Source organism: Variovorax sp. SPNA7 (assembly GCF_033807855.1).
In the GTDB taxonomy this organism is placed as follows: Bacteria; Pseudomonadota; Gammaproteobacteria; order Burkholderiales; family Burkholderiaceae_C; genus Variovorax; species Variovorax beijingensis.
In genome coordinates this window covers 2,919,573-2,974,956 of sequence record NZ_CP138513.1, presented here as the reverse complement: position 1 = coordinate 2,974,956, position 55,384 = coordinate 2,919,573, and the positions used below count along the sequence as shown (strand labels likewise).

Below are 55,384 nucleotides of genomic sequence, written 5' to 3'. Positions count from 1 at the left end.
CTTCTCGTTCGCGAACAGCTCGGGCTTCAGGGTCTTGAGCATCTCGGCGCGGCCCATCAGTTCGGCAATCGGCTTGCCGGTCTTGACGATGATCTGCTCGACCAGCGGATAGGTCTCGGGGTGCACACCGGTCACGTCGAGCGGGTCGGCGCCGCCGCGGATGCGCAAAAAGCCCGCGCTCTGCTCGAAGGCCTTGGGGCCGAAGCCGCTCACGTCGAGCAGCTGCTTGCGGGTGGAGAACGCACCGTTCGATTCGCGCCAGCGCACCACGGCCTTGGCCACGCTGGCCGACAGGCCCGAGACGCGGCTCAGGAGCGGCACGCTCGCGGTGTTCAGGTCGACGCCCACCGAGTTCACGCAGTCTTCGACCACCGCCTGCAGCGTGCGCGCGAGTTCGCTCTGGTTCACGTCGTGCTGGTACTGGCCCACGCCGATGCTCTTGGGGTCGATCTTCACGAGCTCGGCCAGCGGGTCCTGCAGCCGGCGCGCGATGCTCGCCGCGCCGCGCAGGCTCACGTCCACGTCGGGCATTTCCTGCGAGGCGAATTCGCTGGCCGAGTACACGGAAGCACCGGCCTCGCTCACCACCACCTTGTCGACCGTCATCTCGGGCGCGCCGGCCTGCGCGGCCATCTTGGCGAGCAGCTTGATGAGGTCGGCGGCCAGCTTGTCGGTCTCGCGGCTCGCGGTGCCGTTGCCGATGGCGATCAGGTTCACGCCATGCTTGGCGCACAGCTTGCCGAGCGTGTGCAGCGAGCCTTCCCAGTCCTTGCGCGGCTCGTGCGGAAACACGGTGGCGGTTTCGACCAGCTTGCCGGTGGCATCGACCACCGCCACCTTGACGCCGGTGCGGATGCCGGGGTCCAGCCCCATCACGACGCGCGGGCCGGCGGGTGCGGCCAGCAGCAGGTCGCGCAGGTTGTCGGCAAACACCTTGATCGCGACCTTCTCGGCCTCTTCGCGCAGGCGGGTGAACAGGTCGCGCTCGGTGGAGAGCGCAAGCTTCACGCGCCAGGTCCAGGCCACGCACTTGCGCAGCAGGTCGTCGGCCGCGCGGCCGGCATGGCTCCAGCCCAGGTGCAGCGCGATGCGGCCTTCGGCGATGCTGGGCTTGCCCGGCTCGGGCTCCACCGGCAGCACCAGCTTGGCGTCGAGGATGTCGAGCGCGCGGCCGCGGAACACTGCCAGCGCGCGGTGCGAGGGCACGCGGCCGATGGGTTCGTCGTAGTCGAAGTAGTCGCGGAACTTGGACACGTCTGCGTTGTTCTCGTCCTTGCCGGCCATCAGCGTGGACTTGAGCAGGCCTTCGTTCCAGAGCCATTCGCGCAGGCTCTGCACCAGCGCTGCATCTTCGGCCCAGCGCTCGGAAAGGATGTCGCGCACGCCGTCGAGCACGGCGGGAACGGTCGAGAAATCTGGGCCCGGCTTGCCGTCGTCGAGCGTGGTGGCGGGCTGCAGGAAGGCCTTGGCTTCCACGGCGGGATCGAGCGTGGGGTCGGCCAGCAGCTTGTCGGCGAGCGGCTCGATGCCGAACTCGCGCGCGATCTGGCCCTTGGTGCGGCGCTTCTGCTTGAACGGCAGGTACAGGTCCTCGAGCTCCTGCTTGGTCGGCGCGAATTCGATCGCGGCGCGCAGCTCGGGCGTGAGCTTGCCCTGCTCGTCGATGCTCTTGAGTACCGCGGCGCGTCGGTCTTCGAGTTCGCGCAGGTACGAAAGGCGCGCCTCGAGTTCGCGCAATTGGACGTCGTCGAGGCCGTCGGTCACTTCCTTGCGGTAGCGGGCAATGAACGGAACCGTGGCGCCGCCATCGAGCAGTTCGATGGCCGCCTTCACCTGGTGCTCGCCTACCTTGATCTCGGCGGCGAGCTGGCGAATGATTTTTTGCATGTCGGAGGGGATCCCTGGAACTGGCGACGCCGTTCGGACGCCTTGCGGATAAAGCGCGGAAGTTTGCCATAGGGTGCGGCCGCTCCACGCGCTGCGGCGACCGCGCAAACACCTGTGCTAGTGGTAAACCACTATGGGTGGAATTGGTATGCCACGCAAAATGTGGTCTAACCACTTTGATCCGCCATGGCCCTCAAGCTCATTCACCCATCCTCCGAAGCGATGTCGAAAATCGGCCAACCTCCAATGGAGAAGCCGTACCAGCGTCTGGCTGCCAATATCCATGAATTGGTCAAACAGGGTGAGTTTCTGGTCGGCCAGCGGCTGCCGTCCGAACGGGCGCTGGCGGAGCGCTTCGACGTGAGCCGCACCTCGGTGCGCGAGGCCATCATTGCGCTGGAGCTGCAGGGCGTGGTCGAGGTGCGCGGCGGTTCGGGCATCTACATCTGCCAGCCGCAGGACGCGCCCACGCGGCTGCCGGTGGTGCAGGAAACCGGTGCCGGCCCCTTCGAGCTGCTGCGCGCGCGCTGCCTGATCGAGTCCGAGATCGCCTCGCTGGCGGCCACCACGCGCAAGGACGCCGACCTCGACAAGATGTTCGGCGCGCTCGCCACCATGCGCGAGCAGATGCACGACAAGGAAGCCAACGAGGCGGCCGACCGCATGTACCACCTGCACATTGCCGAATCCACCGGCAACAGCGTGCTGCTGCAGACGGTGACGAATCTCTGGGACCAGGCCAAGGGCCCGATCTGGACGCAGATCGAGCAGCACTTCCATTCGCCCGCACTGCGCCTCCAGTCGCAGGACGACCACCAGCGCATCTTCGCCGCGATCGTCTCGGGCGATGCCGATGCCGCGCGGCTGGCCATGCGGGCGCACCTGGAACGCGTGATCGGCGAATTCGCCCAGAGCTGGCGCTAGGCGCCCTGCCCCCGCGCGCGGCTGCCGCGGCCGCTTGACCCTTTCAAAAAAGACGGAGACACGAACCATGAAGCCCAACCTCGCCCGCGGCCTGGCCGCACTGCTGCTCGCCGGCACCTTCGCTGCTGTCCACGCGCAGGAACCACCCGCGCCCGGCGCGAGCCCGCGCATCGACGCCATCCGCAAGGCCGGCGAACTGCGCGTCGGCGTGCTGCAGAACGCGCCCTGGCTGATCGAGAACACCACCGGCAACGGCGAGCCCTGGAGCGGCCCGGCCTGGCTGCTGGCCAAGGAGTACGCCCGCCTGCTCGGCGTCAAGCTCAGCACGGTGCCGGTGTCGCACGAGACCAAGGTGCCGGTGCTCGCATCGAACCAGGTCGACATGACGATCAGCCCGCTGGGCGAAACGCCCGAGCGCTTGAAGGTGGTCGACTTCGTCGTCTATTCCGCCACCAGCGTGTGCATGTTCGGCCGCGCCGACAACGCCAAGCTGGCGAAGGCCGCCTCGGTCGACGACCTCAACCGGCCCGAAGTGACGATCGCCTACTTCACCGGCGGCGCCGAAGAGGGCTGGGTCAAGGAGCGCTTCCCCAAGGCCAGGCTGCGCGCCGTGGCCAGTTCGGGCGCCACTGCGCCGGTGGAAGAAATCATGGCGCGCCGCGCCGATGCGGCACCGATCAACCGCGTGCCGTGGGTCGGGCTGCAGCAAAAGGTCAAGGGCCTCGCGGTGCTGCCCAAGGAAAACAACTGCCAGGGCAGCACCGAAAAAGCCTCGCCGGTCGGCCTGGCCATCGACAAGAACCAGGCTGCCTACCTCGAATGGCTGCGGCAGGTCGCCAAGGCCCGGAAGGCGCAGCTCGACGCCGACGAGGCCCGCGTGATCGGCGCACTCAAATAAACACGTCACACATCAAGTCAACAGAGAAGAACCGGAGACCTTCATGCCACACATCCCCCGCACCTTCCTCGGCCGCAGGCTGGCCCGCGCAGCACTCGCGGCCGCCCTGGCCGGCAGCTGCATCGGCGCCCTGGCCCAGACGCCGCCGCCACCCGGCGCAAGCCCGCGCATCGACGCCATCCGCAAGGCCGGCGTGCTGCGCGTGGGCGTGGTCAACAACCCGCCCTGGCTCGCGCAGAACACCGCGGGCGACGGCGACCCGTGGTCCGGTCCGTCATGGACGCTGGGCAAGGAGTTTGCCAAGCTGCTGGGCGTGAAGGTGGAGCCCGTGCCGGTGAGCCACGAGACCAAGGTGCCGGCGCTCACGGCCAACCAGATGGACATCATGATCGGGCCGCTGAACGAGACCGCGGAGCGCGCGAAGATCATCGACTTCGTCACCTTCTCGAGCACCGGCGTGTGCATGTTCGGCCGCGCCGACAACCCGAAGTTCACCAGCGCGCGCACGCTGGAAGACTTCAACAAGCCCGAGATCACCATGGCGTATTTCTCCGGCGCGGGCGAGGAGCCGCTGGTGCGCCAGCAGTTCTCCAAGGCCAAGCTGCGCGGCGTGGCCAACTCCGGTTCGGTCGCGCCGATCGAAGAGGTGATGGCCGGCCGCTCCGACGTGGCGCCGCTCAACCGCATGCTGTGGCCCAACATCAGCAAGAAGGTCAAGGGCCTGGCCGTATTCCCCAAGGAGAACGACTGCCAGGACAGCAAGATCTTCCAGATCCAGACCGGCATGGGCGTGGCGAAGGAGCAGCAGGTGTACCTCGACTGGCTGCGCGCCGTGGCCCAGCGCATGCAGCCCGCGCTCAGCGAAGAAGAGCGCCGCATGACGCAGAACCTGAAGTAACGCCATGCTGAACTGCGAAATCCACGGCGCGCTCGACCTGCGCCTTGCCGAACGCCCGGCCGAACCGCTGGCGCCCACCCAGGTGCGCGTGGCCGTCAAGGCGGTGGGCATCTGCGGCTCCGACCTGCACTACTACCACCACGGCCGCGTCGGCGACTTCGTCATCCGCGCGCCGCTGACGCCGGGGCACGAGGCCTCGGGCCAGGTCATCGAAGTGGGCGCGCAGGTGAGCTCGGTGAAGCCGGGGGACCGCGTGGCCCTCAATCCGTCGCGCACCTGCGGTGTCTGCCGCTTCTGCCGCGCGGGCGCGTCCAACCACTGCGAGAACGTGCACTTCTTCGGCAGCGCGAGCCGCTGGCCCCACATGCAGGGCGCGATGCGCGAGCAGGTGGTGGTGGAGGCCACGCAGTGCCTGGCCGTGCCCGACACGCTGTCGTTCGAGCTGGCCGCCTTCGGCGAGCCGCTGGCCGTGGCGCTGCATGCGGTGCAGGAGGCCGGCTCGCTGCTCGGCAAGACGGTGATGGTGGTGGGTGCCGGCCCGATCGGTGCGCTGATCCTCATGGCCGCGAAGCTCGCGGGCGCAAGCCAGCTGATCGCGGTGGACATCGTGGACGAGACACTCGCGGCCTGCACCCGCGTCGGCGCGACGCGCACCATCAACGCGGCCACAGAGCCCGATGCGCTGCAGGCGCTGGCCGCGGACAAGGGGCAGGTCGATGCGAGCTTCGAGGTCTCGGGCCACTACGACGGCTTGGCCAACTGCATCCGGTCGACGCGCCCGCGCGGCACCATCGTGCAGGTCGGCACGCTCGGCGGCAACAGCAACGGCTGCCCGTTCAACCAGATCATGGTCAAGAGCCTGCACCTGGTCGGCAGCTTCCGCTTCGTCGACGAATACGCCTGGGCGGTCGACTACCTGAGCCGCGGCCTGCTGGACGTGTCGCCTCTGCTGACCGAGGCGGTGCCGGTGGCGCGCGTGCACGACGCCTTCGCGCTGGCGGCGGACCGGCACCGCGCGATGAAGGTGCTCGTCACGTTCTGAGGGCGGGGTCGCCCGACCCCGCCGCCCTTCCCTCCCTCTCGCGGAGCTTCCATGGAATTCGACTTTTCCCCGATTGCCGACAACTGGCGTTTCTTCGCCAGCGGCCTGGGCGTGACGGTCGCGCTGAGCCTCATCAGCGCGGTCACCAGCATCCTCGCGGGGCTGGCGATCGCGCTGCTGCGGCTGTACGGCCCCGGCTGGCTGCGCCCTGTGCTCGTCTTCTACATCGATTCGATGCGCGCCATTCCGGTGCTGGTGGTGCTGGTGTGGATGTACTTTGCGTTCCCGCTGCTCGTGGGCTTCACCTTCGCGCCGTTCTGGGCCGCGGTGATTGCGCTGACGCTGCACATCGCGGCCTATGCGGCCGAGGTGATCCGCGCGGGCATCGAGTCGATCCGGCCGGGCCAGACGCGTGCGGCGCTCGCGCTGGGCATGTCGCGCGCGCAGCTGCTGCGCAAGGTGCTGCTGCCGCAGGCCACCATCCGCATGCTGCCGGCCTTCGGCTCGATCCTCACCATCGCCATCAAGGACACGGCCATTGCCACGGTGATTGCCGTGCCCGAGCTGATGCACCGCGCCGAAACGGTGGCGGGGCAGAGCTACCGGCCGGTGGAAGTGTTCACCGCGGTGATGGTGGCGTACTTCGTGATCCTGTTCCCGGTCACGCGCGGCATCGACCGGCTGTACCACCGGGTCGCGCACCTGGGACGTTCATGATGAAGAGGGCCATCCCATGACTTTCGACTGGTCCGTGATCTGGACGCACCGCCAGGCCTTGCTCGAAGGCGCGGCGCTCACCGTGGGGCTCACGGTGCTGACCATGCTGCTGGCCGTGCCGGGCGGCATCGTGCTGGCACTGATGCGGCTGTCGTCCAACAAGCTGCTGCAGTCCGCCTCGCTCGCCTTCGTGGAGTTCTTCCGCAACCTGCCGCTGATCCTGGTGATCTACTGGGTCTTCTACGTGATGCCGATGGCGGTGGAGTTCCAGCTTTCGCCGCTCGTCACCGCGCTGGTGGCGCTGGTGCTCAACATCTCGGCCTACAACGCCGAGACCTTCCGCGCCGGCATCAACTCCATCCGCAAGGGGCAGCTGGAGGCGGCGCTCGCCATGGGCATGTCGCGCCGCCAGGCCATGTTCAAGGTGGTCATCCCGCAGGCGGGCCGCCGCATCCTGCCGGTGATCGCGAGCACCTGGGTCTCGCTCTTCAAGGACACCTCGCTGGTGTCCGTCATTGCCGTGAGCGAACTGGCCTATTCGGCAATGCAGATCCGCGCGCAGACCTTCCGCGTGCTGGAGATGCTCACCGCCATGGCCGTCCTCTACTGGCTGATGGGCTATCCGCAAGCCAAGCTGGTGGACTGGATCCACCGCAAATATGGAGTCAAGGAATGAACAACGACATCGCCCGCGCCCCCGCGCGCAAGAACGCCGACCAGCCGCCGGTGCTGGTCTACGAAGAGGTGCGCAAGCTCTATGGCGACTTCGTGGCGCTCAATGGCGTCTCGCTGCAGGTCCACAAGGGCGAGGTGATGTGCCTGATCGGCCCTTCGGGCTCGGGCAAGTCGACCCTGCTGCGCTGTACCAACGCGCTGGAAACCATCAACGGCGGGCGCGTGCTGATCGACGGCGTGCCGCTGCCCGTGCAGGAGTCGGCGGTGCGCAAGGTGCGCCAGCGCATGGGCATGGTGTTCCAGAGCTTCGAGCTGTTCCCGCACAAGTCGGCGCTCGACAACGTGGCCATGGGCCCGATCACCGTGCTGGGCATGCGCGAGTCCAAGGCCAAGGCGCGCGCCATGGCGCTGCTCGAGAAGGTCGGCCTGTCGGCCAAGGCCGGCAGCTTCCCGGCCAACCTCTCGGGCGGCCAGCAGCAGCGCGTGGCAATCGCCCGCGCCCTGGCCATGGAACCCGAAGTGATGCTGTTCGACGAGCCCACCTCCGCGCTCGACCCCGAGACCGTGGGCGAAGTGCTCAGCGTGATGCAGAAGCTCGCGCAGGAAGGCATGACCATGATCGTGGTCACGCATGAAATGGGCTTTGCGCGGCGCGTGGCCGACTGGGTGGTGGTGTTCGAGTCCGGCGCCATCATCGAACAGGGCCCGCCCGCGCAGATCTTCGAGCACCCCACCGTGGAGCGCACGCGCGACTTCCTCGGCCATCTCGGCTGGAACGGCTGACGACGCACGAACGCTGCCGCCGCATCCGCCATCTCTCTTGCTTCAACCATGAAAATCACCAACGCCCGCGTCATCGTCTGCAGCCCCGGCCGCAACTTCGTCACCCTCAAGATCGAAACCGACGAGGGGCTGACCGGCATCGGCGACGCCACGCTCAACGGGCGCGAACTCTCCGTGGCCGCCTACCTCACCGAACACGTCATTCCATGCCTGATCGGCCGCGATGCCCACCAGATCGAGGACATCTGGCAGTACCTCTACAAGGGCGCCTACTGGCGCCGCGGCCCGGTCACCATGACCGCCATCGCCGCCGTGGACACCGCGCTGTGGGACATCAAGGCCAAGGCCGCCGGCCTGCCGCTGTACCAGTTGCTGGGCGGCAAGAGCCGCACCGGCGTGATGGTCTACGGCCATGCCAACGGCAGCGACATCGAGCACACGGTGGACGAGGTGCTGCGCTATGCGGACGCGGGCTACAAGGCCATCCGCGCGCAGAGCGGCGTGCCGGGGCTGGAGAAGGTCTACGGCGTCGGCAAGGGCACGCTCTTCTACGAACCCGCCGATGCCGACCTGCCCTCCGAGCACGACTGGTCCACTGAGAAGTACCTGCGCCACACGCCCAAGCTGTTCGAGCGCATCCGCGAGAAGCTCGGCTTCGAGCACCACCTGCTGCACGACGTGCACCACCGTCTGACGCCGATCGAGGCCGGGCGCCTGGGCAAGTCGCTGGAGCCCTACAACCTCTTCTGGATGGAAGACGCAACGCCGGCCGAGAACCAGGACGCCTTCCGCCTGATCCGCCAGCACACGACCACGCCGCTGGCGGTGGGCGAGATCTTCAACTCCATCTGGGACTGCAAGGCGTTGATCGAGAACCAGTTGATCGACTACGTGCGCGCCACCGTGGTCCATGCCGGCGGCATCACGCACCTGCGCCGCATTGCCGACCTGGCCTCGCTCTACCAGGTGCGCACCGGCTGCCACGGCGCCACCGACCTGTCGCCGGTGTGCATGGGCGCGGCGCTGCACTTCGACCTGTGGGTGCCGAACTTCGGCATCCAGGAGTACATGCGCCACACCGAGGAAACCGACGCGGTGTTCCCGCACGCCTACACCTTCGACCAGGGCATGCTCTACCCGGGCGACGTGCCCGGCCACGGCGTGGAGATCGACGAGGCGCTGGCCGCCAAGTACCCCTACAAGCGCGCCTACCTGCCGGTGAACCGCCTGCAGCACGACGGCACGCTGTGGAACTGGTAAGCGCCATGCCCAGGCTGAATGCCGAGACGCTGGCCGCGCTGCCGCCCGCGGTGGCGCGGCCCGCCTACGACCGCACCACGCTCGAAGCCGGCATCGTCCACCTGGGTGTCGGCGCGTTCCAGCGCGGGCACCTGGCCGCCGTCAGCGAAGCCGCACTGCATGCGAGCGGCGACCTGCGCTGGGGCATTGCGGGCGTGTCGCTGCGCAGTGCCGAGACACGCGATGCGCTCGCGCCGCAGGACGGCCTCTACACGCTCGCGCTGCGAGACGTGGACGAGGCCGGCATGCCGCGCGCGTCGCTGCAGGTCATCGGCTGCCTGCTCGGCGTGCAGGTCGCGCCCGAAGACCCGGCGGCGGTGCTCGCGCGCATCGCCCATCCCGCGACCCGCATCGTGAGCCTCACCGTGACGGAAAAGGGCTACTGCCACGACCCGGCCACCGGTGCACTGCGCGCCGACCATCCCGACGTGCTGCACGACCTCGCGCGCCCCGACGCACCGCGCGGCACGCTCGGCTTCCTGGTGTCGGGCCTGCGCCTGCGGCAGCTGCGCGGACTCGCGCCGGTCACGCTGCTGTCGCTCGACAACCTGCCCTCCAACGGCCACCTGCTGCGTGGCCTGGTGCTCGATTTTGCGCAGCGCGTCGATCCGCAGCTGGCCCGCTGGATTGCCGAGCACTGCAGCTTTCCCTGTTCGATGGTGGACCGCATCGTGCCGCGCACCACCGACGCCGACCGCGCGCAGGTCAACGCCGCGCTCGGGCTGGAGGATGCCTGGCCGGTGGTCGGCGAGCGCTTTCTCGAATGGGTGGTGGAGGATGACTTCGCCGCCGGCCGCCCGGCCTGGGATGCGGGCGGCGCGCGCTTCGTGCCCGATGCGCGCCCCTTCGAGACGCTCAAGCTGCGCATGGTCAACGGCGCGCATTCGGCGCTTGCATACCTGGGTGCCATGGCGGGCCTCGACACGGTCGACCGCGCCGTCGCCACGCCTGCCCTGCACCGCTATCTCGATCGTCTGATGCGCGAGGAGATCGCACCCACGCTGCCGGCGCTGCCCGGGCTCGACCTCGATGCCTACCGCCAGCGCCTGCTCGAGCGCTTCGCCAACCCGGCGCTCGCGCACCGCACCGCGCAGATCGCGATGGACGGCTCGCAGAAGCTGCCGCAGCGCCTGCTGGGCACGGTGCGCGAGCGCCTGGCCGCGGGCGCTTCGATCGACCGCCTTGCACTGGCCGTCGCGGCCTGGCTGCACTACCTGCGCGGCATCGACGAACTGGGCCGCCGCCACGAGATCCAGGACCCGCTGGCCGATGCACTGGCCGAACGCAGCGCGGCGGCCGAACGCGCAGCTGCCGCCGCCGAGCCGGCACAGGCCGACGAAGCGCGCGTGACCGTGTTCGCGGCTTTCGCGCCGGTGTTCGGCAACGACCTGGCAAGCGACCCGCGCTTCGTCTCGGCCGTGGCCACGCAACTGCGTGCGCTGCGCGAACTGGGCGTGCACAAGACGCTGGCCGACCAGGCCTGAGCAATCGCGCATCGGCCCGCGGTCACAATGCCGTGGCCATGCGTTTCTTCACCCGCTTCCTGCGCGCCCTTGCCGCGGCGCTGCTCGTCCCCATCCTGCTGTTCGAGGAATGGGGCTGGGAACCGCTCGCCGCGCTGGCGCGCCGCCTGGCCCGGCTGCCGCTGTGGGCGCGGCTCGAAAACCGGCTGCGCGAACTGCCGCCGTGGGGCGCGCTGCTGGCCTTCCTGCTGCCGGTGCTCCTGTTGCTGCCGGTCAAGGTGCTTGCGCTCTTTCTGTTCGGCCGCGGCCATGCCGCAAGCGGCGTGACGGTGCTGGTCGCCGCCAAGCTGATCGGCACGGCCTTCGTCGCGCGCATCTTCCAGCTGGTCGAACCCGCGCTCATGCGCATTCCGCTGTTCGCCCGCTGGTATCCACGCTGGAAAGCCTGGAAGGACCAGGTGCTGACGCTGGTCCGCGAGAGCCGGCCATGGCGCGTGGTGCGGGCCCTGAACCGCCGGCTCGCACGCGGATGGCGGCGATTGCGCGAGGGGTGACGGCTTATTTTTACCCGGGTATATTGTGATTCCAGTTTTACCCGGATAATATATGGCGCATGAACATGCCCCAGGAGACGAGGCGCGCCCTCGCCAGGAAATACAAGGAGACCGTCCGCCCCGCGGGCGTCTTCGCCATCCGCAATACGCTCAGCGGCCGCCTCTACGTGGCCGGCAGTCTGGATGTGGAGGGAGCGATGAACCGCGCCCGCTTCGAACTCGGCCTGCGCTCGCACCGCAACAAGGCGCTGGTGCGCGACTGGGCCGCGCATGGTGCGGCGAACTTCAGCTTCGAGGTGATCGACCGCGTCAAGGAGCGCGACGATCCGGCCTTCGATCGCGCCGCGGAACTCGAAAAGCTTCTTGCGCTCTGGCGCGAAGAACTTCAGTGCCACGGCGACCGGGGCTACGACGCGCCATGAGCATCGACCCGCTGGACCTGTGCCTCAACATCGGCCGCGCCCACGCCAGCCTGAACCTGAAGCTCCAGGAGCATTTGGGCGCTTTCCATGGCCTGGACTACGAAGACTTCACGCTGCTTCATCGGCTGCTGAGCGCCGAGGGCGGCCGCATGCCGACTGCCGAGCTTGCGCGATCGCTGGGGTTGCCGGTCTCGGCGTTGATTCGCAAAATGGTCCTGCTCGAAAAATCGGGACTGGCCGAACGCACGGCCGGCGCGAATGGAAGCGGGCGCCACGCCGCCATCCGCCCCGGCGGCCGACAATTGATGCAAGCTGCCGTCACGACCGCCGAAGCAATCTGCGCCGATGCGGTGAAATCGCTGGCGCCGCAAAGCCTGCCGCAAATCAACCTTGCGCTGCTTGCGCTTTGCCACGACGACACGCCGTACGACCGAAGAAACCCGACATGCCATCCGACACGCCACCCGGCAACCTGATCGTTTTTGCCGACTTCAAGTGCATCGCCCAGGGAAGCTCCGCCGACGTGCTCGCACAATTGCGCGAGCGCAAGGACGACACGCCCTACCTGGTGTTCAACGAACAGACCGGTGAACAGCTCGACTTCGACCTGCACAACCGGGCCGGCGCCGTGGCGCATGCGGCCAGCGCCGAGACCCCCGAGGAAACGCCGCGCGGCGTGGGCCGCCCGAAGCTCGGCGTGGTCGCGCGCGAAGTCACCCTGCTGCCGCGCCACTGGGACTGGCTCAACCGCCAGCCCGGCGGCGCCTCGGTCGCACTGCGGCGGCTGGTCCAGGAAGCGAGCCGCGTCAACGCCGACCGCGACGCCGTGCGCGCATCGCGCGAAGCCGCCTACCGCTTCATGACCGCGATCGCCGGCGCCCTGCCCGGCTTCGAGGAAGCCACGCGCGCGCTGTTCGCGGGCGAACGCGAGCGCTTCGAGGCGCTGATCGGCTCCTGGCCCGCGGACCTGCGCATCCACCTTCAAAAATTGTCCGCCGCCGGCTGGAGCACCACCGCATGAGAGCAAGCCCTGAAAGCGCAGCCACCGGCCAGAGCGGCCTGCACGGAACGCCGGTGGCGCCCGTGGGTGCACCGCGCGCGCTGTGGAAGACCTTCCTGTTCTTCCTTGCGCCGATGCTGCTCAGCAACATCCTGCAATCGATGTCGGGCACCATCAACAACATCTACATCGGCCAGATGATCGGCGTCGGCGCGCTGGCGGCCGTGTCGAGCTTCTTTCCGGTGATGTTCTTCTTCATCGCGTTCGTCATCGGCCTGGGCGCTGGCGCCTCGGTACTGATCGGCCAGGCCTGGGGCGCGCGCGATGCCGCGAAGGCCAAGGCCATCGCGGGCACCGCGCTGTCGGTGGGCATCCTGCTCGGGCTGGCGGTGGCCGTGTTCGGCGGCGCCTTCACGACGCCGCTGCTGGCCTTCCTGGGCACGCCGCCCGACGTGCTGGCCGACTCCACGCGCTATGCGCGCATCATGCTGATCGCGATGCCGGGGCTGTTCGTGTTCCTGCTTTCCACCGCGATGCTGCGCGGCGTCGGCGACACGGTCACGCCCCTGCTCACGCTGCTGATCTCCACCGCGACCGGCCTCATCGTCACGCCCGCGCTGATCCGCGGCTGGGGCGGCCTGCCGCAGCTCGGCGTTGCGAGCGCGGCCTGGGCCTCGGTGCTGGCCTTCGTGCTTGCCACGCTGTGGCTGGGCTGGCGCCTGCGCCGCCGCGGCAGCCCGCTGGCGCCCGATGCGGAGTTCATCCGCCACCTGCGCATCGACCCCACGCTGCTGAAGGCCGTGCTCAAGGTGGGCATACCCACGGGCGTGCAAATGATCGTGGTGGCGCTGGCCGAGGTGGCGCTGCTCTCGCTGGTCAACAGCTATGGCTCCAGCGCCACCGCCGCCTATGGCGCGGTGAACCAGGTGGTGGCCTATGTGCAGTTCCCGGCCATCTCGATCGCGATCACGGCGTCCATTCTTGGCGCGCAGGCCATCGGCGCGGGCCGTGCCGACCGGCTGGGCGCCATCGCCAAGACTGCGCTGCTGATGAACCTGGTGCTGACCGGCGGACTGGTGCTGCTGGGCTACCTGTTCTCGCGCCACCTCATGGGCTTCTTCATCACCAGCGCGCCGGTGATCGAGATCGCGCAGACGCTCTTGCACATCATGCTGTGGAGCCTGGTGATCTTCGGCATGGCCTCGGCCATCTCGGGGATCATGCGCGCCAGCGGCTCGGTGCTGGTGCCCACGGCCATCTCGATCCTCTGCCTGATCGGCATCGAGGTGCCCGTGGCCTGGTTCATGAGCCACCGCATCGGGCTCAACGGCATCTGGTGGGCCTACCCCGTGACCTTCGGCGCGATGCTGCTGCTGCAGACGGCCTACTACCGGCTGGTGTGGCGCAAGAAGGCGATCCGCCGGCTGGTGTAGGGCCGCAGGGCCGGTTCTTGCTCACTCGCCGTCGAAGGCTTTCTGCGCCGCGGCGAGGTCGAGCTTGATCATCTTCATCATCGCCTGCATCGCGCGGGCGGCCTTGGCCGAATCCTTGTCCTGGAACATCCGGACCATCGCCATGGGCACGACCTGCCACGACACGCCGTAGCGGTCGGTGAGCCAGCCGCACTGCACCGGCTGGCCGCCGTCCTCGAGCAGCCTGTCCCAGTAGTGGTCCACCTCGGCCTGCGTCTCGCACTGCACGAGCATCGAGATGGCCGGCGTGAACTTGTACTGCGGCCCGCCGTTGAGCACCATGAACGCCTGCCCGTCGAGCTCGAAGGTGGCGGTCAGCAAGGAACCCTTGAGGCCCGGATTGGTGTCGCCCCAGAGCAATCTGTCGGTGACGCGCGAGTTCGGAAAGATCGAACTGTAGAACTTGAGCGCGTCTTCGCCGTTGCCGTCGAACCAGAGGCAGGGAATGATCTTCTGCATGGGAATCTCCTGGGTCCTTGATAATGAACCAAAAGGTTAAGTATCAAGGCGGCATGAGGCGCTTGTCAACCCCTGGGCCAAGATTGCGCGCCGAGGGCCACAGCGTGCGCAAATGGCGCAACCGGCTCGCGCAGTGGCCCAAGATCGAAGACACGCTCGCGGTGTGCCTCGGCGGCCGCAGCACGGGTTCGACTTCTATGAGCTGATGCCGCGGCAGCGAGCCGCCGGCCAATCCCTCACGCGGCGCGGTAGAACCCCAAGTCAGCGCGCACGCCATTGCGCCGCACGAAGTCGGCTGGGTCGAAACCCTCCTCTGCGAACTTCTTCTGCACGAAGCTCGTGGCCGTGGCCACGGCCTGCTCACTGGCCCACTCGACCACGGTCAACACGTTGAACTCGCCCGGCCCGCCGATCTGTGTGAGCACCTGGTTGCGCACGCATCCCGGCAGGCTGCGCAGGGTTTGCTGAATGCGCTGCATCTGCGCGACGAAAGCGGGCAGCACCTCGGCCGGAACGATGAACTTGTCGATGCGAAAAACGGGTGTCGGAGCGTTGGGGGTTTGATCGTTGGTCATGCTTTTTTTCCTTGAGATCGAGGGCACGAACTGCCCGTCGGAAAGCATTCTCAAACCTCAAGTAAAGTTGAGGTCAAGAGGTATTCATGAACAACGCTCTGGAACAAGCTGGCATCGCTCCCGTGCTGAGCGTCGGCGAAGTCGCGCGCCGCAGCGGCGTGACGGTATCGACGCTTCACTTCTATGAGTCGCAGAGGCTCATCGCCAGCATGCGGACAGCGGGCAACCAGCGGCGCTCTCCAACTTGCCCGCCCACGCGGCGCCCAGCCGTGCCGACTGGGCACGGCTTTCCGCACTGGAGAATGGGCGCCTTCCCCGAGAAGGCGCCATCTTTTCAGCCGCCGTTCTTGCGTTCTTTAGCAGGTCCGCCGCCAATCATCAGCCAGGCGCTCAGCGCACTGAGCACGGCGAGCCCGGCGCTCAGCAGCATCACCCAGCGAAAGCCCGCGACGAAGGATTCGGCCACGGCTTTCTTCAAGGCCGCGGCGGTGGCCGCATCGACGCCCGGCGGCAGCGCGGCGCCGGCCAGCTTGCTGCGCTCGCCCTCAAGAAACGCCGTCGCCTCGGGCGAGGCTCCCATGCCGCGCAGGCCCTGGGCCAGCGCGCCGTCGAAGGCCCAGGCCATGACCACGCCGAACACCGCGATGGCCAGCACCGCGGCCGCGCGCGACACCGCATTGTTGACGCCCGAGGCCACGCCCGCCTGCTCCGGGCCCACCGCGTTCATCACGGTGGTGGTGAGCGGCGCCACGGTCACGGTCATGCCGAAGCCCAGCACCACCACCGCGGGAAAGAAGCCGCGCCAGTAGCTTGCTTCGACGCCGGGCACCGCGAACAGTGCGAAGCCCACCGCGGCAATCGCAGGGCCGATCACCAGCGGCAGCCGCGGGCCGAAGCGGTCGACCAGCTGGCCGGCCCAGCCCGAGAGCGCGAACATGATGAGGATGAAAGGCAGCAGCGCCGCGCCCGCCACCGTGGCCGAGTAGCCCTGTACCTGGATCAGGTTGAGCGGGAAGAAATACAGTCCGCCGCCGAGCGCCGCATACAGCAGCAGGGTCAGCAGGTTGGCGCCGCTGAAGTTGCCGATGCGCAGCAGCGCGAGCGGCAGCATCGGCGTGCGCGCGCGACGCTCCGCGGCAATGAAACCCGCACTCCCGACGATGCCGATGCCCAGCGCCGCCAGCACTTCGGGCGAACTCCAGTGCTGCGTGGGCGCCTCGATGAACGCATAGACGATGCCGCCGAGGCCGGCGGTGGCCAGCAGTGCGCCGACCAGATCGAGCCCGCCGCTGGCCGACGAGCCGCGGCTCTCGGGCACGTGGCGCCATGCGATCCACAGCACCAGCAGCGCCATCGGCACGTTGATGAGGAAGGCCCAGGCCCACGAGAAGTGATCGACCAGGAAGCCGCCGAGCACCGGCCCCGCGGCCGCCGTGATGCCGCTGAAGCCCGACCAGATGCCGATGGCCTTGCCGCGCTCCTTCTCGGGGAATGCGGCGCTGATGAGCGCGAGGCTGCCGGGCACCAGCAAGGCCCCGCCGATGCCCTGCACCGCGCGCGCGGCAATCAGCTGCTGCACGCTGCCCGAGAGCCCGCAGGCCACCGAAGCGATGGCGAAGATGCCGACGCCGATCGCGAAGATGCGGCGCCGCCCGAAGTGGTCGCCGAGCGCGCCGCCCACCAGCAGCAGCGCCGCCAGCAGCAAGGCATAGGACTCGACCACCCACTGCGCCTGGAACGCCGTGGCCCGCAGCTCGGCCTGGATGGCCGGCAGCGCCACGTTGACCACCGTGCCGTCGATGAAGGCCATGCTCGAACCCACGATGGCCGCGGCCAGCACCCAGGGCTTGGAGGCGTCGGGACAGGCGCCCTCTTGCGTCTTGGCACCATGCAGGATCAGTGCGTTGTCGCAGGGTGCCTTGCCGATCTGTGCCATGGTGAGCTCCGATCTATTCGATGCCGGTCCTGCATGCCGTTACCGCCGGATTCGCCCGCGCCGCATTCACGCTGCGCGCAATGGCAGCGGCCGCCGCGGCGGTGACGCGCTGAGCGCCCTGCGCCACTGCATCGATGCCGCCCACGACCGCTTCGCCCACGTCCAGCTGGCACACCACGGTGCGCGGCTCGTCGGAGCGCCGCAGCGTCCAGCTGAAACCCGCATCCACGCGCCCGCCATCGACCGCGTCGAACCGGCGCACCTGCACCGCGATGCGCCACACGGGCTGCGCGGACTGGCGGCCGCCCTTGGTGACATCGAGCGCGCCGAGCCGCGCCGCGATGCCGCTGGCCAGCGCATCCTGCAGTTCGTTCTCGAACGACGCGGCCCAGCGGTGCTGCTCGAGCACGTCGACCTGCACGCTGCCGCTCGGCCGGCCCACCACCATCTGCGGCCGCGCGAGCCGCTCGGGCACCGCCACCGGTGCCAGCTCGATGTAGAGCGGCGCAGCGGTCCCGAGGGTCGACGGGGCCGCTTCCGCGGCCGGCACCGCGCTGGCCAGCGTGTAGTAGCTGTCGGGCTTGCTCGCGCAGCCCGCGAGGATCGTCAGCGCTGCGACGGCCGCGAGCGAAAACAAATTCTTGTTCTTCATTTCTTGTCGTCCGGTTTGCCGCGCAGGAGCGATTCGGGATGCCGCTCGAGGTAGTCGGTCAGCACGCGCACCGAGCCCGCGGCGCGCGTGAGTTCGCGCAGCGTCTGGCGCATGTCCTGCTGCAGTGGAGAGTCGTCGGCCAGCGTGCGCTCGGCGCTGTTGACGGTCTTGCGCACGTCCTTCATGGCGGCGGCCAGCTCGGGTGTCAGGTCGGTGTTGATGCGGTTCACCGCCTGCTCGGTGCTGGCCAGCGTCTTGTTGAGCGAGGCGAGCGTGGTGCGCAGGTCGGCTGCGATCTGCTCGTAGGGCACCTTGTTGAGCTTGCTTGCGATCTCCTGCACCTGCGACTGGATTTCGTCGAGGCTGTTGGCAATGGTGGGCAGCTCGATCGGGTTCTTCGTCACGTCGATCCGGGCCGGCGGCGCCTTGGGGAAGAAGTCGAGCGCCACGTACACCTGGCCGGTCAGCAGGTTGCCGTTGCGCAGCTGCGCGCGCAGGCCCTTCTCGGCCAGGAAGCGCAGCCGCTCCTGCTGGGTGGCGCGCGACTCCACGCCGCTTTCGCCCGCGCGGCGGCGCAGCCGGTCCGGGTAGACCTGCACCAGCACCGGCATGCGGAACTCGCGCTCGGCGCGGTCGAACTCCACGCCGATCGACTTGACCTCGCCGATCACCACGCCGCGGAAATCGACCGGCGCCCCGGGCGTCAGGCCGCGCAGCGACTGGTTGAAGTACATCAGCAGCGTCTGCGGCGGACCGTCGGGTTCCTTCATGGCCGTGGTCTCGTCCTCGGCGAGCGTGAAGGCCGTGTTCTCCTTGGCCAGCGGCCCCATGGCATCGTCCGGCGCCTTGAAGGCAATGCCGCCGAGCAGGATGGTGGCGAGCGACTGCGTGCGCAGCGTGAAGCCGCTGGCGCTGAGCTGCGCGTCGATGCCGCTGGCTTGCCAGAAGCGCGTGTTGACGCCCACGAACTTGTCGTAGGGCGCATTCACGAAGATGCGCAGCGTCACGCCGCGGCCGTCGCCATCGAGCTCGTAGGCTGCCACCTGCCCCACCTTGATGCGCCGGAAATACACCGGCGAGCCCACGTCGAGCGAGCCCACGTCGGTGGCGCGCAGCAGGAACTGCTGGCCCGAGGCATCGCGCGTGACGATGGGCGGCACCTCCAGCCCCTTGAACTCGCTCGCGGTCTCCTTCGACACGCCCGCGTCGGCGCCGATGTAGGCACCCGACAGCAAGGTGCCCAGGCCCGAGATGCCCGATGTGTCGAGCCGCGGCCGCACCACCCAGAAGCGCGAATCCTCGGCGGTGAAGCTCTCGGCCTCCTTGCTGAGCTGCACGGTCACCTGCACGTGCGAGCGGTCGCGCGCGAGCTTCAGGCTCTGCACCGTGCCGATCTGCACGTCCTTGTACTTGACGGCCGTCTTGCCGGCCTCCAGTCCTTCGGCCGTGTTGAAGGTGAGCACGATCTCGGGCCCGCGCTCCATCAGGATCCGGACCACCAGCATCACGCCGACCAGTGCGGCAACGATGGGGATCAGCCAGATCAGCGAGGGCAGCCATTCGCGCCGGCGCACCACGCGCGGCGGAGGAAGCCCGGGCGGGGGCGATGGATCGTTGGGGGGTCTGGTTTCGTCGTCGCTCATGCTGGCTTGTGTTCCCTGTTGTCGCGTGCCGGTTCCCGGCGTTCCCGTTCGGCTTCCTGCTGCTGTTCCTGCCTGCTGTCCCAGGTGAGCCTGGGGTCGAAGCTCAGCGAGGCCAGCATCGTCAGCACCACCACCGATCCGAATGCCGCAATGCCCACGCCCGCGTTGATGACCGCAAAGCCCTGGATCTGCACCAGCCCGGTGAGCAGCGACACCACGAAAACGTCGAGCATCGACCAGCGGCCGATGATCTCGATGATGTGATAGAGCTTCGCCCGCTCGGGCCGGCGCCAGCTGCTGCCGCGCTGCGCCAGCAAGGCAAGCAGTATCAGTGCCGTGAGCTTGAACAGCGGCACCAGGAAGCTCGCAATGAAGATGATGGCCGCGAGCCCGTAGCCGCCCGACACCCAGAAGTAGATGACACCGCTCAGGATGGTGTCGTACTGCGCGCCGAACAGCGTGCGCGTGATCATCACCGGCAGCAGGTTGGCCGGGATGTACATGATGCATGCCGCGATCAGGAAGGCCCAGGTGCGGCTCAGGCTGTGGGGCTTGCGCGTGTGCAGGTGCGTGCCGCAGCGCCCGCAGGGCTCGCCCTCGGCGGCGTCGCGCCAGACGGCATCGCAATGCGGGCAGGCCACGAGGCCCATCGCGCGGGCCGTGGCCACCGGCGCTTCGCCGTCGTCATGGGCGTGGAATTCGCCTGCGTTCACGCGGCCTCCCTGTCGGGCTCGCCGGGCGGGCGAAAGGTCATTTCCCAGAAGGCATTGGGGTTGAACGAGAGCACGGCGGTGAGCAGCACCGTGAGCGCCACGAAGGCCCACAGCGCCGGCCCCGCCACCACCGTGGCCATGCTCGACAGCTTGACGATCGCCACCAGCACGCCGAGCAGGAACACCTCGATCATTCCCCAGGGCCGCAGCATCTGCATGGCGCGCACCAGGATCGCAAAGCCGGCCGGCCGGTGCTCGCGGCCGAGCGGCACCAGCAGGTAGGCCAGGATGCACAGCTGCATCAGCGGAAAGAGCAGCGTCGTCGCCAGCACCAGCAGCGCCACCACCGACATGCCCTCCCGGCTCAGCACCAGCACCGCGCCGGCCAGCGTGGTCTGGCTGCGCAGGCCCTGCAGCTCGATCTCGACGATGGGGAACAGGTTGGCAATGGCGAACATGATCAGCGAGGCCACCGTCAGCGGCAGGATGCGGCGCTGCTGGTCGCCCGCGTGGCGGTAGAGCTCGGTGCCGCAGCGGGCGCAGCGCGACACCTCGCGCGGCTTCAGGGGCGCGCGGCTGAAGACCGCGTCGCAGCCCGGACAAACCACGGTTTCAGGTACTTCCGTCATAGGGGCGTACCCTAACCTATTCAGCCGCCCTGCCCTGTCGTCTTCAGCCGCAGGCTGCTGAAGACCGCCGCCAGGCCCGCGCAGCAGGCCGCCAGCACCAGCGCCACCACCGGCCCGTGGCCGCCATGCGGGCTCCAGACGCTGAACACGCCGGCCAGCACCACCGCGCCCAGCGTCTGCCCCGTGAGCCGCGCCGTGCCCAGCATGCCGCTGGCCGCGCCGCTGCGGTGCGCCGGCGGCGAGGTGACGATGGTGTGGTTGTTGGGCGACTGGAACAGGCCGAAGCCCAGCCCGCACAGCGCCATGCGCCAGGCGATGTCGGCATTGCCCGGATGCGCCGGCAGCATCGCCAGCAGCGCCAGGCCGGTGGCGAGCAGGCCCAGACCGATGCCGCCGAGCAGCCCGTCCGGATAGCGCCCGATCAGCCGGCCCGCGATGGGCGCCATGGCCACGATGGCCAGCGGCCAGGCGGTGATGAGCAGCCCGGCCTCGATGTGGCTGCGGCCGTACACCTCGAGCAGCAGGAACGGCAGCGCAATGTAGGCCAGCATCTGCGCGCAGAAGGCGGCCACCGACGTGCCCATGGAAAGCGCGAACACCGGGATGCGCAGCAGGTCGATCGGAAACAGCGGCACCGCCAGCGTGCGCTGGCGCCGCAGATAGACGAAGCCCACCGCCACGCCGGCCAGCAGGATGGCCCAGGCCGACTGCTGCGAGCCGCCGCCGCCCTCGCGCACGCCCAGGCGGTCGACGCCCAGGAACACCAGCGAGAACATCAGCACGTTCAGCGCCACGTCGATCGGCGAAAAGCGCAGGCCCGCCGCCGGCGCCACGCGGTTGAACGGCAGCGCCTTGAGGCCGAGCGCCAGCGTGATGGCGCCCAGCGGCACGTTGATGGCAAACAGCCACGGCCACGAAGCCACCGAGAGAATGGCGGCCGCCACCGACGGCCCGGCCACCGAGGAGGTGGCCACCACCATCGAGTTGATCGCCATGCCGCGCCCCAGCAGCGCCGAGGGAAAGGTCAGCCGCACCAGCGCCGCGTTCACGCTCATGATGCCGGCCGCGCCCAGCCCCTGGAAGGTGCGTGCGGCAATCAGCGTGGCCAGCGAATCGGCAAAGGTGGCGCCGATCGAGGACACCGTGAACACCGCCATGCCCACCAGGTAGACGCGCCGGTAGCCGACCAGGTCGCCCAGCGACGCGAGCGGCAGCAGCATCACGAGCGTGGCGATCTGGTAGGCGTTCACCACCCAGATCGCATGCGAGGGGCTGGCCTGCAGTTCGCGCGCAATGCCCGGCAGCGCCAGGTTGACGATGGTGCCGTCGAGCACGGCCACCATGATGCCGAGGATGATCACCAGCATCGCGCGCTGGCGCGCCGGCTGGTCCAGCCCGTCGACGGGCTGCGCGGCCTGGCCGTCCACGGATGGCGCGGCTTCCATGTGCGCCGAGCCGCTCACGCCTGCTGCGTCCTGCGCGTGGGTTCGGAGCGCACGCTGCCCAGCGTGAGCCAGGTCAGCACCAGCGCGATCAGCGCGCCGCCGGCCATGCCGGTCACCATCGGCAGCGGACGGCCGTCCGTGAAGAGGCCCACCACCGCCATGGCCAGCGCGCCGGTCAGCATCTGCAGCGTGCCGAGCAGCGCCGAGGCCGTGCCCGCAATGGCGCCGTGCATCTCCAGTGCCAGCACGCCGGTGGTCGGGATCACCAGGCCCATGAAACCGGAGGCGATGAAGTACAGCACGATCAGCACCCAGAGGCTGTCGCCGCCCGCCGCAAAGTACGCGAACATGGCCAGCATCGCGATGCCCGAGGCCACCACGCCGAACTTGACGAGGCCCACCAGCCCGAAGCGCTCGCCCAGCGAGCCCGTGAGCTGCGAGGCGCCGATGAAGGCTGCCGCATTCACGCCGAAGGCCACGCTGTAGAGCGCAGGCGACAGGCCGTAGTGGTCGATCATCACGAACGACGAATTCGCCAGGTAGGTGAAGAAGCCCGCCATCGCGAAGCCGCCGATGAACACCAGCCCGAGGTAATGCCAGTCGCGCAGCAGCAGCCAGTAGGCCGACAAGGCGCTGCCCAGGCTGCTCTCGACGCGCTCCGAAGACGGCCGCGTCTCGCGCAGTTGCGTGACCATCATCGCGAGGCCGGCCACTGCGGCAATGGTCACGGCCCAGAACACGCCGCGCCAGCCCGCCACCGCAATCACCGCGCTCCCCACCAGCGGCGCGAGGATAGGCGACACGCTGAACACCAGGATCAGGAGCGACATGAGCCGCGCGGCATCGGTGCCGGTGTGCAGGTCGCGCACCACCGCGCGCGGAATCGCCATGCCGGCCGCCGCGCCCAGACCTTGCACGAAGCGCAGCGCGATCAGCGTGTGGATGTCGGTGGCCAGCGCGCAGCCCACGCTCGCGAGCGCGAACAGCACCAGCCCGGCGTAGAGCGGCGGCTTGCGCCCGACCATGTCCGAGACCGGCCCGTACAGCAGCTGCCCCGCGCCCAGCGAAAGAAAGAACGCCGTGAGGCTCATCTGCACCGCGCCGATGTCGGCACGCAGCGACTGGCCGATGGCCGGCAGCGCCGGCAGGTACATGTCGATGGCGAAGGGGCCGATGGCGGAGAGCAGGCCCAGCAACAGGGCCATCTTGAAAAAGGGAGACGAAGAACGCATTGGAGCGATTGTCGTCAAGCGCGGCATCCGGTGCAGGCGTGGGGTCGCCACCCGGCGGTTGCTAATTCTGGCCAAAGAGTACGACCTTGGTATTCACGCCATCCGCAGGGGCGATGGCAGCCAGGCCGGTCTATCCTTTCGCCTTGTCCAGCAACCTCTTCCAGGCTCGCCATGAAATTCGGATACACCATCATCTACGTTCCCGACGTCGACGCGTCGCTTCGGTTCTTCGAGCAGGCGTTCGGTTTCGCCCGGAAGTTTCTTCACGAATCCGGGACCTACGGTGAACTCGCGACAGGAGAAACCACGCTGTCTTTCGCGGCGCACGAACTTGCCGAGTCGAACTTCGGCCACGCGCATGTGGCCGCGTCGGCATCGGCCGACCCGCTTGGCATGGAGGTGGCCTTTGTGACCGAGGATGTGCAGGCAGCGCACGACCGGGCCGTTGCAGCTGGCGCATCGGCCTTGAGTGCGCCGGTCTCCAAGCCCTGGGGACAAGTCGTGTCCTACGTGCGATGCCCCGACGGGACTCTGGTCGAGCTGTGCTCCCCGATCGCGGCCTGAGCGCGGTGCGCCGCTAGTGCTAGTACAAGGTAGAGCGCTGCCGCGCCGGCAACTCGCGGTCGTAGGTCTCGCCATCGAAGGCGGCATCGGTCAGGGCCGACAGGATGGCGCCGGGTGTGGGCACCTCGCGGCGCGAATCCGCCGGCAGCGGCGCCCACAGTTTCGAGCGCTGGATGGCGCGCGCGCACTGGAAGAAGACCGACTCCACCCGGATCTCGATCACGCACTGCGGCAGCTTGCCCTCCATCGCGAAGCGCGCCATGAGCCCCGGCTCGGTCGTGATGCGCGCCCTGCCGTTCACGCGCAAGGTCTCGCCCACGCCGGGAATCAGGAACAGCAGCGCCACGCGCGGATCGGCCACGATGTTGCGCAGGCTGTCGATGCGGTTGTTGCCGCGGCGCTCGGGCAGCAGCAGCGTCTTTTCGTCCTGCACCGCCACGAAGCCGGGCGGGTCGCCGCGCGGCGAGGCGTCGAGGCCGCCGGGTCCGGTGGTGGCCAGCACCGCAAAAGGCGAAGCGGCAATCAGCGCCTGGTAGCTCGGGTGCAGCCAGGGCACCTCCTTCTTGAGCGAGGCCTCGCCGGCTTCGCCGAACAGCGCTTCGAGCTGCTCGATGGTGTCGATGGCATGGGTCATGGGATCACTCCTTGTTGCTTGTCCGGCGATGCCGACGGGTTCCTGCCGCAGGCCAGCGCCGCTGCGGCCAGCAGCAGCGCGCAGCTGCCGTACAGCCACGACGATGCCACGACCGGCAGCAGGAGCCCGGCCAGCAGCGGCCCGATGCCGGCGCCGACGTCGCGCCACACGGCCCGCGCGGCCAGCGCATGCATGCGCCCGGGCCCCGGCGTGCGGTGCGCCACGATGGGCGGCAGCAAGGGCAGCTGCAAGGCGCGCAGCACCACGATCAGTGCCGTGCAGCTCCACAGCCAGCCCAGGCCGAAGCCGACCAGCGCGATCGCCGTCACGAGCGAGAGGCCCACCAGCAGCCGCTCGGCACCGAAGCGCTCCGCCATGTGGCCGCCCACCGGGCTCAGCAGGATTTCCGCAAGGTAGCGCAGCGCCATCAACGAACCGGCCACCACCACCGCGCCGCCCGGCACCAGGTCCTTGCCCAGGTAGGACAGGCCGACGATGAAGAGCCCGTCGAGCGTGAGCCCTTCCATGAACGACCAGGCATCGAGACTGTTGGGCCGCTTGAAGCGGCGCGCGGGCCGGCTGTGCGCGCTGCCGTGCGGCACCGCAGGCAGGCGCCGCGTGGCCAGCACCGCCACCAGCGAGAACGCCGCAAGAATGCAGAAGATGATGCGCGGCCCGGCCCACAACGCCAGCAGCGCGCCCAGCGGCAATGCGAGCACCGGCCCCATCGCGATGAGCGCACGCGAACGCCCGCTGCGGCGCGCCGCACCCAGCAGTTCGGCCGTGGCCAGCGACTGCGTCGACAGGTTGAGCGCGGCAAAGCACAGGCCCCACACGAGCCGCAGCGGCAGCAGCGCCCAGAAGCCCGAGAGCGTGGCATAGCCGAGTCCGCAGAAGGCGGCCGCCGCCACCGCGATGGTGCAAGTGAGCCGGTCGCCATTGCGCGCATAGAAGCGCGCCACCGCGCCGTAGCCCGCAATGCGCACGAGCCGGTTGGCCGCGAGCAGCATGCCGGCCTCCGCCAGCGTCACGCCGAACTGCCCCGCATACATCGGCAGCAGCAGGTAGAGCACCACGTCGGCCGGCAGCGAAAGCCCGAGCGCAATGGCGGCGTGGCGGGAATTCAGGTCGGTGGCAGCGGGAGCTGGAGCGGGCGTGGTGCGAAACATCGAAGCCGCATCGTGCGCCGGCGCAAGGCATGCCGACAAACGACATTAACGCCCGCCATGCGTGAGAAAATTGCACGCATGCCGCTTCGAGAACCGCCCCTCAATGCCGTGCGCGCCTTCGTCGCCGCGGCCCGCCACCAGAGCTTCACGCGCGCGGCCATCGAGCTTCATGTGACGCACAGCGCGGTGAGCCGGCAGATCAAGAGCCTGGAGGAATGCCTGGGCGTCGCGCTGTTCGAGCGCCGCATCCGCCAGGTCGCCCTGACCGCGGAGGGGCAGCAGTTCTTCGCCGAGGTGGGCCCGGCCATCGCGCAGATCCATGCGGCGGCGCGTGCGCTGCAGGCGCAAGGTCCGGCCCGTGCCGTGAGGATCAACGTGCGGCCCTCCTTCGCGGTGCGGTGGCTCATTCCGCGCCTGCCCTTGTTCGTCGAGCGCTATCCCGAGATCGAGCCGCAGGTGGTCACGAGCACGGTCATGCCCGAGCAGGCCGCGGGCAGCTTCGACATCGCGGTGCGCCGCGGGCTCGAGGGATGGCCGCCCTCCATCGAGGTGCGCCCCTTCCTCGAAGACGAGGTGCTGGTGGTCGGTGCGCCGGCGCTGTTCAAGGCGCATCCGCTTTCGGACCTGCGCGCGCTGGCCTCGCACGTGCAGCTGTCGGCCCGCACGCGCAAGGAAGACTGGGACGCCTGGAAGAAGCAGGTCGGCGCACCGCGCGCCAAACCGGCGGGGCGGCTGCAGTTCGATCACCTGCACTTCGTGCTGCAGGCCGCAGTCGACGGGCTCGGCATCGCGCTGGCGCCAACCTCGCTGGTGGCGCACGACCTGGCCTCGGGCCGGCTGCAGTCGCCGCTGCCCGCGCTGCGCATGCCGCTGAACCGCTACTACTACGGCCTCTCGCCCGACGCCGCGCCGGAAGCCGCGTACGTCGCGCAATGGTTCGAGGAAATGATGGCCTCGGACTCGCAAGGCGCGATGACGCTCGCAGGTCCGTAAACGGCCAGCGCCGGGCGGCGCGCGCCCGCAGCATGGGGGCTTCCTTCCACATGAAGCTCCCTGCCGCATGAAAGCAGCCCTTCCCCGTCCCTTTGCCTATCTCGCGTGGTCCAACCTCGCGGCGCAGTCCGCCGAGCAGCTGAGCCTTGCGGCGGTGCCGCTGGTCGCGGTGCTCGTGCTCGGTGCCGGGCCGGGCGAGATCGGCTTTCTCGCGGCCATTCAGACGCTGCCTTTTCTGCTGTTGTCGATGCCGCTGGGCGTGCTGGCCGATCGCATGTCGCGGCAGCGGCTCATGGTGGCATCCGAGGGGCTGCGCGCCGTCTCGCTGCTGGTGCTGCTGGCCATGGTGCTGGCGTCGAAGCTCGGCATCGGCTGGCTCGCGGTGCTCGGGTTCCTGGGCGCGGTCGGCACCGTGGGCTTCAGCGTCGCGGCGCCCGCGCTGGTGCCGGCGCTCGTGCCGCGCGATGCATTGGCGGCCGCCAACGGCCGGCTGGAGCTTGCGCGCAGCGCCGCGTTCACGGCCGGGCCTGCGCTGGCGGGCGCGCTGGTCGCGTGGGCGGGTGCTTCGATGGCCTTCGTGCTGGCGGCCGTGCTCTCGATCTCGGCTGTGGGCCTGCTGCTGCGCCTGGCGGAGGCGCCGCGCCCGGCCGCATTGCGGCGCCATCCGCTGCTCGATGTGCGCGATGGCGCAGGCTTTGTCTGGCGGCACGAATTGCTGCAGCCCATGCTGATGACGGGCGCGGTCTTCAACATCTCGTGGTTCGTGCTGCAGGCCGGCTACGTGCCGTATGCGGTGCGGGTGCTGGGCCTTGGCGCGCAGGCGGTCGGCTTCACGCTGGCCATGTACGGCGCCGGCATGGTGGCGGGCGCGCTGCTGACCTCGCGCGTGGTGGCGCGCCTGCCGTTCGGCCGTGCGATCCAGGTCGGGCCCGCGGTGGCGGTGGTGGCCGCGGCAACCATGGCGGCCACGCTGGTGGTGCCGGCCGCATCGCTGGCCGCGCTGTCGTTCTTTCTGTTCGGTGCCGGGCCGATGGTCTGGACCATCACCACCACCACGCTGCGGCAGAGCGTCACGGCCTCGGCAATGCTGGGCCGGGTGTCGGCGGTGTTCCTCACGGTCAATGCGGGCGCCCGGCCGATCGGTGCCGCGCTGGGAGGCGCGGTCGGTGCCGCATGGGGCGAGCCGGCCTGCCTGCTGCTCGCGCTGGCGGGTTTCGTGCTGCAGGCGGGAATCATCTTTGCCTCGCGCATCGCGGGGTTGCACCGGCTGCCGGTTGCGGTGGCCTGACGGCCTGCACGGACCGCTAGAAAAGCGAAGCCATCCCGTTCGGCCGCGCGCCCTCGATGTCGAGCATGCGCAGCTTCGTCAACGCGCCGCCGCCCGCCGAAAAGCCGCCGGGCTTGTTGCCCGCGGCCAGCACGCGGTGGCACGGCACCACGGGCGCGAAGGGGTTGTGGCCCATGGCCTGGCCTACCGCGCGCGACAGGCCCTTGTCGCCGAGTTCGGCCGCGATCTCGCCATAGGTGCGCGTCTGTCCGGGCGGAATGCGCCGTGCGATCGCATAGATGCGCTGGTGGAATTCCGACACATGGCTCATGTCGAGCACGATGTCGGCCAGATCGTCGGACTCGCCGTTCAGCAAGCCCTGGATGGCCGCGATCGCATGCCGGGCGCTTTCGGGCGGTTCGGCCTCGCTGAGGTCCGCAAAGCGGCGCCGCATCCGCGCCCGCGTGGCGGCTTCGCCGTTTTCTTCCGGCAGCTGCACGCCGACGAGTCCGCGCGGCCCCCAGGCCAGCGCGCAGGTGCCTATCGCGGTTTCGAACAAGGCAAAGCCCGGCTCGATGGTTTCACTGCTGCTGCTGCCCGATGCTGCATTCATCGCGCCATTTTCTGCCAGCCGCTAAGCCTGATCGGGCGGCAGGGTTGGCGGCACCAGGTGCCGCTCCAGCAGCACCGCCACGTGCACCGCCTCGCGCTGCGCGCCGTCGCCGATCTGGTGGCGGCAGCTGGTGCCGTCGGCCACCACGATGGCGTCGGGCCGCGCGCGGATCGCGGGCAGCAGGCTGGCCTCGGCCATCTGCATCGACACGTCGATGTGGCGCGCCTCGTAGCCGAAGCTGCCCGCCATGCCGCAGCAGGAGCTTTCGATCAGCTCGGGCTCGGCACCGGGAATGAGCCGCAGCACGTCCAATATCGGGCTGACCGCGCCGAAGGCCTTCTGGTGGCAGTGGCCGTGCAGCAGGATCGGCGCCGTGGCCGGCGTGAGCGCGAGCTTGAAGCGGCCGGCCTTGAGCTCGCGCGCAATGAACTCCTCGAACAGCAAGGCCTGCTTCGCCACGGTTTCGGCCTTCTTGCCGAAGCCCATCACCAGGGTTTCGTCGCGCAGCGTGAGCAGGCACGAGGGCTCGAGACCGACGATGGGAACGCCGGCCTCGGCCAGCGGCCGGAGCGCGTCGATCAATGCTTCCGCGCGGCGCTTGGCCTCGCCCACCATGCCGCTCGCCAGGAAGGTGCGGCCGCAGCAGTGGTGCCCGCCGCTCTTCTCGACCGTGTGCAGCGTGTAGCCCGCGGCCTTGAGCACGCGGGCCGCCGCCAGCGCGTTCTCGCTCTCGAAGGTGCCGTTGAAGGTGTCGACGAAGAGCACCGCCGCGCGGCCGCCGTTCGCCTGCACCGACAGCACGGCCTCGCGGCTGGCGAACATGCCGTGCAGCTCGGCCTTGGCGCGCCAGAAGGTGTCGGAGCGCCATTCGGGCAGCGACCGGCGCGCCGAAAAGCCCAGCAGCTTCTCGCCCAGCCAGGCCGCGCCGGGCACGGTGTTGCGCAGGTTCATGAGCCACGGCAGGCGGCTCGCGCGATGCGCGTAGTCGGGCATGTGGGCCACCAGCCTGTCCTTGAGCGTGTGGCCGTGGCGCTTCTTGTAGTGGTCGAGGAACTCGATCTTCATCTTCGCCATGTCGACGCCGGTCGGGCAGTCGCGCTTGCAGCCCTTGCAGCCGACGCACAGGTCCATGGTCTCGTGCATCTCTTCGCCGGTGAAGGCATCGGCGCCGAGCTGGCCCGACAGCGCGAGCCGCAGCGTGTTGGCGCGTCCGCGCGTGAGGTGCTGCTCGTCGCGCGTCACGCGGTAGCTCGGGCACATGGTGCCGGCGTCGAACTTGCGGCAGTGGCCGTTGTTGTTGCACATCTCCACGGCCTTGGCGAGGCCGCCGGTGCTGTCGCCGCCGGTGCCGGGCGCGGTGGTCTTCTCGGTCACCGGGTCGGCATTGACGTTCCAGGCCGACCAGTCGAGCACGGGCTTGAGCTCGATGCGCCGGTAGGGCCTGGGCGCGGTGGGCGGCGCAAAGCGCAGCAGCGAGGCGTCGTCCATGCGCGGCGTATCGACGATCTTGCCGGGGTTGAACAGGTTGGCCGGATCGAGTTCGCGCTTGATGGCGCGAAAGGCCTCGTTGATGGCCGGACCGAACTGCCATTCGATCCACTCGCCGCGGCACAGGCCGTCGCCATGTTCGCCGCTGAAGGCGCCCTTGTACTTGCGCACCAGCGCGGCGGCTTCTTCCGCAATCGCGCGCATCTTGGCGCCGCCGTCGGTGCGCATGTCCAGGATCGGCCGCACGTGCAGCGTGCCGACCGAGGCATGCGCATACCAGGTGCCGCGGCTGCCATATCTGGCAAACACCTCGGTCAATGCATCGGTGTATTCGGCCAGGTGCTCGAGCGGCACGGCGCAGTCCTCGATGAAGCTCACCGGCTTGCCGTCGCCCTTCAGGCTCATCATGATGTTGAGCCCGGCCTTGCGCACTTCCCACAGGTTCTTCTGGCGCGCGTCGTCGGGCATTTCGACCACGCTACCGGGCAGGCCGAGATCGCCCATCAGCTCGACCAGCTGCCTGAGCCGTGGCAGCAGCGCGGCCTTGTCGGCGCCGGCAAACTCGACCAGCAGGATGGCCGCGGGCTTGCCGATCAGCGCGGTTTCCACCGTGGGCTTGAAGGCCGGGTTGGCAAGGCTCAGCTCGATCATCGTGCGGTCGACCAGCTCCACCGCCGTAGGGCCCAGCTTCACGATGTGCTGCGCCGCATCCATGGCCGCATGGAAGGTCGGAAAGTTCACGATGCCCAGCACCTTGGCGCGCGGCAGCGGCGCGAGCTTGAGCGTGAGGCTCCGGGTGTAGGCCAGCGTGCCCTCGGCCCCGACCAGAAGGTGCGCGAGATTCACGCTGCCGTCGGCAGTGTAGGGGCGCTCGCTCTGGTTGTCGAAGATGTCGAGGTTGTAGCCCGCCACGCGGCGCAGCACCTTGGGCCAGTGGGCGTGGATCTGCTCGCGGTGCGCCAGCGCGAGCCCGTGCACGAACTTCGCGATGCCCGCCGCACGGGCGCCCAGCGTGGATTGCGGGCCGAACTCCACCAGCTCGCCGCTCGAGAGCCAGGCGCTTGCGCCCAGCACGTTGTGCACCATGTTGCCGTAGGCGATGGAGCGCGAGCCGCAGGAGTTGTTGCCCGCCATGCCGCCCAGCGTGGCCTGCGCGCTGGTCGACACATCGACCGGATACCAGAGGCCGTGCGGCTTGAGCTGCGCATTGAGGTGGTCGAGCACCAGGCCGGGCTCGACGGTGGCGGTGCCCTCCTCCAGGTTCACGTCGAGCACGCGCCGGAAATGCTTGCTGTTGTCGATCACCAGCGCGGCGCCCGTGGTCTGGCCGCACTGGCTGGTGCCGCCGCCGCGCGCGAGCACCGGCACCTTCAGGTCGCGGGCGATGTCGATGGCGGTGGCAATGTCGCGTTCATTCGTCGGCACGAAGGCGCCGACCGGCATGATCTGGTAGATCGACGCATCGGTGGCGTAGCGGCCGCGCGAACCGGCGTCAAACAGCACCTCGCCCTCGGTCTCGGCGCGCAGCCGGCGTGCGAGCTGCTCGCAGGTGTCGTTGGGCGGAAGAACGGTTCCGGCGGGCTGGATGTGGCTGGCGGGATCGACGCGCATGGTGTGGTGAGGGTCAGCTCGCTTTGTGGGCCTGGGGATAGATCTGGCCGGTGCGCATCAGCTCGAGCACCGTGTCGCGCTTGCGCATCACGTGCGAGATGAGCACCTTGCGCAGGCCGGCGGCGTCGCGCGCGGCCAGCGCAACGATCATCTGCTCGTGCTCCTCGACCGCGTGCTTCCACTTGGCATCGTTCTGGTTGGTTCGAAAGCGCAGCGACTGCACGCGGGCATTGATGGAGCGGTAGGTGCTGGCAAGCACGGGGTTGCCCGCGGCCTCGTTGATGGCGGTGTGGATGCGCGCGTTGAGGCGGTAGTAGCCCGAGAGATCGCGCCGCGCGAAGCAGGCCATCATTTCGTAATGCAGCGCGCGCACCTCGGCCAGTTCCTCGTCGGTGATGCGCTTGGCCGCGAGCTCGCCCGACATGCCTTCGAGCATGGCCAGCACCTCAAAGGTATTGAGCACGTCGGCTTCGGTGAGCTTCACCGCCACCGCGCCGCGGTTGGGCAGCAGGTCGACCAGCCCTTCGGCCGCGAGCAGCTTGATGGCCTCGCGCAGCGGCGTGCGCGAGACGCGCAGCTGAAGGCAGAGCTCGCGCTCGTTGAGCTTGGCGCCGGGCGCGATGTGCCCTTCGACCAGCATCGTGCGCAGGCGTGAAGCGACCTGGTCGTGCAGCGCGAGGCGCGAGATTTCGATGATGTCTGCGGTCATTTCTGTTTCCCCTGGAATGCATTTTGAATGCAAAAAACCACACTTGCAATCCCAAGACACAAGGGTAAACCATCATGTCTAAATCAGTTTTGAATGCAAAACTGAAAGCGAAAGGACAGTCCATGCTGCAACTCGACATCCATCCCACCGGCCGCCACTTCCTCCAGATCCCCGGCCCGAGCCCGGTGCCCGACCGCATCCTGCGGGCCATGAGCCTGCCGACCATCGACCACCGCGGGCCCGAGTTCGGCACGCTGGGGCTCAAGGTGCTCGGCGGCATCAAGCAGATCTTCAAGACCAGGCATCCGGTCGCGATCTACCCCGCTTCCGGCACCGGCGCCTGGGAGGCCGCGCTGGCCAACACGCTGAGCCCGGGCGACCACGTGCTGATGTACGAGACCGGCCACTTCGCATCGCTGTGGCAGAAGATGGCCACGCGCCTCGGCCTGTCGACCGAATTCCTCGCCTGGTCCGGCAAGGACGAGCAGCTGCCCGCCGCGCCCAGCTGGCGCCGCGGCGTGCAGGCCGACCTCATCGAGGCGCGCCTGCGCAAGGACACCGAAAGGAAGATCAAGGCCGTGTGCGTGGTGCACAACGAAACCTCCACCGGCGTCACTTCCGACATTGCCTCGGTGCGCAAGGCCATCGACGCGGCAGGCCACCCGGCCCTGCTGATGGTCGACAGCATCTCGGGTTTGGCGAGCGCCGATTTCCGGCACGACGAATGGGGCGTGGACGTCACCATCAGCGGCTCGCAGAAGGGCCTGATGCTGCCGCCGGGCATCAGCTTCAACGCGCTCTCGCCGCGCGCGCTCGAAGCCTCCAAGGGCGCGAAGCTGCCGCGCGCGTTCTGGGCCTGGGACGAGATCGTGGAGATGAACAAGGACGGCTATTGGCCCTACACGCCCAACACCAACCTGCTCTACGGCCTGTCGGAATCGCTCGACATGCTGCTGGGCGAAGGGCTGGACAACGTGTTCGCGCGCCACCAGCGCTGGGCCGCCGGCGTGCGCGCGGCGGTCGATGCCTGGGGCCTGCCGATCCAGTGCGCCGACCCGGCCGTGTATTCGCCCGTGCTCACCGGCGTGATCACGCCCGAAGGCGTGGATGCCGATGCGCTGCGCCGGCTCATCCACCAGCGCTTCGACCTTTCGCTGGGCACGGGCCTGGGCAAGCTCAAGGGCCGCATGTTCCGCATGGGCCACCTGGGCGACAGCAACGACCTGACGCTGGTGGCCATGGTCGCGGGCGTCGAGATGGGCATGAAGCTCAGCGGCATCAAGCTCGCGGGCAGCGGCGTGCAGGCCGCGATGGACCATTTCGCGAGCCATGCGGCGGCGCATGCCGGCCTGCAGAAGGCTGCCTAGCCGCAAGCACGCATCGAGCCCGGCACGCATCGGACCCACCACACAACGGAGACAAAGATGATGCAGAGACGTTCGCTGATCCAGGCCGCGGGTGTCGTGGCCGCAACGCTGGGCGTGCCCCGGCTCTTCGCGCAGGAGTGGCCTTCGGGGCCGGTGCGCATCGTGGTGGGCTTTCCGCCCGGCGGCGGCACCGATGCGCTCGCGCGCGTGGTGGCGCAGAAGCTCACGGTGATGTGGAACCAGCAGGTCATCGTCGAGAACAAGGGCGGCGTGGCCGGCGTGCTGGCGGCCGAGTACGTGTCGCAGCAGCCCAGCGACGGCAGCACGCTGCTCATGGCGCACATCAACAGCCATGCGCTCGCGCCCAGCCTGCAGCCCAAGCTGCGCTACAGCGTGGAGCGCGACTTCGTGCCGATCGTGCTGGTGGGCGTCACGCCCAACCTGCTGATCGCGAGCCCGGCGCAGAAGGCGCTCACGGTGAACGACATCGTGGCCGCCTGCAAGGCATCGCCCGGCACGGTGAGCTTCGGCTCCGCGGGCGCGGGCTCGGCGCAGCACCTGGCGCTGGAGATGTTCAAGCTGCAGGCCCGGGTCGATGCAATGCACGTGCCCTACAAGGGCAGCGGCCCGCTGCTGGCCGACCTGATGGGCGGGCAGATCCAGTACAGCTTCGAGACCACGACCGCGGCCACGCCGCATGTGAAGAGCGGCCGCGTGCTGGCCGTGGCGCAAACGCGCACCAAGCGCGCCAAGGGCCATCCCGGCGTGCCGACGATGCAGGAACAGGGCTTCGCGGGTTTCGAGGCCACCACCTGGTACGGGCTGGCAGGCCCGGGCAAGCTGCCGCAGCCGGTGGCCGAGAAGGTCAACCGCGACGTCAACACGGTGCTCGCGATGCCCGACGTGCAGGAAAAGCTCGACACCTACGGCGCGGAAGATGGCGGCGGGTCGCAGGACAAGTTCAAGCAGTTCATCGCTACCGAGATCGCCAAGTGGGCGAAGGTGGTTAAGGACGGCAAGGTGCACGTCGATACTTGACGTGCTGTTGTTCAGGGCGGCGCTCCCGCCGACGGGGTACCTTGCTCCGCGAATGTCCCCCGGCCTGCGGCCTCCTCCTTTATTTCGCTGCGCAAGGCACCCCATCGACGGGAGCGTGATCAGAGCCGTCGTTGATCAGCGGTACACCAGCAGCGTGCCCTGGTGCACAGGGCATCGGGTGCTCCCCGCAGCGAAATCAAGGAGGAGGCCGAAGGCCGGGGGACATTCGCGGAGGGGAGTACCCGGTGGCCTGTGCACGCGCCCTGAACAACAACAGCGCCAAGAACAAAATCCCGAAGACACAGAAGCACAAAAGCAGCGAAGACAATCCCTCCCATGACCACTTCAATGACAGCCCTCGCCAACGCCCTGATCCAGGCCCGCCAAAGCAACCAGACGCTCGATGCCACGCCCTGGCTCAACACGCTGGAGACGGCCGACCAGGCCTATGAAGTGCAGGACGCCGTTGCTTCGGCGCTGGCTTGGTTCGGCGACGTGCCCCGAGTCTGGAAATCCGGCGGCGCCTCGCGCACCGCCACGCTCACGCATGCGCCGCTGCCCGCGGCCGGCGTGCGCACGGGCCCGGCGGATTTCGGCGACCTTGCCTTTCACGTACCCGGCATCGAGGCCGAGATCGCGCTGCGCCTCGGACAGGACGTGACGCCCGCCATGGCCGCGAAGCTCGACCACGGCGATGCCGCTTCGCTCATCGATGCCATGGCGGTCTCGGTGGAGATCGTCGATTCGCGCTGGCAGGACCTGGCCGCCACGCCCGCCTTGCTGCGCCTTGCCGATTCGCAGGTGCACGGCGCGCTTGCCATCGGCGAATGGCTGCCCTATTCGGCCGTCGACTGGGCTTCGCAGCGCTGCGAAACGAAAGTCGGCAGCGCCGAAACCGTGGTGCGCGAAGGCACCCATCCGCTGGCCGACCCTGCGTGGCTGCTGCCGGCCTGGCTGCGCCACGTCACGCGGCACGGACAGACCGCGCCGGCGGGTACCGTGGTCACCACCGGTTCGTGGGTCGGCATCGTGCCCTGCCGCCGCGGCGATCAGGTGGCGGTGGAGTTCGCGGGCATCGGCGCGCTGCGCTTGAGCGTGTAGCGCCCTCCTCCCACGCCCGAGCAGGCCACCAGGAAGTCGAGCACCGCGCGCACGCGCGCCGGCAGCGTGCCGGCCTTGCCGATGTACACCGCGTGGATCGGCTCCACCTCGCCGGGGTTGAATTCCTCGAGCAGCGGCACCAGCCGGCCGGCATCGATGTCGTGCTGGATGTGGTACAGCGACAGCCGCGCCACGCCCGCGCCGGCAATCGCCAGCTGGCGCAGGGTTTCGCCGTCGCCCGCGCGCACCGGCCCGGCCACGGGCAGCGCAATCATTCGCCCGTCCACGCGCAAGGGCCAGTCGGGCGTATTGCGACGGTAGGACCAGCCCAGCCGGTTGTGCGCCTCCAGTTCCTGCGGCGTGTGCGGCGTGCCGTACTTCGCAAGGTAGCCCGGCGAGGCCACGATGGACTGGCTGGTCTCGCCCAGGCGCCGCGCCACCAGGTCGGACGGCGGCAGCTGGCCCCAGCGGATCGCGATGTCGGCGCGCTCGTCCATCAGGTCGACGATGCGGTCGGTCAGCGCGATGTCCAGCGTGATCTGCGGATGCAGCTCGAGCAGGCGCGGCACCAGTGGTACCAGCTTGTGGTGCCCGAAGGAGACGCTCGCGTTGATGCTCACGCGCCCGCGCGGCGCAGCACCCGCGGCGGCGCAGCGCTCGGCCTCGTCCATGTCGGCCAACACGCGCGTGCTGCGCTCGTAGAAATGCAGGCCTTCGGGCGTGAGCTGCAGCTTGCGCGTGGAGCGGTACACCAGCTGGATGCCCAGCCGCAACTCGAGCCGCGCGACCAGCTTGCTCACCGCAGAAGGCGTCATGCCGAGCAGCCGCGCAGCGGCGGAAAAGCCGCCGGACTCGACGACCTGCACGAAGGCTTCCATTTCGCCGGAGCGGTTGACGTCGATGCGCGGCATGGCAGGTGTCCTTGTCTGTGACTTCAATTCACAAGTGCATGTAGCAGCGGCATTCTAGTCATCAAGGCCGGATGCCCGCACAGTACAGGGCATCATGCCAATCGCTCTACTCGCCCTTACCGCCGGTGCCTTCGGAATAGGCACCACCGAATTCGTCATCATGGGCCTGCTGATGCAGGTCTCGGCGGATCTGCACGTCTCCATCACGGCTGCCGGCCTGCTGATCTCGGGCTATGCGCTCGGGGTGGCCGTGGGTGCGCCGATCCTGACCATCGCCACCCGCAAGCTGCCGCGCAAGACCGTGCTGCTCGCGCTGATGGCGATCTTCACGCTCGGCAACCTGGCCTGCGCGCTCGCGCCCAGCTACGAACTGCTGATGGCCGCGCGCGTGGTCACCTCGCTCGCGCACGGCACCTTCTTCGGCGTGGGCTCGGTGGTGGCCACCGGGCTTGTGGCGCCGGAACGGCGCGCCTCGGCCATCGCCATCATGTTCACCGGTCTCACGGCCGCCACGCTGCTGGGCGTGCCGGCCGGTGCCTGGCTCGGGCTGCAGTACGGCTGGCGCGCCACCTTCTGGGCGGTGACGCTGATCGGCGTGCTGGCCTTTGCGGTGCTTGCCGTGTTCGTGCCCCGCGTCAAGGGCGAAGCCCGGCCGGCGCCGCTGCGCGAGGAACTCGCGGTGCTCGCGCGGCCGCAGGTGCTGCTCGGCCTGGCGATGACAGTGCTGGGCTTTGCGGGCGTGTTCGTGGTGTTCACCTACATCCAGCCCCTGCTGACGCAGGTCACGGGCCTGTCCGAATCGGCGGTGTCGCCGATCCTGCTGGTGTTCGGCGGCGGCCTGGCCGTGGGCAACATCCTCGGCGGCAGGCTGGCCGACAGGTCGACCATGCCGGCCGTGCTCGGCACGCTGGTGGCGCTGGCCGCAGTGCTCGGCGCGATGCAGTTCACCATCGGAACCCCGTTCGCAGCGGTGGTGTTCGTGGGCCTGCTCGGCATCGCTTCGTTCGCCACCGTGGCGCCGATGCAGCTGCGCGTGCTCGAGAAGGCCTCGGGCGCGGGCCAGAACCTGGCGTCGAGCCTCAACATCGCGGCCTTCAACCTGGGCAATGCGCTCGGCGCATGGGTGGGCGGCGTGGTCATCGACCATGGCCCGGGCCTGCGTGCGCTCGGCTGGGTGGCCGCGCTGCTCACGCTCGCCGGGCTGGCGATCGCGCTCTGGAGCCGCGCGCTCGACCGGCGCGAAAGCAGCAATGCCCGGACGGCCGATTGCGCGTCGGCCCAGGCCTGAACCCCCCATCTTTTTTCAACGACCATAAAGATAAACATCATGGAACAACGCTTTCTCGGCCGCTCCGGCTTCAAGGTCCCCGCACTCGGCTTCGGCGCCGGCACCTTCGGCGGGCAGGGCCCGCTCTTCAGCGCCTGGGGCAACACCGACGTCGAAGGCGCGCGCAGCATCGTCGACCTCGCGCTGGACGCCGGCGTGACGCTGTTCGACACGGCCGACGTGTATTCGAACGGCGCCTCGGAATCGATCCTCGGCGCCGCGCTCAAGGGCCGGCGCGACAAGGCCATCATCTCGACCAAGCTCGCGCTGCGCGCCGGCGACGGGCCGAACGACGTCGGCGCCTCGCGCCACCACCTGATCGCCGCGACCGATGCCGCGCTCGAGCGCCTGGGCACCGACTACATCGACATCCTGCAGCTGCACGCCTTCGATGCAATGACGCCGGTAGAGATGGTGCTCGACACGCTCGACGACCTGGTGCGCGCAGGCAAGGTGCGACTGATCGGCGCGTCGAACTTCTCGGGCTGGCAGCTGATGAAATCGCTCTCGGCCTCCGACCGCCTCGGGCTGCAGCGCTTCGTGGCCAACCAGACCTACTACTCGCTGATCGGCCGCGACTATGAATTCGAGCTGATGCCGCTGGGCCTGGACCAGGGCCTGGGCGCCATCGTCTGGAGTCCGCTCGGCTGGGGCCGGCTGACCGGCAAGGTTCGCCGCGGCCAGCCGCTGCCTGCCGGAAGCCGCCTGCATGAAACCGCCGGCTTCGCGCCGCCGGTGGACGACGAGCGCCTGTACCGCGTGGTCGATGCGATGGATCAGGTGGCCGAGGAAACCGGCAAGACGCTGCCGCAGATCGCGCTCAACTGGCTGCTGCAGCGGCCCACCGTGTCGAGCGTGCTGATCGGCGCGCGCAACGAAGAGCAGCTCAGGCAGAACCTCGGCGCGCTCGGCTGGCAGCTCAGCGCGGACCAGATCCAGCGGCTCGATGCGGCCAGCGCGGTGACGCCGCCCTACCCTTACTACCCGTACTGGAACGGTCAGTTCGCCGAGCGCAGCCCGGTGGCTGTTTGAGCTGATTGCGACCCGGCCGCGAGCTGGTCGACCAGCCGGTCGACCTTCTGCTCCGCCTGCCGCAGCGACTCGGCCAGCTGCTCGCCGCCGAACTCGTCGCATTCCACCGCGGCCTCGAACACCTCGGTGATGCCGATGTAGCCGAACACCGAGCGCACCGTTCGCTCGGCATGGTTCAGGTGCGCGATGCGCCCGCCCGGGTCGTAGCCATGGTCGCCGCGTGCACCGAGCAGCACCATGCGCTTGCCCGCATCGGCGAGCATCGGCCAGTACGGCACCGCGCCGCGCGCACGGTCGAAGCCGAAGGTGCGGCCCACGCGCACGATGTTGTCGATCCAGGCCTTGAACTGCGCGGGCACGCTGAAGTTGTACATCGGCAAACCCACCACGATCAGGTCGGCGGCCACGAGCTGGTCGACCAGCCGGTCGCTCTCGGCCAGCGCTTCGGCCATCCAGGGTTCGCGCTCGGCGGGCGCGGTGAAGGCGGCATGGATCCAGCGGGCATCGACATGCGCGGGCGGATGCTGGCCCACATCGAGGTAGTCGACGCGGTCGTCCGGCCGCGCCTCGCGCCAGCGCTCGACAAAACGCGCGGACAGCCGGCGCGTGTGCGAGCCATGGGCGTCGATGCCGGAGCGGCCCGGGCGGGCGCTGGCGTCGATGTGAAGAAGGTTCATTGTGTTCATGGATGAATTTCTCTGTTCTGTTCTGCGCTGCCACAATGGCGGCGCAGGTCTCTAATCTAGGGACGCACCCAGCTAGCGACAAACGATCATTTCTCCATCGATGAACGAGATTGGCTCATCCGTGCGGCGCCCCCGGCGCCTGCCTCCCCTGCTCTCCCTGCGGGCCTTCGAAGCGGCGGCCGCGCACCTGAGCTTCCAGCGCGCGGCGCTCGAGTTGTCGGTGACGCCCTCGGCCATCAGCCATCAGGTGCGCGCGCTCGAAGACACGCTCGGCCGGCCGCTGTTTCGCCGGCTCACGCGGCAGCTCGCGCTGACGCCTGCGGGCGAGCGCCTCTTCGACGATCTGCGCGCGGGCTTCGACGCGCTGGAGGCCGGCGTCGAAAGGCTGCGCCAGCCGTCGGCCCCGCAGGCCGTCACGCTCACCACCAACACCGCCTTCGCGGCACGCTGGGTGCTGCCGCGCATGGCGGCCTTTCGCAAGGCCTGCCCCGGCATCGAACTGCGGCTGCATGCGAGCGACACGCTGGTCGACCTGGCGCGCGGCGGCGCCGACATTGCCGTGCGGTCAGGCAGCGGCAACTGGCCGGGCCTGGTGTCGCGCGAACTGATGCCCGAGCGCTACGCCCCGCTGTGCAGCCCGATGCTGGGCCTGAAGCGCGCGGCCGATCTGCCGAAGCACGAGCTGATCCATTGCGACTGGCAGCCCGGCGCCGCGGCGCCCGCGCTGTGGCCGCGCTGGTTCAAGGAGGCCGGCATCGCGCCGCCGCGGGGCCGGTCGATGAAGGCCGCGGGCCTGTCGTTCTCTGACGAGACCCACGCCATCCTTGCCGCGCTCGCGGGCCACGGCGTGGCGCTCCTGAGCCTCACGCTCGCAGCCGAGGAACTGCGCAGCGGTGCGCTGGTGCAGCCCTTCGGCCCGGCGCTCGACACGGGCAGCTACTTTCTCGCGGTGGCCGCCGGGCATGAGGGCGAGCCTGCCGTGCGCGCCGTCTGGGAGTGGGTTGCTTCGCAGGCTGCCGAGGGTTGACGCAACGCCGCTGTTCAGGGCTCGCTCCCGCCGACGGGGTACCTTGCTCCGCGAATGTCCTCCGGCCTTCGGCCTCCCCCTTAATTTCGCTGCGCAAGGCACCCCATCGACGGGAGCGTTATGCGGAGCGGTCGTTGATCAGCGATACACAACGAGCGTGCCCAGTGCACAGGGCATCGGGTGCTCCCCGCAGCGAAATCAAGGAGGAGGCCGCAGGCCGGGGGACATTCGCGGAGGGGAGTACCCGGTGGCCTGTGCACGCGCCCTGAAAAAGCGCCCCGAACAAGAGCGCCAAGAACAAAGCTCACCCCGCGCGCAGCTGCTCCCGCAACTTCTGCCCGATCTCCGGCCGCTCGAGAAACGGATCGGCCGGGTTCTTGACCGCCACGATGTTCTCCATGCGGCTCCTCACATTGCCCAGTGCCTTCGGATGGCTGAACACGTAGAACTGGTTGTCGCTGATCGCATCGAACACCTTCGCCGCCACTTCGGCCGCCGTGATCTTGCCGCTGCTCACTGCCTTGTTGCTCATGGCCTGGCCGATCAGCTGGCTCTTGGTGAGCTCGGTTTCCTTCGGCGCGTTCGGGCGGTTGCGCTCGCTGCTCGTGATGCCGGTCGGCACGAAGTACGGGCACAGGAGGCTCGCGCCGATCTGGTCGGTGACCAGCGTCAGGTCCTGGTACAGCGTCTCGGTCAGGCTCACCACCGCGGCCTTCGCTGCGTTGTAGATGCCCATGTTGGGCGGCGTGAGCAGCCCTGCCATGCTGGCCGTGTTGGTGATGTGGCCGCGGTAGGCCGGGTCCTTGGCGGCGGCCTCGAGCATCATCGGCGTGAACAGGCGCACGCCATGGATCACGCCCCACAGGTCCACGCCCAGCACCCATTCCCAGTCGGCCACGGTGTTCTCCCACACCAGGCCACCCGCGCCCACGCCGGCGTTGTTGAACACGAAGTGCGGCGCACCGAAGCGCTCCTTCACGGCAAGGGCCAGGGCTTCCATCTGCGCGGCGTCCGACACGTCGACCTTGCGGGCCAGCACCTGCGCGCCGGCGGCTTCCATCTCGGCGCGGGCCTTGTCGAGCGCGTCCTGCTGCACGTCGACCAGCACGAGGTTCATGCCGCGCGCAGCGCCGATGCGCGCGCATTCGAGGCCGAAGCCCGAACCCGCGCCGGTGAGTACGGCCGTCTTGCCCTTGAAGTCCTGAATCATTTGCCGGTGTCCTTCTTGCGTTGAATGTCTCTGACTGAGCTTGGAGCCGCTATTGAAATACGGAACGCGCCGCGGCGCAGTCACGAAGGTGCCCATGCCGGCGCTTCTGCTTTTTCTTCAGGCCTCCGCTTTCTTCAGCACATAGCCGATACGCGGGAAGTGCACGTGCACCGTGCCCACGCGCTCGTGGCTGCGTTCCAGCGTGTAGTGCGTGCGCGTGGCGGCCACCAGCGTGCCGGGGGTTTCCTCCAGGCCGAAACTCTCGGCGCGAACCGTGACCGCGCTGCCCAGCGCAATGCCGTGGTCGTCCTGGAAGGTGCTGTCGGTCAGCAGCGTGTGTGGCGTGCCGGCCTTGGCGATGGCGATGGCTTCGTCCGAGCTGGATTTTTCGATGGCGCCATGGCCGATGGCGGCCATGCGGTCCATCCAGTCGATGACGGCGGGCGTGAGGTCGAGGATGCCGCGCACCGAGTCGATGCGGCGCGTGTACCAGAGCGGGTGGTAGACCGAGAAATCGGCAATGCACGGCACCTCGCCGAGCAGGTAGGGCTTGTCGTCGAGCATGTCGGACAGGCGGCGCAGGTACGACTTGTAGGCGCTGGTGGCGTCGGCCGGACGCAGCCGCGTCATGTTGCCCGTGCTCATCTTTGCGCGGTCTTCGCCGAAGGCCTTGGCGGCTTCGGGCGGTGCCTTGGCAAAAATCTCGGCCGCGCCCCGGGGCTGCATGCTCCAGGCCATGGCGGCCCAGAACAGGGTGGTGTCGGCCCACTGCGCGAGGATGCGCGACATGCCCTTTTCGGGCTCGGGGTAGAGCGTGGCTTCGGGCTGCAGGTGCTCGAGCACATCGGCGATCAGCGCGCTGTCGCAGTAGATGTCGGCGCCGATCTGCAGGAACGGCGTCTTGCGGTAGCCGCCCGTGAGCACCTCCACGTCGGGCTTGGGCATGACGGGCGGAATGAGCACGGACTTCCACGCCAGCTTCTTGGCGCCGAGGATGAGCCGCACCTTCTCGGAGAACGGCGAGGTGTTGTAGTGGTGCAGGATGAGTTCGGCCATGTGCGGTTTCCCGTGGATGAAATGTTGGAGCTCAGCGCGGCTGCGCACGCTCGATGATCGAATCGAAATCGGTGCCCGCGCCCAGCGTGCCGAAGGCGTTGCCCCAATCGCCGCCCAGCCGCGATGCGCAGAAGGCGCCCACGACGGCCGGCGGGGCGGTCTGTGCGAGCAATGCCGCCTGCACCGCCAGGGCCACGTCCTGCGCGAGGCGCCGCGCCTCGGCCTCGGAAGCCATGGCCTCGATGCGTGCCGGCAGTGCGTCGGCCAGGCGGTCGAGCGCCGCGTGCTGGCCGCGCGCGGGCGCCAGCTCCTTGGCCAAGGCGGCCACGGCATCGCCCTTGCGCAGGCCGCGCAGCAGGTCGAGCGCCATGATGTTGCCGGCGCCTTCCCAGATCGAGTTGAGCGGCATCTCGCGGTAGATGCGCGCCATGATGCCTTCGCCGCCCTCTTCCACATAGCCGTTGCCGCCGAGGCATTCCATGGCTTCCTGGGCGAAGTGGCTGCCGCGCTTGCAGATCCAGAACTTGGCGACCGGCGTGAGCAGGCGCGCCATCAGGCGCTCATGCTCGTCGGCCTGCCGGTCGAAGGCGCGCGCGAGGCGAATGGCCAGCGCCGTGGAGGCCTCGCTTTCGAGCGCGAGGTCGGCCAGCACGTTCTTCATGAGCGGCTGCTCGATCAGCGGCTTGCCGAAGGCCATGCGCTGGCTCGCGTGATTGAGCGCGATGCCGAGCGCCTGCCGCATCAGGCCGCTGGTGCCCAGCGCGCAGTCGAGCCGGGTCATGGTGCCCATCTCGAGGATCTGCGGAATGCCGCGCCCCTCTTCGCCCACGAGCCAGGCGCTGGCGCCGTGGAACTCGACCTCGGAGCTCGCGTTGGCCTTGTTGCCGAGCTTGTCCTTCAGGCGCTGGATGTGGATGGCGTTGCGGCTCCCGTCGGGCAGCACGCGCGGCAGGAAGAAGCAGCTCAGGCCGGCCGGTGCCTGCGCGAGCACCAGGAAGGCATCGCACATCGGCGCCGAGAAGAACCACTTGTGGCCGGTGATCGCGTAGCGCTCGCCCCAGGCGTCGCTGCCGTCGCGCACGGCTTGCGTGGTGTTGGCGCGCACGTCGGAGCCGCCCTGCTTCTCGGTCATGCCCATGCCCATGGTCAGGCCGGGCTTGTCCTTGAACGAAGCGAGCGCGGGGTCATACCAGAGGCTGCCGAGCTTCGGACCCCAGTCGGCATACACGGCGGCATTGCTGCGCAATGCGGGCGTGGCGGCGTAGGTCATGGAGACCGGGCAAAGGATCGACGGCTCCAGTTCGGTGAAGAGCATGAAGCCGGCCGCCCGCAGCACGTGCGGCGAGGCCGAAGTGCCCGTCCAGGGCGTGCCGTGCAGGCCCGCGCCCACCGCGGCGGCCATGAGCGCGTGATAGCTCGGATGGAACTCCACCTCGTCGATGCGCCGGCCGAAGCGGTCGTGCGTGTGCAGCTCGGGCGGATGGGTGTTGGCGAGCCGCGCATGCGCCTGCATCTCGGCCGAGCCGATGGTGGCCCCCAGCTCCTGCAACTGCGCCACCTGCAGTTGCGGCGCATTGAACTTCAATGCATCGCGCAGGGGCCGGTTGGTTTCGAAGAGGTTGTAGCCCACCAGCGGCTCGGGCTGGTTGAATACCTCGTGCGTCGAATTCATTCGAATACCTCCGTGCTTCGCACTGCGGTGCACACTTGCTTGGGGCGGCCCGGCGCGGCGTGCATGACCGGCCTCCTTTGCCGCGCGTTCAGACTAGCTTGACGAGCTGCTTGCCGAAATTCTTGCCCTTGAGCAAACCCAGGAAGGCCTCAGGGGCAGCCTCGATGCCTTGCGCCACCGACTCGCGCGGCTTGAGCTTGCCCGTGGCCACCAGCGCACCGAGCTCGGCCAGCGCCTCGGGCCACACTTCCATGTGCTCGCTCACGATGAAGCCTTCGATCTTCATGCGGTTGATGAGGATCAGCGCCGGGTTCGCGAGCGGCAGCGGCTGGCCGTCGTAGCCCGCGATCATTCCGCACAGCGCCACGCGCGAGAAGGCGTTGACGCGCAGCAGCACGGCGTCGAAGATGTAGCCGCCCACGTTCTCGAAGTAGCCATCGATGCCGTTAGTGCACGCTGCCTTGAGCGCGGCGCTCATGCTCTTGACGTCGGGGTGCTGGCGGTAGTCGATGCAGGCATCGAAGCCGAGCTCGTCGGTCACGTACCTGCACTTGTCCGGCCCGCCCGCGATGCCGACCACGCGGCAGCCGCGCGCCTTGGCCAATGCACCGAAGGCGCTGCCCACCGCGCCGCTGGCGGCCGTGACCACCATCGTCTCGCCGGCCTTGGGCGCAATGATCTTCACGAGGCCGTACCAGGCCGTGACGCCCGGCATGCCGACCGCGCCGAGGTAGTGCGACAGCGGCACCTGCGTGGTGTCGACCTTCTTGAGCGCGCCGGGCTGCGAGGCATCGACCACGCTGTATTCCTGCCAGCCGCCGAAGCCCACCACCTTGTCGCCGGCCGCGTACTTGGGGTGCTTGCTCTCCACCACTTCGCCGGCCGTGCCGCCCTGCATGACCTGGCCCAGCGGCTGCGGCTGGGCGTAGCTCTTGGAATCATTCATGCGCCCGCGCATGTAAGGGTCGAGGCTCATGTAGTGATGGCGCACCAGCACCTGGTTGTCCTTGAGCGCGGGCGTCTCGGCGGTCACCAGCTTGAAGTTGCCGGCAACGGCTTCGCCGTCGGGGCGGTTGTCGAGGTGGATCTGTTTGTTGGTGGGCATGGATGTCTCCGGAGGAATGCAATTAATCGGTGGAAGGCGGACGCATCGCGTTGGCGCTCGCGGGGCCTGTGGGCAGGCGGCGCTTCACGTACTTGAAGGTGCCGGTGGCGTGCGCGCACACGCGCTCCAGCGCGTCGTAGATCTTGGCCTCGGTGAAGGCCAGCGTGGCGGTGCGGTGGATCAGCGTGCCGCGCGCATGCAGCGGGCCTACGGAAGGTTGCATGAAGCTGGTCTTCATCTCGATGGTGACCACGCCCGTCTCGGGCGCCACGCTGCGTGCCGCTGCCGCCATGGTGATGTCGAGCAGCGTCATGCAGGCACCGCCGTGCGTCACGTCGAAGGTGTTGAGATGTTCGGGCTTGGCGGTGTAGATGATCTCGGACTCGCCACCCTCGAACTTGGTGAGCTCGAAGCCCAGGTGCCGCGCGAACGGGATCTGGCTCGTGTAGGAGAGGATGTTGATGTCGGTGGAATCGGGGGAAGGCATCTCAGTTTTCTCTGCGTTCTGTGTTTTGTCCGGGGCGCTTTTTGTTCGGAGCGTTGTGTTTCTTGGCGCTGTTGTCCAGGGCGCGTGCACAGGCCACCGGGTACTCCCCTCCGCGAATGTCCCCCGGCCTGCGGCCTCCTCCTTTATTTCGCTGCGGGGAGCACCCGATGCCCTGTGCACCAGGGCACGTTGCCGGTATTCCGCCGATCAACAGCCGCTCTGTCCAACGCTCACGTCGATGGGGTGCCTTGCGCAGCGAAATTAAGGGGGAGGCCGCAGGCCGGAGGACATTCGCTTCGCCGCGTACCCCGTCGGCGGGAGCGCGCCCTGAATGACCCACAACCCGGCAAGTCAAAGCGCGAACCTTCATCTAGGCCCCGAGCACCACGCTCACACCACCATCCACCGCCAGCCACTGACCGGTGATGTGCTTGCCCGCATCGCTCGCGTACAGCAGCGTCAAGCCCTTCAGGTCTTCCTCGTCGCCCAGGCGCCCGAGCGGCGCATGCGAGGCCATCTTTTCCTCGCCCAGCGACTTGATCAGCCCGGCCGCCATCTTGGTCATGAAGAAACCCGGGCAGATCGCGTTCACGTTGATGTTGTACTTGCCCCATTCGGCGGCCAGCGTGCGCGTGAAGCCGATCACCGCCGTCTTCGAGGTGTTGTAGGCCAGCGTCTGCATCTCGGGCGGGTTGCCGTTGAGGCCCGCGATCGAGGCGATGTTGATGATGCGGCCGGTCTTCTTCGGGATCATGTAGCCGTTGGCCACGTGCTGCGACAGGATGAAATAGCCGCGCACATTGAGGTTCATCACCTTGTCCCAGGCCTCGACCGGATGGCTCTCGGCCGGCGCGCCCCAGCTGGCGCCCGCATTGTTCACGAGGATGTCGATCGCGCCCATGCGCTGCAGCGTCTCGTCGGCCAGGCGGCGCGTGTCCTCTTCCTTCGAGCAGTCGGCCGCGATCCAGCGCGCGTCGATGCCGGCCGATTGCAGTTCGGCCGCGGCCTGCTCCAGGTCGTCGGCCTTGCGCGAACTCAGCATGATCTTCGCGCCGGCCTCGCCGAGCGCATGCGCCATTTGCAGGCCCAGGCCACGCGAGCCGCCGGTGATGAGGGCAGTCTTGCCGGTGAGGTCGAAGAGTTGCCTGGTGGTGCGGGGTGTCATGTCTGTGTCTCCGGAGTCGATGTGAAGGAAGGTTCGCGGTCCGAGGCCGCTACGAATCGGTACTGGCGGCTTCGACCGCCGCGACCTTGCCCGACGCCACTGCTTTTTTCAGCTGGCGCCAGTCAGCCTGGTTGACATCGGCATAGGCCTCGGCAAAGTCCGCGAGCGCCGTATTGAAGGTCCTGGAGCGCCCGAGGTAGCCGGCGATGGCCCAGGCGTCGCCGCCCTTGGCATGCGCGCGTGCCAGGCTGTAGCCGCAGGCTTCGGCGAACTCGGCCAGGTCGACCGGCTTGAAGTCTTCGAGCTTGTAGGAAGCCTTCATGTCGCGCAGCTGGCGCACATAGAAGCCGCGTCCGTCCTTCGCCCCGGCCCAGCCAAGGAAAACGTCGCTGGCGGCCTGTGCCAGCCGCTGCCCCTGCACCACGCGCTGGCCCGGCGAGCCCTTGTCCGGCGCCGCGCCCAGATGGGCTTGCAGCACCGATTCGCCGGCTTCCTTGCACTGCAGGAACAGAGGATGGATCCGGTCGGCCACCAGCAGCAACAGGAAGCAGCGCCGGCCCACCGAGCCGACACCGGGCGTCAGCACCGCAACGTCGTGCAGCTCGTAGCGGTCGAACAGACGCTGGCGCTCGGGCGCCAGGCTTGCGCGGTATTGCGCCAGGAAAGCCGGCAGCCCGGCGCGAAAGCGGCCGATCTCGCGCGCGGTGGCCTCGGCGTCGTGATACACGAACGGCGGCCGGTCGCGCACCATGAGACGGCCCTGGACCATCTCGGTTGCCTCTTCGGCAAACACGCGCGAGGTGCTGCGCCGGGCCTTCTTGATGACCGCGAGCTCGGTCGCATCCTCGGCGCCGAGCTTCAGCAGCGTTTGCGACGTGAGGCGTGCGTACCAGGCATCCAGCGTGTCCATCCGCGCAAAGCGGCGCATGCGGTCGCGGTACGCCTCGGCCATTTGCCGCACCGCGTCGCGCCCGACGCGCGGCTTGAAGCCCAGATCGCGCGCAGCCACGACGAACGAGGTGGCGAGCCGGCGCACATCCCAGTCGAAGGGACCCTGCAGGGTTTCGTCGAAGTCGTTGATGTCGAAGACGAGGGAGCGCTCGGGGCTGGCGAAGAAGCCGAAGTTCGCAAGGTGCGCATCGCCGCACAGCTGCGTCGCGATGCCGCTGTGCGGCAGCTTCGCCAGGTCGTTCGCCATCAGGCTGGCGGCGCCGCGGTAGAAGGTGAACGGAGTGGCCAGCATGCGGCCGTGGCGCACCGGCACCAGTTCGGGCACCCGGCCGCGATTGGAGGCCTTCAGCCATCCGAGCGGATCGCGGCCGGCCGCGTCGGGCTTAGGCGCATCCGCCCATTGGTCGAGCGCGCAACGGGCACGCTGTGCGCGGCCGAATGCCCGCCGGTCGGCCGGCGAGGCCTTGGCGTCGGGCGCGCGGGGTTCAGGCTTCATGGGCCAGGCGCTTCCTGCCTACTTGTCGTCGAGGCGCGAGCGCACGTAGATGAGCACGAAGCCCACCAGTGCGACCACGGCGCCGGGCACGGCCATCGACCAGCCGAGCGCCGGCTCGGTGCGGCCCGTGGCAATGCCGAGGATCACGAGAAACAGGCCGCCGTAGATCAGGATCCAGATCCACTTCTCGAGCCGCGCATGCGGCTTCGGCGGCTTGACGGGGTTGGGCGTGTTGTTGGGAGCGGCGTTGGCCATTGTCAAAAAGCGTCCTCGGGCAATGCTGTACAGGTGGGGTCGCGGCTCTCGACCACGTTGAGCCAGGCACCGATTTTCGGCAGCTCGTAGTGGAAGAAGTAGTCCGTGGCGCCTATCTTGCCAGCTGTTACCGCCCTCGCCTTGTCCGCATCGATCTCGAGCGCCCGCCGCGCCACGTCCAGCCAGATCCAGGCCAGCACGGTGTGGCCGAAGGCCTGCATGTAGGGCACGGCGTTGGCCAGCGCGTCGGCCGGATCGCCGGTGGACCAGGCGGCCTCGGTGGCGCTGCCTAAGCGCTGCCATGCGGCCCCCAGCGCCCTGGCATGCGCTGCGAGCGCGGGCACCTTGGCCGCATGGCCGATGGTTTCGGCGATGCGCCCGCCCAGCAGCTGCAGGCCGCGGCCCTTTTCCATCAGCACCTTGCGGCCCAGCAGGTCGGCCGCCTGGATGCCGTGCGTGCCCTCGTGGATCATGTTCAGGCGGTTGTCGCGCCAGTACTGCTCCACCGGAAAATCGCGCGTGTAGCCATAGCCGCCATGCACCTGGATGGCCAGCGAGTTGGCCTCCAGGCACCACTCGCTGGGCCAGCTCTTGGCAATGGGCGTGAGCACCTCGAGCAAGAGGCGCGCGTCGTCCGCGGCCTGCGAGTCGCCGGTCTTCTGTTCGTCGACCAGCCGCGCGCAGTACAGCTCCAGCGCCAGCGCGCCTTCGCAGTACGCCTTCTGCGCGAGCAGCATGCGGCGCACGTCGGCATGCTCGATGATGCGCACCTGCGGGCTGGCCGAGTCCTTGGCGACTGCCGTGCCGGGCTGCTCCGCCTTCTTCACGAGCCGGCCCTGCGGCCGGGTCTTCGCATAGTCGAGCGAGGCGTGGTAGCCCGCCATGCCCAGCATGGTGGCGGCCGTGCCGACGCCGATGCGCGCCTCGTTCATCATGTGGAACATGCAGTGCAGGCCCTTGCCGGGCTCGCCGACCAGGTAGCCCACCGCGCCGGCCTTGCCGCCGACCGGGTACTTGCCCTCGCCGAAGTTCAGCAGCGTGTTGGTGGTGCCGCGCCAGCCGAGCTTGTGGTTGAGGCCAGCCAATGCGACGTCGTTCCTGCTGCCCAGCGTGACCTTCACGCTGCCGACCTCCCCCTCTCCCGCTTGCGGGAGAGGGCCGGGGTGAGGGTTCTCCACATTCACCAGCCACTTCGGCACGATGAACAGCGAGATGCCGCGCGTGCCCGGCACCAGCTTGCCGTTCGCGTCCGGAATCTTGGCAAGCACGATGTGCACGATGTTCTCGGTGAGCTCATGGTCACCGGCCGAGATCCACATCTTGTTGCCCGTGAGCCGATAGCGCGGCCCGAGCGGATCGCCCTGGTAGTCGTCGCCATCGGGCACGGCGCGCGTGGCCACGTCGCTCAGCGACGAGCCGGCCTGCGGCTCCGACAGGCACATGGTGCCGGCCCAGCGGCCCGAGAACTCGTTCTTGGCGAACACCTCCTTCTGCATCTCGGTGCCGTGCACCATCAGCAGGTTGGCATTGCCGCTGGTGAGCATGTTCGAGCCGATGCTGACCGACGCCATCGCGAAGAAGCTGTTGGCCGCGGCCTGCAGCGTGTAGGGCAGCTGCATGCCGCCAATGTCGTAGTCCTGTGCCGCGCTCATCATTCCCGATTCGACAAAGGCCTTGTGCGCATCGTGCGTGGCCTGCGGCAGGACGACCTTCTCGCCGTCGAAGTGCGGCTCCTGCGTATCGACGATGCGATTGGCCGGCGCGTATTTTTCGCGCGCAATGCGCTCGCAGGTGTCGAGCACCGCATCGAAGGTTTCGCGCGAGTGGTCCGAAAAACGCTCGCGTTGGCTCAGCGATTCCGCGTCGAGCCAGTCGTAGAGCAGGAAGTCGAGGGTGGGACGCAGGCTCATGATCGATCTCGGTGTGAATGGATGCGCGGGTCCTGCGCCAGGAACACCGCGGAGGCGACACGCTGTGCGCCGCAGACTGGGCGAGAGTCAGATGATTTCGAAAACGCCGGCAGCACCCATGCCGCCGCCGATGCACATCGTGACCAGCACCTTCTTCGCGCCGCGGCGCTTGCCTTCGATGAGCGCGTGGCCCGTGAGACGCTGGCCGCTCACGCCGTAGGGATGGCCCACGGCAATGGCACCGCCGTCCACGTTCAGTCGATCGGCCGGGATGCCGAGCTTGTCGCGGCAGTAGATCACCTGCACCGCGAAGGCTTCGTTGAGTTCCCACAGGTCGATGTCGTTGACCGTGAGGCCCAGGCGCTTGAGCACCTTCGGAATCGCGAACACCGGGCCGATGCCCATTTCGTCGGGCTCGCAGCCGGCCACCGCAAAGCCGAGGAAGCGGCCGAGCGGCTTCAGGCCCTTCTGCTGTGCGTACTTCTCGTCGACCACCACGCAGGCGCCGCCGCCGTCGGAGAACTGGCTCGCATTGCCGGCCGAGATCAGGCCACCGGGCATCGCCGAACGGATGCCGCTGATGCCTTCCTTGGTGGTGCCGGGGCGGATGCCTTCGTCGTTCTCGACCGTGACTTCCTTGGTGCGCAGGCCCATCACGGGATCGGCCACGCCGGCCAGCACGGTGATCGGTGCGATCTCGTCCTTGAAGCGGCCGGCCTCGAGCGCGGCCGTGGCCTTCTGCTGGCTGGCGGCGCCGTACTCGTCCATGGCGTCGCGGCCGATGTTGTAGCGCTTGGCGACCTGCTCGGCCGTCTGCAGCATGTTCCAGTAGATCTCGGGCTTGTGCTTCACGAGCCAGGGGTCGGCCAGCATGTGCTTGTTGGCTTCGTTCTGCACGCAGGAGATGCTCTCCACGCCGCCGGCCACGTACACCTCGCCCTCGCCCGCGATGATGCGCTGCGCGGCGGTGGCGATGGTCTGCAGGCCCGACGAGCAGAAGCGGTTGATGGTCATGCCCGAAGTGGTGACCGGGCAGCCGGCGCGCAGCGCGATCTGGCGCGCGATGTTGGAGCCGGTGGCGCCCTCGGGCGTGGCGCAGCCCATGATCACATCGTCGACTTCGGCGGCTTCGATGCCGGCGCGCGCAATGGCGTGCTGCACGGCATGGCCGCCGAGCGTGGCGCCGTGCGTCATGTTGAAGGCACCCTTCCAGCTCTTCGCGAGCGGCGTGCGGGCGGTGGAAACGATGACGGCGCTGGTCATGGTGAGGTCCTTTGAAGATGGAAGGGAAAGAGGGTTGTGGTCGTCATTGCGCCGGCGCGGCGTTGCCGTTGCGCAGGAGCTGGTGATAGAAGCCGATCATCTCGCCGTAGTTGGCGATGGAGACGCGCTCGTTGTTGCCATGGAAGCGCGCAAGATCCTCGCCCTTCATGCGCAGCGGCGAGAAGCGGAAGACCGCGTCGCTCACGAGGCTGAAGTGGCGCGAATCGGTGGCCGCCGTCATGAGGCCGGGCGCCACCACCACATCGGGGAACGACTGCCGTACCGCCTGCTGGATCGCGCGGTAGCCGGTGCTGTCGGTCGGCGACACGGGCGACGGCTCCGAGTTGCCTGGGTAGCGCTTGATCTTGATCTCGTCGTTGCCCAGGCTCTTGCGCAGGTGGGCTTCCACGCTGTCGATGCTGTCGCCCGGCAAGATGCGAAAGTTGACCGCCGCCTCCGCGCGGCCGGGCAGCACGTTGTCCTTGTTGCCGGCACGCACGATGGTCAGCGCCGTGGTCGTGCGCAGCATCGCATTGCTGCTCGGGCTTTTTTCGAGCTGGCCGCGCACCAGCGGTTCGGTGAGCCACAGGTTGGAGAGCATCACGCGGTTGACGCCGCCCATCTCGGGCGCGAGCGCGCCGAACATCTGCGCGGCCACGCCCTTGATGCCGCCGGGCATCGGGTTGGCCTCGAGCCGCGCGAGCGCCGCGCTCATGCTGCCGATGGCACTGCGCTGCGGCGGCATCGACGAATGGCCGGGCGCGGTATCGAGCGAGAGAAAGAAGGTGCCGTAGCCCTTTTCCGCCAGGCCGATGAGCGCCGCGGGCTTCGACAGGCCGGGCAGCACGCCGTCGAGGATCAAGAGGCCCTCGTCGAGCACCCAGTCGAGGCGCACATTGCGCGACTTGAGCAGCTCGGCAATGGGCTGCGCGCCGCGCAGGCCGCTCACCTCCTCGTCGTCGCCCATCACGAGGTAGACGGTCTGCCTCGGCTGGAAGCCGCTTGCGACCAGCAGCTCGATGGCTTCCATCTGCGCGAACAGGTTGCTCTTGTTGTCGAGCGTGCCGCGGCCCCAGACGAAGCCGTCCTTGATCTCGCCCGCGAAGGGGTCGACCGTCCAGGCCTTCTCGGTGCCCGGGGCGATCGGCACCATGTCCTGGTGCGCCATCAGTGCGACGGGCTTGGCCTGCGGATCGCTGCCGGCCCATGTGTAGAGCAGCGCCCTGTTGCCGACCACTTCCTTCCTGAGGGTGGCGTGGAGCTTGGGGAACTGCTGCGCGAGGTAGGCATGCAGCTTGTCGAACTCGGCCAGGTTCGCGGCCGGGTCGTCGAGGGCCGACACCGTGCGGAATGTGATCGCCGTGGACAGCCGCTTCGCGGCCGCCTGCAGATCGATGTCCAGCTTGGGTGCCGGCGCCACCGCCAGCTGCTGCGATGGCGTGGTCCAGGTCTTGACCGCCACGGCCGCCGCCAGTGCCAGCAGCACCAGCAGCAGCCCGAGGAAGATGCGTTTCAACATGGGCGGCCGGAGTCCCTTCGCGCTCAGCTGAACTGCTTGCCTTCGGCCACCAGCTTCTGGATCAGCGGCGCGGGCTGCCAGAACTCGGCGTCGTCGCGCGGGTTCTTCGCAAAGCGCTTCATGGTTTCGGCCACGTTGTACAGGCCGACCTGCGATGCGTAGTGCATCGGGCCGCCGCGCCAGATCGGAAAGCCGTAGCCGGTGAGGTACACCATGTCGATGTCGCCCGACTTCGAGGCAATGCCGTCCTCCAGGATGTGCGCGCCTTCGTTGACCAGTGCATACACCAGGCGCTGCACGATCTCTTCATCGGAGATCTTGCGCGGCGTGATGCCGAGCTCCTTGCGGTGGTCCTCGATCATCTTGTTGACGAGCTCCGACGGAATCGCGTCGCGCTTGCCGGCCTGGTAGTCGTACCAGCCCGCCCCGGTCTTCTGGCCGAAGCGGCCGAGTTCGCAGAGCTTGTCGGCCGTGCGGCTGTACTTCATGTCCGGATGCTCCACCGCGCGGCGCTTGCGAATCGCCCAGCCGATGTCGTTGCCGGCCAGGTCGCCCATGCGGAACGGGCCCATGGCAAAGCCGAACTTCTCGATGGCCTTGTCGACCTGCTGCGGCGTGGCGCCCTCGTCCAGCAGGAAGCCCGCCTGGCGCGAGTACTGCTCGATCATGCGGTTGCCGATGAAGCCGTCGCACACGCCCGAGACCACGGCCGTCTTCTTGATCTTCTTGCCAATGTCCATGACGGTGGACAGGACGTCCTTGGCCGTTTCCTTGCCGCGCACCACCTCGAGCAGCTTCATCACGTTGGCCGGACTGAAGAAGTGCATGCCGACCACGTCCTGCGGGCGCTGGGTGAAGGCTGCGATCTTGTCGACGTCGAGCGTCGAGGTGTTGGAAGCCAGGATGGCACCCTTCCTGGCCACACGGTCGAGCTCCTTGAACACCTTCTCCTTCACGCCGAGTTCCTCGAACACGGCTTCGATGATCAGGTCGGCATCCTTCAGGTCGTTGTAGTCGAGCGTGGTGCTCAAGAGCGCCATGCGCTGCTCGTACTTGTCCTGCTTGAGCTTGCCCTTCTTGACCTGCGATTCGTAGTTCTTCTTGATGGTCGCAATGCCGCGGTCGAGCGCTTCCTGCTTCATCTCGAGAATCTTCACGGGGATGCCCGCGTTCAGGAAGTTCATCGAGATGCCGCCGCCCATGGTGCCGGCGCCGATCACGCCGACCGACCTGATCTCGCGCTTGGGCATGTCGTCCGGCACGTCGGGAATCTTGGAAGCCGCGCGCTCGGCCATGAACAGGTGGCGCAGCGCCAGCGATTCGGGCGTGAACATCAGCGCGGTGAAGATCCGGCGCTCCTCGGCCATGCCTTCGTCGAACTTCATCTTCGTCGCCGCCTGAACGGCGTCGACGCACTTGAGCGGCGCCGGGTAGTTCTTC

At 68.5% G+C, this 55,384-nt stretch carries 52 protein-coding genes and 1 pseudogene (2 of these 53 only partly in view); 24 read left to right on the top strand and 29 right to left on the bottom strand.

The window, feature by feature from the left end; genetic code table 11:
• A protein-coding gene (locus RZE77_RS13845) for a Tex family protein (RefSeq protein WP_319437975.1) crosses the window boundary here: on the bottom strand, positions 1-1,887 show its 5' portion. It extends 489 nt beyond the left edge of the window; 1,887 of the gene's 2,376 nt are visible here — the first part of the coding sequence; its start codon is at positions 1,885-1,887; its stop codon lies beyond the left edge, outside the window.
• 186 nt (positions 1,888-2,073) lie between these two features.
• On the opposite strand from RZE77_RS13845, the gene RZE77_RS13840 reads away from it, so the two are divergent.
• From RZE77_RS13840 to RZE77_RS13775, 14 genes are all read left to right on the top strand, one after another.
• Positions 2,074-2,811, top strand: coding sequence for a FadR/GntR family transcriptional regulator (locus RZE77_RS13840; protein WP_319432616.1), 738 nt, complete (start codon positions 2,074-2,076; stop codon positions 2,809-2,811).
• A gap of 67 nt (positions 2,812-2,878) precedes the next feature.
• Entirely contained in the window at positions 2,879-3,709 is an 831-nt protein-coding gene (locus RZE77_RS13835) for a substrate-binding periplasmic protein (protein WP_319437974.1), read from the top strand.
• Positions 3,710-3,752: 43 nt separating this feature from the next.
• Positions 3,753-4,607, top strand: coding sequence for a substrate-binding periplasmic protein (locus tag RZE77_RS13830; RefSeq protein ID WP_319437973.1), 855 nt, complete (start codon positions 3,753-3,755; stop codon positions 4,605-4,607).
• A gap of 4 nt (positions 4,608-4,611) precedes the next feature.
• The gene (locus RZE77_RS13825) at positions 4,612-5,649 is read left to right on the top strand and encodes an L-idonate 5-dehydrogenase (RefSeq protein ID WP_319437972.1); all 1,038 of its coding nucleotides are present in this window, start codon (positions 4,612-4,614) and stop codon (positions 5,647-5,649) included.
• A gap of 51 nt (positions 5,650-5,700) precedes the next feature.
• Positions 5,701-6,366 (top strand): amino acid ABC transporter permease, encoded by a 666-nt coding sequence (locus RZE77_RS13820; RefSeq protein WP_319432611.1) that lies wholly within the window; start codon positions 5,701-5,703, stop codon positions 6,364-6,366.
• Between the two features lie 16 nt (positions 6,367-6,382).
• Positions 6,383-7,042 carry an amino acid ABC transporter permease gene (locus RZE77_RS13815; protein WP_319437971.1) on the top strand — a complete coding sequence of 220 codons (660 nt, stop codon included), beginning with the start codon at positions 6,383-6,385 and terminating at the stop codon, positions 7,040-7,042.
• Entirely contained in the window at positions 7,039-7,824 is a 786-nt protein-coding gene (locus RZE77_RS13810; RefSeq protein WP_319437970.1) for an amino acid ABC transporter ATP-binding protein, read from the top strand. Before RZE77_RS13815 ends, RZE77_RS13810 begins: the two co-directional genes overlap by 4 nt.
• A gap of 48 nt (positions 7,825-7,872) precedes the next feature.
• Positions 7,873-9,084 carry a D-mannonate dehydratase ManD gene (manD, locus tag RZE77_RS13805; protein ID WP_319437969.1) on the top strand — a complete coding sequence of 404 codons (1,212 nt, stop codon included), beginning with the start codon at positions 7,873-7,875 and terminating at the stop codon, positions 9,082-9,084.
• Positions 9,085-9,089: 5 nt separating this feature from the next.
• Positions 9,090-10,607, top strand: coding sequence for a mannitol dehydrogenase family protein (locus RZE77_RS13800; RefSeq protein ID WP_319437968.1), 1,518 nt, complete (start codon positions 9,090-9,092; stop codon positions 10,605-10,607).
• Between the two features lie 38 nt (positions 10,608-10,645).
• Positions 10,646-11,140 carry a hypothetical protein gene (locus RZE77_RS13795; protein ID WP_319437967.1) on the top strand — a complete coding sequence of 165 codons (495 nt, stop codon included), beginning with the start codon at positions 10,646-10,648 and terminating at the stop codon, positions 11,138-11,140.
• A gap of 59 nt (positions 11,141-11,199) precedes the next feature.
• Positions 11,200-11,562, top strand: coding sequence for a GIY-YIG nuclease family protein (locus tag RZE77_RS13790; RefSeq protein WP_319437966.1), 363 nt, complete (start codon positions 11,200-11,202; stop codon positions 11,560-11,562).
• Positions 11,559-12,038 (top strand): MarR family winged helix-turn-helix transcriptional regulator, encoded by a 480-nt coding sequence (locus tag RZE77_RS13785; RefSeq protein WP_319437965.1) that lies wholly within the window; start codon positions 11,559-11,561, stop codon positions 12,036-12,038. Before RZE77_RS13790 ends, RZE77_RS13785 begins: the two co-directional genes overlap by 4 nt.
• Positions 12,008-12,583: a DUF2239 family protein gene (locus tag RZE77_RS13780; RefSeq protein WP_319437964.1), complete on the top strand. Its 576-nt coding sequence runs from the start codon at positions 12,008-12,010 to the stop codon at positions 12,581-12,583. Before RZE77_RS13785 ends, RZE77_RS13780 begins: the two co-directional genes overlap by 31 nt.
• The gene (locus RZE77_RS13775) at positions 12,580-13,995 is read left to right on the top strand and encodes an MATE family efflux transporter (protein ID WP_319432595.1); all 1,416 of its coding nucleotides are present in this window, start codon (positions 12,580-12,582) and stop codon (positions 13,993-13,995) included. Before RZE77_RS13780 ends, RZE77_RS13775 begins: the two co-directional genes overlap by 4 nt.
• Positions 13,996-14,016: 21 nt before the next feature.
• On the opposite strand, the gene RZE77_RS13770 is transcribed toward RZE77_RS13775, so the two are convergent.
• Both RZE77_RS13770 and RZE77_RS13765 read right to left on the bottom strand, forming a co-directional pair.
• The gene (locus tag RZE77_RS13770) at positions 14,017-14,493 is read right to left on the bottom strand and encodes a VOC family protein (RefSeq protein ID WP_319437963.1); all 477 of its coding nucleotides are present in this window, start codon (positions 14,491-14,493) and stop codon (positions 14,017-14,019) included.
• Positions 14,494-14,729: 236 nt separating this feature from the next.
• Complete coding sequence (locus tag RZE77_RS13765) at positions 14,730-15,116, bottom strand: antibiotic biosynthesis monooxygenase (protein WP_319437962.1); 387 nt, start codon at positions 15,114-15,116, stop codon at positions 14,730-14,732.
• Between the two features lie 38 nt (positions 15,117-15,154).
• Here RZE77_RS13765 and RZE77_RS13760 point away from each other — a divergent pair.
• A pseudogene (locus tag RZE77_RS13760) lies at positions 15,155-15,304 on the top strand (MerR family DNA-binding transcriptional regulator); the annotation flags it as partial.
• A 98-nt stretch (positions 15,305-15,402) separates the two neighbouring features.
• Here RZE77_RS13760 and RZE77_RS13755 read toward each other — a convergent pair.
• The 7 genes from RZE77_RS13755 to RZE77_RS13725 are packed head-to-tail and all read right to left on the bottom strand — an operon-like array spanning position 15,403 to position 23,291.
• A complete protein-coding gene (locus tag RZE77_RS13755; RefSeq protein WP_319437961.1) occupies positions 15,403-17,004 on the bottom strand; it encodes an MFS transporter in 1,602 nt (533 codons plus the stop codon).
• A 13-nt stretch (positions 17,005-17,017) separates the two neighbouring features.
• Positions 17,018-17,656 (bottom strand): PqiC family protein, encoded by a 639-nt coding sequence (locus RZE77_RS13750; protein ID WP_319437960.1) that lies wholly within the window; start codon positions 17,654-17,656, stop codon positions 17,018-17,020.
• Positions 17,653-19,299, bottom strand: a complete 1,647-nt coding sequence (locus RZE77_RS13745; protein WP_319437959.1) for a PqiB family protein — start codon at positions 19,297-19,299, stop codon at positions 17,653-17,655. Before RZE77_RS13745 ends, RZE77_RS13750 begins: the two co-directional genes overlap by 4 nt.
• Positions 19,296-20,012, bottom strand: a complete 717-nt coding sequence (locus tag RZE77_RS13740) for a paraquat-inducible protein A (RefSeq protein WP_319437958.1) — start codon at positions 20,010-20,012, stop codon at positions 19,296-19,298. The genes RZE77_RS13745 and RZE77_RS13740 overlap by 4 nt, the downstream gene beginning before the upstream one ends.
• Positions 20,009-20,641, bottom strand: coding sequence for a paraquat-inducible protein A (locus RZE77_RS13735; protein WP_319437957.1), 633 nt, complete (start codon positions 20,639-20,641; stop codon positions 20,009-20,011). The genes RZE77_RS13740 and RZE77_RS13735 overlap by 4 nt, the downstream gene beginning before the upstream one ends.
• A 20-nt stretch (positions 20,642-20,661) precedes the next feature.
• Positions 20,662-22,086 (bottom strand): MFS transporter, encoded by a 1,425-nt coding sequence (locus RZE77_RS13730; protein WP_319442355.1) that lies wholly within the window; start codon positions 22,084-22,086, stop codon positions 20,662-20,664.
• Between the two features lie 14 nt (positions 22,087-22,100).
• On the bottom strand, positions 22,101-23,291 hold the full coding sequence (locus RZE77_RS13725) for a multidrug effflux MFS transporter (protein WP_405547607.1): 1,191 nt from the start codon (positions 23,289-23,291) through the stop codon (positions 22,101-22,103).
• Between the two features lie 198 nt (positions 23,292-23,489).
• On the opposite strand from RZE77_RS13725, the gene RZE77_RS13720 reads away from it, so the two are divergent.
• Positions 23,490-23,882 (top strand): VOC family protein, encoded by a 393-nt coding sequence (locus RZE77_RS13720; RefSeq protein ID WP_319437955.1) that lies wholly within the window; start codon positions 23,490-23,492, stop codon positions 23,880-23,882.
• Positions 23,883-23,901: 19 nt separating this feature from the next.
• On the opposite strand, the gene RZE77_RS13715 is transcribed toward RZE77_RS13720, so the two are convergent.
• Together RZE77_RS13715 and RZE77_RS13710 are read right to left on the bottom strand one after the other, a co-directional pair.
• Positions 23,902-24,516, bottom strand: coding sequence for a pyridoxamine 5'-phosphate oxidase family protein (locus RZE77_RS13715; protein ID WP_319437954.1), 615 nt, complete (start codon positions 24,514-24,516; stop codon positions 23,902-23,904).
• Entirely contained in the window at positions 24,513-25,685 is a 1,173-nt protein-coding gene (locus RZE77_RS13710) for an MFS transporter (protein ID WP_319437953.1), read from the bottom strand. Before RZE77_RS13710 ends, RZE77_RS13715 begins: the two co-directional genes overlap by 4 nt.
• 78 nt (positions 25,686-25,763) lie before the next feature.
• On the opposite strand from RZE77_RS13710, the gene RZE77_RS13705 reads away from it, so the two are divergent.
• A complete protein-coding gene (locus RZE77_RS13705) occupies positions 25,764-26,678 on the top strand; it encodes a LysR substrate-binding domain-containing protein (protein ID WP_319437952.1) in 915 nt (304 codons plus the stop codon).
• 67 nt (positions 26,679-26,745) lie between these two features.
• Positions 26,746-27,966, top strand: coding sequence for an MFS transporter (locus tag RZE77_RS13700; RefSeq protein WP_319437951.1), 1,221 nt, complete (start codon positions 26,746-26,748; stop codon positions 27,964-27,966).
• Between the two features lie 16 nt (positions 27,967-27,982).
• On the opposite strand, the gene RZE77_RS13695 is transcribed toward RZE77_RS13700, so the two are convergent.
• From RZE77_RS13695 to RZE77_RS13685, 3 genes are read right to left on the bottom strand one after another with little or no spacing between them, the layout of a single operon-like run.
• The gene (locus tag RZE77_RS13695; RefSeq protein WP_319437950.1) at positions 27,983-28,558 is read right to left on the bottom strand and encodes a methylated-DNA--[protein]-cysteine S-methyltransferase; all 576 of its coding nucleotides are present in this window, start codon (positions 28,556-28,558) and stop codon (positions 27,983-27,985) included.
• A 21-nt stretch (positions 28,559-28,579) separates the two neighbouring features.
• A complete protein-coding gene (locus RZE77_RS13690; RefSeq protein WP_319442284.1) occupies positions 28,580-31,657 on the bottom strand; it encodes an FAD-binding and (Fe-S)-binding domain-containing protein in 3,078 nt (1,025 codons plus the stop codon).
• Between the two features lie 13 nt (positions 31,658-31,670).
• A complete protein-coding gene (locus RZE77_RS13685; RefSeq protein WP_319442283.1) occupies positions 31,671-32,366 on the bottom strand; it encodes a GntR family transcriptional regulator in 696 nt (231 codons plus the stop codon).
• A gap of 122 nt (positions 32,367-32,488) precedes the next feature.
• Between RZE77_RS13685 and RZE77_RS13680 the strand changes: the two genes are divergently transcribed.
• From RZE77_RS13680 to RZE77_RS13670, 3 genes are all read left to right on the top strand, one after another.
• A complete protein-coding gene (locus RZE77_RS13680) occupies positions 32,489-33,733 on the top strand; it encodes a pyridoxal-phosphate-dependent aminotransferase family protein (protein ID WP_319442282.1) in 1,245 nt (414 codons plus the stop codon).
• A 60-nt stretch (positions 33,734-33,793) separates the two neighbouring features.
• A complete protein-coding gene (locus RZE77_RS13675) occupies positions 33,794-34,771 on the top strand; it encodes a Bug family tripartite tricarboxylate transporter substrate binding protein (RefSeq protein ID WP_319442354.1) in 978 nt (325 codons plus the stop codon).
• Positions 34,772-35,107: 336 nt separating this feature from the next.
• Positions 35,108-35,872 carry a fumarylacetoacetate hydrolase family protein gene (locus tag RZE77_RS13670; protein ID WP_319442281.1) on the top strand — a complete coding sequence of 255 codons (765 nt, stop codon included), beginning with the start codon at positions 35,108-35,110 and terminating at the stop codon, positions 35,870-35,872.
• Here RZE77_RS13670 and RZE77_RS13665 read toward each other — a convergent pair.
• A complete protein-coding gene (locus RZE77_RS13665; protein WP_319442280.1) occupies positions 35,821-36,783 on the bottom strand; it encodes a LysR family transcriptional regulator in 963 nt (320 codons plus the stop codon). The two genes, RZE77_RS13670 and RZE77_RS13665, sit on opposite strands and share 52 nt — an antisense overlap.
• 94 nt (positions 36,784-36,877) lie before the next feature.
• Here RZE77_RS13665 and RZE77_RS13660 point away from each other — a divergent pair, with 94 nt between their 5' ends.
• Together RZE77_RS13660 and RZE77_RS13655 are read left to right on the top strand one after the other, a co-directional pair.
• Positions 36,878-38,071, top strand: coding sequence for an MFS transporter (locus RZE77_RS13660; RefSeq protein WP_319442279.1), 1,194 nt, complete (start codon positions 36,878-36,880; stop codon positions 38,069-38,071).
• Positions 38,072-38,110: 39 nt separating this feature from the next.
• On the top strand, positions 38,111-39,142 hold the full coding sequence (locus RZE77_RS13655) for an aldo/keto reductase (RefSeq protein ID WP_319442278.1): 1,032 nt from the start codon (positions 38,111-38,113) through the stop codon (positions 39,140-39,142).
• Here the strand turns inward: RZE77_RS13655 and RZE77_RS13650 are convergent.
• Positions 39,109-39,828 carry an FMN-dependent NADH-azoreductase gene (locus tag RZE77_RS13650; RefSeq protein WP_319442277.1) on the bottom strand — a complete coding sequence of 240 codons (720 nt, stop codon included), beginning with the start codon at positions 39,826-39,828 and terminating at the stop codon, positions 39,109-39,111. The two genes, RZE77_RS13655 and RZE77_RS13650, sit on opposite strands and share 34 nt — an antisense overlap.
• A gap of 100 nt (positions 39,829-39,928) precedes the next feature.
• Between RZE77_RS13650 and RZE77_RS13645 the strand changes: the two genes are divergently transcribed.
• Positions 39,929-40,855 carry a LysR substrate-binding domain-containing protein gene (locus RZE77_RS13645; RefSeq protein ID WP_319442276.1) on the top strand — a complete coding sequence of 309 codons (927 nt, stop codon included), beginning with the start codon at positions 39,929-39,931 and terminating at the stop codon, positions 40,853-40,855.
• 304 nt (positions 40,856-41,159) lie between these two features.
• Here the strand turns inward: RZE77_RS13645 and RZE77_RS13640 are convergent, their stop codons facing one another.
• The 12 genes from RZE77_RS13640 to RZE77_RS13585 form a co-directional block, all read right to left on the bottom strand.
• A complete protein-coding gene (locus RZE77_RS13640) occupies positions 41,160-42,065 on the bottom strand; it encodes an SDR family oxidoreductase (protein WP_012748016.1) in 906 nt (301 codons plus the stop codon).
• Between the two features lie 117 nt (positions 42,066-42,182).
• On the bottom strand, positions 42,183-43,121 hold the full coding sequence (locus RZE77_RS13635) for a glutathione S-transferase family protein (RefSeq protein ID WP_319432544.1): 939 nt from the start codon (positions 43,119-43,121) through the stop codon (positions 42,183-42,185).
• Positions 43,122-43,152: 31 nt separating this feature from the next.
• Positions 43,153-44,793 carry an isovaleryl-CoA dehydrogenase gene (locus RZE77_RS13630; RefSeq protein ID WP_319442275.1) on the bottom strand — a complete coding sequence of 547 codons (1,641 nt, stop codon included), beginning with the start codon at positions 44,791-44,793 and terminating at the stop codon, positions 43,153-43,155.
• A gap of 88 nt (positions 44,794-44,881) precedes the next feature.
• Positions 44,882-45,898, bottom strand: a complete 1,017-nt coding sequence (locus RZE77_RS13625) for an NADP-dependent oxidoreductase (RefSeq protein ID WP_319442274.1) — start codon at positions 45,896-45,898, stop codon at positions 44,882-44,884.
• Between the two features lie 22 nt (positions 45,899-45,920).
• Positions 45,921-46,385: a PaaI family thioesterase gene (locus tag RZE77_RS13620; protein WP_319432538.1), complete on the bottom strand. Its 465-nt coding sequence runs from the start codon at positions 46,383-46,385 to the stop codon at positions 45,921-45,923.
• A gap of 370 nt (positions 46,386-46,755) precedes the next feature.
• Positions 46,756-47,550 carry an SDR family oxidoreductase gene (locus tag RZE77_RS13615; RefSeq protein WP_319442273.1) on the bottom strand — a complete coding sequence of 265 codons (795 nt, stop codon included), beginning with the start codon at positions 47,548-47,550 and terminating at the stop codon, positions 46,756-46,758.
• Between the two features lie 49 nt (positions 47,551-47,599).
• Positions 47,600-48,997, bottom strand: coding sequence for a DUF2252 domain-containing protein (locus RZE77_RS13610; protein ID WP_319442272.1), 1,398 nt, complete (start codon positions 48,995-48,997; stop codon positions 47,600-47,602).
• Between the two features lie 18 nt (positions 48,998-49,015).
• Positions 49,016-49,252, bottom strand: a complete 237-nt coding sequence (locus RZE77_RS13605; RefSeq protein ID WP_319432532.1) for a hypothetical protein — start codon at positions 49,250-49,252, stop codon at positions 49,016-49,018.
• A 2-nt stretch (positions 49,253-49,254) separates the two neighbouring features.
• Positions 49,255-51,162: an acyl-CoA dehydrogenase gene (locus RZE77_RS13600; RefSeq protein ID WP_319442271.1), complete on the bottom strand. Its 1,908-nt coding sequence runs from the start codon at positions 51,160-51,162 to the stop codon at positions 49,255-49,257.
• Between the two features lie 87 nt (positions 51,163-51,249).
• A complete protein-coding gene (locus RZE77_RS13595) occupies positions 51,250-52,425 on the bottom strand; it encodes an acetyl-CoA C-acyltransferase (RefSeq protein ID WP_319442270.1) in 1,176 nt (391 codons plus the stop codon).
• Between the two features lie 43 nt (positions 52,426-52,468).
• Positions 52,469-53,944: a M20 family peptidase gene (locus RZE77_RS13590; protein WP_319442269.1), complete on the bottom strand. Its 1,476-nt coding sequence runs from the start codon at positions 53,942-53,944 to the stop codon at positions 52,469-52,471.
• Between the two features lie 23 nt (positions 53,945-53,967).
• A protein-coding gene (locus RZE77_RS13585; protein WP_319442268.1) for a 3-hydroxyacyl-CoA dehydrogenase NAD-binding domain-containing protein crosses the window boundary here: on the bottom strand, positions 53,968-55,384 show its 3' portion. 689 nt of this gene lie beyond the right edge of the window; 1,417 of the gene's 2,106 nt are visible here — the last part of the coding sequence; its start codon lies off the right edge, out of view; its stop codon occupies positions 53,968-53,970.

Bases quoted from the DNA above. Each gene is read 5' to 3' on its own strand.
- RZE77_RS13840 (WP_319432616.1), top strand. From the start codon at position 2,074: ATGGCCCTCAAGCTCATTCACCCATCCTCCGAAGCGATGTCGAAAATC.
- RZE77_RS13835 (WP_319437974.1), top strand. From the start codon at position 2,879: ATGAAGCCCAACCTCGCCCGCGGCCTGGCCGCACTGCTGCTCGCCGGC.
- RZE77_RS13830 (WP_319437973.1), top strand. From the start codon at position 3,753: ATGCCACACATCCCCCGCACCTTCCTCGGCCGCAGGCTGGCCCGCGCA.
- RZE77_RS13825 (WP_319437972.1), top strand. From the start codon at position 4,612: ATGCTGAACTGCGAAATCCACGGCGCGCTCGACCTGCGCCTTGCCGAA.
- RZE77_RS13820 (WP_319432611.1), top strand. From the start codon at position 5,701: ATGGAATTCGACTTTTCCCCGATTGCCGACAACTGGCGTTTCTTCGCC.
- RZE77_RS13815 (WP_319437971.1), top strand. From the start codon at position 6,383: ATGACTTTCGACTGGTCCGTGATCTGGACGCACCGCCAGGCCTTGCTC.
- RZE77_RS13810 (WP_319437970.1), top strand. From the start codon at position 7,039: ATGAACAACGACATCGCCCGCGCCCCCGCGCGCAAGAACGCCGACCAG.
- manD (WP_319437969.1), top strand. From the start codon at position 7,873: ATGAAAATCACCAACGCCCGCGTCATCGTCTGCAGCCCCGGCCGCAAC.
- RZE77_RS13800 (WP_319437968.1), top strand. From the start codon at position 9,090: ATGCCCAGGCTGAATGCCGAGACGCTGGCCGCGCTGCCGCCCGCGGTG.
- RZE77_RS13795 (WP_319437967.1), top strand. From the start codon at position 10,646: ATGCGTTTCTTCACCCGCTTCCTGCGCGCCCTTGCCGCGGCGCTGCTC.
- RZE77_RS13790 (WP_319437966.1), top strand. From the start codon at position 11,200: ATGAACATGCCCCAGGAGACGAGGCGCGCCCTCGCCAGGAAATACAAG.
- RZE77_RS13785 (WP_319437965.1), top strand. From the start codon at position 11,559: ATGAGCATCGACCCGCTGGACCTGTGCCTCAACATCGGCCGCGCCCAC.
- RZE77_RS13780 (WP_319437964.1), top strand. From the start codon at position 12,008: ATGCCATCCGACACGCCACCCGGCAACCTGATCGTTTTTGCCGACTTC.
- RZE77_RS13775 (WP_319432595.1), top strand. From the start codon at position 12,580: ATGAGAGCAAGCCCTGAAAGCGCAGCCACCGGCCAGAGCGGCCTGCAC.
- RZE77_RS13770 (WP_319437963.1), bottom strand. From the start codon at position 14,493: ATGCAGAAGATCATTCCCTGCCTCTGGTTCGACGGCAACGGCGAAGAC.
- RZE77_RS13765 (WP_319437962.1), bottom strand. From the start codon at position 15,116: ATGCTTTCCGACGGGCAGTTCGTGCCCTCGATCTCAAGGAAAAAAAGC.
- RZE77_RS13755 (WP_319437961.1), bottom strand. From the start codon at position 17,004: ATGGCACAGATCGGCAAGGCACCCTGCGACAACGCACTGATCCTGCAT.
- RZE77_RS13750 (WP_319437960.1), bottom strand. From the start codon at position 17,656: ATGAAGAACAAGAATTTGTTTTCGCTCGCGGCCGTCGCAGCGCTGACG.
- RZE77_RS13745 (WP_319437959.1), bottom strand. From the start codon at position 19,299: ATGAGCGACGACGAAACCAGACCCCCCAACGATCCATCGCCCCCGCCC.
- RZE77_RS13735 (WP_319437957.1), bottom strand. From the start codon at position 20,641: ATGACGGAAGTACCTGAAACCGTGGTTTGTCCGGGCTGCGACGCGGTC.
- RZE77_RS13730 (WP_319442355.1), bottom strand. From the start codon at position 22,086: ATGGAAGCCGCGCCATCCGTGGACGGCCAGGCCGCGCAGCCCGTCGAC.
- RZE77_RS13725 (WP_405547607.1), bottom strand. From the start codon at position 23,291: ATGGCCCTGTTGCTGGGCCTGCTCTCCGCCATCGGCCCCTTCGCCATC.
- RZE77_RS13720 (WP_319437955.1), top strand. From the start codon at position 23,490: ATGAAATTCGGATACACCATCATCTACGTTCCCGACGTCGACGCGTCG.
- RZE77_RS13715 (WP_319437954.1), bottom strand. From the start codon at position 24,516: ATGACCCATGCCATCGACACCATCGAGCAGCTCGAAGCGCTGTTCGGC.
- RZE77_RS13710 (WP_319437953.1), bottom strand. From the start codon at position 25,685: ATGTTTCGCACCACGCCCGCTCCAGCTCCCGCTGCCACCGACCTGAAT.
- RZE77_RS13705 (WP_319437952.1), top strand. From the start codon at position 25,764: ATGCCGCTTCGAGAACCGCCCCTCAATGCCGTGCGCGCCTTCGTCGCC.
- RZE77_RS13700 (WP_319437951.1), top strand. From the start codon at position 26,746: ATGAAAGCAGCCCTTCCCCGTCCCTTTGCCTATCTCGCGTGGTCCAAC.
- RZE77_RS13695 (WP_319437950.1), bottom strand. From the start codon at position 28,558: ATGAATGCAGCATCGGGCAGCAGCAGCAGTGAAACCATCGAGCCGGGC.
- RZE77_RS13690 (WP_319442284.1), bottom strand. From the start codon at position 31,657: ATGCGCGTCGATCCCGCCAGCCACATCCAGCCCGCCGGAACCGTTCTT.
- RZE77_RS13685 (WP_319442283.1), bottom strand. From the start codon at position 32,366: ATGACCGCAGACATCATCGAAATCTCGCGCCTCGCGCTGCACGACCAG.
- RZE77_RS13680 (WP_319442282.1), top strand. From the start codon at position 32,489: ATGCTGCAACTCGACATCCATCCCACCGGCCGCCACTTCCTCCAGATC.
- RZE77_RS13675 (WP_319442354.1), top strand. From the start codon at position 33,794: ATGCAGAGACGTTCGCTGATCCAGGCCGCGGGTGTCGTGGCCGCAACG.
- RZE77_RS13670 (WP_319442281.1), top strand. From the start codon at position 35,108: ATGACCACTTCAATGACAGCCCTCGCCAACGCCCTGATCCAGGCCCGC.
- RZE77_RS13665 (WP_319442280.1), bottom strand. From the start codon at position 36,783: ATGCCGCGCATCGACGTCAACCGCTCCGGCGAAATGGAAGCCTTCGTG.
- RZE77_RS13660 (WP_319442279.1), top strand. From the start codon at position 36,878: ATGCCAATCGCTCTACTCGCCCTTACCGCCGGTGCCTTCGGAATAGGC.
- RZE77_RS13655 (WP_319442278.1), top strand. From the start codon at position 38,111: ATGGAACAACGCTTTCTCGGCCGCTCCGGCTTCAAGGTCCCCGCACTC.
- RZE77_RS13650 (WP_319442277.1), bottom strand. From the start codon at position 39,828: ATGAACACAATGAACCTTCTTCACATCGACGCCAGCGCCCGCCCGGGC.
- RZE77_RS13645 (WP_319442276.1), top strand. From the start codon at position 39,929: ATGAACGAGATTGGCTCATCCGTGCGGCGCCCCCGGCGCCTGCCTCCC.
- RZE77_RS13640 (WP_012748016.1), bottom strand. From the start codon at position 42,065: ATGATTCAGGACTTCAAGGGCAAGACGGCCGTACTCACCGGCGCGGGT.
- RZE77_RS13635 (WP_319432544.1), bottom strand. From the start codon at position 43,121: ATGGCCGAACTCATCCTGCACCACTACAACACCTCGCCGTTCTCCGAG.
- RZE77_RS13630 (WP_319442275.1), bottom strand. From the start codon at position 44,793: ATGAATTCGACGCACGAGGTATTCAACCAGCCCGAGCCGCTGGTGGGC.
- RZE77_RS13625 (WP_319442274.1), bottom strand. From the start codon at position 45,898: ATGCCCACCAACAAACAGATCCACCTCGACAACCGCCCCGACGGCGAA.
- RZE77_RS13620 (WP_319432538.1), bottom strand. From the start codon at position 46,385: ATGCCTTCCCCCGATTCCACCGACATCAACATCCTCTCCTACACGAGC.
- RZE77_RS13615 (WP_319442273.1), bottom strand. From the start codon at position 47,550: ATGACACCCCGCACCACCAGGCAACTCTTCGACCTCACCGGCAAGACT.
- RZE77_RS13610 (WP_319442272.1), bottom strand. From the start codon at position 48,997: ATGAAGCCTGAACCCCGCGCGCCCGACGCCAAGGCCTCGCCGGCCGAC.
- RZE77_RS13605 (WP_319432532.1), bottom strand. From the start codon at position 49,252: ATGGCCAACGCCGCTCCCAACAACACGCCCAACCCCGTCAAGCCGCCG.
- RZE77_RS13600 (WP_319442271.1), bottom strand. From the start codon at position 51,162: ATGAGCCTGCGTCCCACCCTCGACTTCCTGCTCTACGACTGGCTCGAC.
- RZE77_RS13595 (WP_319442270.1), bottom strand. From the start codon at position 52,425: ATGACCAGCGCCGTCATCGTTTCCACCGCCCGCACGCCGCTCGCGAAG.
- RZE77_RS13590 (WP_319442269.1), bottom strand. From the start codon at position 53,944: ATGTTGAAACGCATCTTCCTCGGGCTGCTGCTGGTGCTGCTGGCACTG.